Consider the following 44,830-nt stretch of genomic DNA (forward strand, 5'->3'; position numbering starts at 1 on the left):
AAGTGTTCATAGCCTATATTGATCATATATTTAATCGCCAAAATTGTTTAAAATTGCACAGTTGTATAGGTTATATTCATTACTTTAAATAACAAATAGCTGTTATGTAGTAAATCTATTTCCTGATAATGCTTAATTTAAATCGCATAGGTTAACAACAAAAATATATACTATATTACTAAGTTAAATCATAAATTTTCACAGCTTTGGCTGAATCTTATTTGTTATTAAATTAAAATCGTAAATTGCAATAATAAGTTGAACACTTTATACAGCTTGATAGATATCGTCTAACTCTCTTTTAAATATTTCTAAGCAACTAATTCCCAAGGTGAAGCATATTTAAATGCTATAAAGATTTTGGGAGAAAAATCAAAGAAAAGAAAAATCAGCCTGCATAATATGCAAACTGATTAACAATTAATTTATATATTTTAGTTGTCTACTTAACACGGTACGTATCCTAATTGCTTAGGCCTATTTTTCATCCTTTATTTAGTAAGATTTCCTATAGAAAATAAGTTATTATTTTTAGATTGCTAGTATCCTACCAAGTTATTCCAAATTTAAAGCATTTTTTGCTTGAGAATAAATATTATTAACATTTTGAATAGCTTGATTATATTCATCCGCTGTTAATACATGATCGTTCTTATTATCCAAAGTTACAGCTTCAATAGGAATTACTATTGTTGTGCCTGAATCGGTCTTAGCAAAATAAGCTGGAATGGTTTTACCATCTGATGTCTTAATTGAAGACGCATCACTATATATAATATTTAAACTAGTACCAGCTTTTAATTCATCAGTTGCTTTAGTACCTTTTCCATTACTATCTACAGTGAAATATTGACTATCCTTTGTTACTTTAGCAGCAACAGTTTGTGGTTTAGCATCTTGAAGCTTTTGATTCCAATTATCTGCTTCTTGTTTTCTTTGTTCATTAAGTGCCTCTTGTTTTGCTACTTGTTTTGCAATAATACCAGATAATGATGGCACGCTCTTACCTTTTTGAACTTTAGCATCTTTAGCGCGAATAGCATATACACCACCGATATAATAATATTTTGTACGTTTATATGTAGTAGACCATACAGCTTGACTTTTACCGCCTTTGATTCTTAAAGCTACTCCTTTACGCTTTTGTGCAGATACTTTAACAACCTTATTCTTTTGTTTATTAAATGTAAGCTTGTATAAACGAGCGCCTCGCTTAATTGTAATTGGTGTATATTTTACCTTATTTTGGGTAGTTGCAGCCTGCGCTACGGTAGGATTTGACATGAATCCACCTATAGAAGCAGTCCCTGCAGAGAATATTGTTACACCTACCAAAATATTCATTAATTGCTTTTTAAACATATTTTTCTCCTTACATGATAATTACTTATTAAACCGTAAATGCAATAATAAGTTAGACTCGTTATACAACTTGATAGATATTGCATAACCTTCTTTCTTTGTGGCTTTATCAAGCCAATAATCTTTTGGCTGACCTCTTTTCATCACTTAATATAACATTTTTTCAAAAAAAATAATACACTTAGCTCTATTCTTAGGAATGAAAATGATATTATTGTGATTAAATGCACAAAGCTCATATACCGACCTTTCTAAAAATTATACTACTACATTTACTAGTAACTAAGATTATGTTTTGATTTTGTATATATCATATAGTTATAATCTTATGTCAGTTTTACCGCAGACGATGTAGACTTGGCCTAGAATCGGATAGATTGATCATAAAAAAAACTGCTTAAAATCTTATTTATGAGATCGGAATCTAGAGGACTATATATATTTAATTCAAGATCATCCTTTTTAGCGTAAATCAGGCTGTTGCGTGAGGGACGAATTTTCTTTAGTTTTTTTGAGCGTGATTCAGAGCTACGATAGGTTATTGTTTTTCAAAGAATATTACCAAAAGAAGTATGATGAAGTTGTCTACTCACCGCATAAACGTGCTTGCACGCTAACTGCAAAAAAATTAGTACGAGTTCATCTTTAAATTGCTCAAAGATAATAAACTATACCAGACACCGAGGGCTTAATTTCAAAAATTGGTCTAGATTTAAAAGTAAACAAAAGTTTAACAGTTAAAAAATCATCGCCTTTCATTTGACTTATTACCACATGACTAAAATTTACGAACTAAGGATAGCTGAAAAACAAGAGTTGAGAAAGATATTTTATTTTTTGACGCTTACATTACACAAAAAAAGAACGATAAAGCTCTTATTGAACTTCATCGTTCTTTATTAACTTAGGGAATAAATATTTATCAGTTTTCTTTTATTCTATCTCTCTTTTCTATTTGTTTAGCCAAATGTCGTAGTGATTGTTAACACGATCAATACCGCTTATCTTGTAGCCTTTTGGCAACTTGCTCTTTGCAAGCTTATTTACATCACCAGTTATTCTGGTCTGTTTTACTACCGTACCATCTTTAGCCACATATAAGACGTCTTTAGTTCTTGGCGCTTTATTAAATCTTGGTTGAACTAACTTATTTACCCAAACATCCAAGTGCTTAGCTACTCTCTTTACCTTACCGTTTGCCTTATAGCCTTTTGGCAACTTGCCGTTAGCCAATGCAGTTAATTCTGTCAGACTATCAGAATCTTTTCTTACCGTAATGTAAGCTTTCTTAACAATTCTGCCGTGTCTGCCAATGTAAAGGACAAGCTTCTTATAAGTTACTGGAGCTACCTGAACTACGATATCACTACCATTAGCAATAAAGTTCTTAGCATTCAAGTCTTCAGCCAGCTTGTAGTTATTTGGCATGTGCTTTTGGACAAAGCTTCTTAACTCGGTCTTATCAATTGCTTCATTGTAACTTGCACTTGGCTTATAAGGTACTCTAGCAATTATCTTATCCTGACCTTCTTGGTAAATAATTTCAATTTGAGTATCAGGAGTATTGTTTTCAGGAACCTCAACCGGATTGGTGCTTGGCTCTGCTGGAACATTAATAGCTGGAGTATTGATATCTGGTTCATTAAAGTCACCGTTGTGTGGAATTAAGCCATGATTATTGTTATTCTGCTTATTCTTATCAGGTACATGCACAACCGTTGGTACGATTACGTGCGTGCCATCTGGATAATCAACTTCAACTTGAGTCGGGTGATCGCCAGGCGTCATATTCTGTGGATCTACTCCATCTGGGAATCTGACTAAAGTACCACTTGGCAAGGTATTTGGATCAATAGCCGGATTTGGATTGTCTGGATCATTCAAATTGTTTGGCAAACCTGGACTGTCCGGATCAATAGTTATTGGCAATGGATCTGGAGTATATCTGTCAGCCATTTCAGTTACATGAACAGTTACCAAGACAATATCATCTGAGCCATCTGGGTAGCTAACCTTGACTTGACTGTACTTATAGCCAGCTGTTCTCAAAGCTGTTTGGGCAAAGTTAGGATCAAGCCATTCATAGCTTGTGCCACGTGGAACATGCTCATCAGCTGGGAAGCCAATTGCGACTCTAGCATCATCATTATCAAGAACATTGTAGTAGCTCTTTTGTCTGGTAATTGTCTTATTAAATGGATTTAAGTCACTATCAAGCTGTGGTTGTTGTGGGTTAGTTGGATTATTAGTTGGATTGTCCTTAACAATTACTGAAATTGGAATCAATCTGCTTGATCCATCATTGTAGTTTACTTTGACTACAACTGATTGAGCACCAACAGTATTTACATCAGGTGCAGCATTAGACATCCAAACAAAGCTTGAAGCATCGTAGTTTTCACGTAAATCAGCTGCATTAGCAATACCATTTTCGGCAGTTACCTTATGCTGTGGATCACCAATAGTTGTTTCAATATTTTGACCAATTGGAAGAGCATCGTCATTTTGTTGAGCATCGCTGACAATGTGGATGACGGTAGCTACGCTTCTATCATAGCTGCTACCAACAATATGAATTATCGTTGGGATATTTCCTGTCTTATTAATCTTGTGTGTAGTAGCATCAGTTGGCAAATCGCCTAAGAAACTGTAAACTGCATCGCTTGGCATTGCAGAAGTGTTTAAGATACCACGTTTGGCATTAGCATTATTGTTATCAAAGATATCACCATAGTGAACGTTGATAATCTTGGCAACTGGGTTAGTTTCAGTGGTTGTTGGTTGACCAACAATGACATCAACAGCAACAGTGTTAGATGAACCATCAATATATGTTGCCTTGATAATACCTGGAACAACAGTATTGCCTTGAGTAGTATCAACGCTGCCAACCCACTCATAAGATCTTACAACATGAGCAAGTTCAGCCTTGTTTCTGATACCTTCATCAGTATGTTGAGTACCAGTTAATGGATCATCAGTTGGTTGAGCTAAATGAATATCTTGACCAATAGGAGTGTATTCATCAGCCAAGGACTTGACATTAACGTGAACAGTTACGTCCTTATAACTACCATCGCCAAAGCTTACAGTAACAACGCCACTCTTTAAACCAGCAGTACTTGTATCGGCCTTAGTCTTCCAAACATAATGAACATCGTTTGGCATTGCATTGTGGTTAGCAATTGCATTCAAAGCATCATTATTAGTATCGGTAACACCATTAGTATTACTGTCAGTTAACTTATCACCAGCATATTTCGTAATCAAACCACCAGCTGGGTTGTAGAATTCACTTTCTGGTAAGTTATCACCACTAACAACCAAACTTGTAGACAAAGTCTTTTCAGAACCATCAGAGAACTTAATATGAATAGTTTCATTATAAGTACCTGAAGCTCCAACCTTGTAAGTACCATCATTATTCTTAGTCAAATCAGGTGCTGGGCTGACAAATTCGGCTTGGGCATCACTTGGAATTTGTTGAACCACACCATTTTGAACAGTGATGTTTTGACCACTGTTAGCCCGAATGGTTTGAGCAGTCCAGTTAGTACTTGAAGCTTGACTAGTTACCTTTACAAAGACAGTTACTACATCAGTTGAACGATCACCATAAGTAATCAAAACTTGGCCAGACTTAAGTCCTTCAGTCTTCAAAGCATTATCAGCAAAGCTTTGACTTACCCACTTGTAACTAATTGGAGCTGCATTACTTACATCAGTTGCTTCATCAGCTGGGAAGCCAGTACCTGCAATAGCATCTGCATTAGTTAAAGCCGCAGTCTGACTCATTGCCCTATTAATGGTTTTACCAAATGGATTCAACTTATCAGTATCACGGGTATGAGTTGGCTCTGGAGTACTGTTAATTACGTGAACCAAAATTGGTACTAAATCAACTGAATTATCAGCATAAGTTACTTTGACCGTTGCACTTTCATCACCAACATGTGTTGCTGATGGGGCTTGACCATCCCAACTATAGCTACTTACGTTATGTAAGTTTGTAGCATTAGCAATACCATTTTGCGGAGTTAACAAGTGATCAGGATCACCTACTGTAGTAGTAATGTCTTGACCAATTGGATCGTTTTGTGAAGCCTGACTTGGTCTAGCAGTTACATGGATAATAATTGGAACTTCATCAATTGAATGATCACTGTAGGTAACCTTAACAATAGCAGCCTTATTACCAGCAGTTTGAGTAATGTTAGAAACATCTGAATCCCAACTAATTGTTGCACTAGATGGAAGCTTTTGATTATTAGCAACATTATCACTTGCTTTGTTAATAATTGCATTTTCTGCATCAGTTGCAGTTACTACGTCACCAACTTGCTTGTTCAAATCTCTACCCTGTGGAGTGTATCTTGAAGCATCGCTTGGAACTGCAGGATGAGTTGGATCTGGTGAAAGTGGGGTACCTTTGATGTGAACTACTACACCAGCTTGATTGCTTGAACCATCGGCGAAGGTTACTTGAACCACGCCAGCTGTATCAGTACCTGGCTTTGAAGTATCAACACTGCTTACCCAACTATATCTAGCATTAGCTGGCATTTGAGTATTATTAGAAATACCTTGCTTAGCCTGATCTGCACCATGAGTAGAATCTAATTGAGTATTAGGTGCTACCCAAATTTGACCACCGTTTGGAATGTATCTATCTGCATCAGTATCAACATGATCAGTGACATGAAGAACAGTAGGAATATAGTCAACAGAATGATCACTGTAACTAATCTTTACTGTAGTTGCTACATCACCAACATTAGAAATATCTACCGGTCTTGACCAGCTAAATACTGTACCACTTGGGAAGTTAGCTGGAACATTAACGACGGTTCTTTCTACGCCATCATGATCAAGCAACTTATCATTAACAATTGTACCGCTAAGTGGAGTATCACTTCTCTTAACCGTAATATCGTTTGCACTCAATAAATTGTGGAATTGGTGAGCCATATCGTTAGTTAAGTTCAAGCTAGTTTGTACCCATTGAACATCGGTAGTACCATCTGCATTTCTATAAGAAATCTTGACCCAAGCTGGAGTTGAAGTACCACTACCAGTATCAGAAGTAGTTAATGGACTGTTCTCATTGTTGCTTGCGTACCAAGCATAACTTGCATTGTAAGTATTCAAGTCAGCATTATTTGCAATAGCATTCTTAGCTTGTTCATCAGTTGGCAAGTCACCTTGTTGAACTGATTGTTTTCTAGTAGCTGCATAACCACCATGAACCTTGATTGTAGCTTCTCTGTAAAGAGTTGATCCATCGTTAAAGGTTACCTTGATGAAGCCCTTGACATCTTGTTCACCGGTTGGTGTATTCACACTAGTGTCTGGCTTAGTCAAAATTACAGTGTTACTGTCAGTCAAACGATCAGCTGTTGTAGCAGCAGGATCGGTTGATCTTACCCAACTAATTGTTCTTACTGGAGCTGTGCCTGCATTGATTTGTTCAGCAGATTTACCAGTCAAGTCTTGACCATAGTGAACGTCTTTAGTCTTAGCAGTTACGCTAGCAGTATAGATATCACGATCACTCTTGATAGTTAATGGAATCCATACAATCTGTGATCCATCTTCATTATCGCCATTCTTGTAGCTGACCTTGATGTAGGCATCCTTGGCACCATTAATTTGAGCATGAGTTGTTGGGTTAGTTGCGTGGTCACTATCTGTATTATTTGTCCAGAAATCTGAACTAATTGCAGAACCATCAGCATTTACCCAGCTTGCACTTGATCCAGCAAATGAATTAATCAAATCGCTCCAGTTAGAGATATTACCTTTGACATCAGTAATTGCCTCACCATGATTGGTAGTTGCTGAAGGTTTAGCTACTGCGCTCTTAACAGTAGTTGGAATATGCAAAGTCTTAGATACTGAGCCATCTGTAAAGTTGATAGTAACTACAGAATCAGTAGCTCCATGCGTTGTATCTGGCTTAGTGGTCCAAACAATTGACTTGATTGGATGACCGGTACCCATATGACTTAAGTCAACGCTAGTACCATCAGAGTATTTAAGTGTTACGTAATCCTTAGCAGTACCACTTGCGGAATCAGTACTATCTGCCCAGTTACTGTCAAGTGCACCAATATGAGTTGTTATGTTCTTATTAGTAGTAATTGAAATACCATCATGTGAACTTCTTAGCTTCAAAGTTACTGGTACAACTTGGACTGAACCATCACTGTAAGTTACCTTGACATAGGCTGGAGCAGTCTGATGGGTACTTGACCAAGTAGTGACAAATGTTGGATCAGTTTCGTTACTAATAGTGTACTTGCCACTTCTATCTACACTTGCATTTACCCACTTATCAGATGAAGCAGTGAAGCCAGTTGGTAAGCTTACGGCATCCTTTGCTTTGTCTGCAGCAGGTTGACGGAAGGAATCAACAGTTTGTTCATCTGCTGCCCTAGCACCAACTACAGTTACTGGAATTGCAACTGTCTTAGTTGAACCGTCGTTAAATGTGATTACTGCATTGTAATCAGTTGCAGTAGTAGTTGCAGTTGTCAAGTCTACATTAGTAGCAGTTGGCCAAGCAATTGATGAAATGTTGGCAGCGGTCTTAAGAGCGCTGTATGCAACTGTTGTTTGGTGACTTGCATCCGGACCATAAGTAAATTCAGTATCGTTATTAAGCAAACTATTAATATAACTAGTTGCGGAACCTTCATTTACTACATGGGCTGTTGTGCCATTACCCTTAATGTTCTGGTAGTTGTCATCAAATTGATCTTTATCACTCTTAATGGTCAATGGGATCCAGACTATTTGTGATCCATCTTCACTCTCACCATTCTTGTAGCTGACCTTGATGTAGGCATCCTTTGCTCCATTAATTCGAGCATGTGTTGTTGGGTTAGTTGCGTAATCACTATCTGTATTATTTGTCCAGAAGTCTGAACTAATTGCGGAACCATCGGCGTTTACCCAGCTTGCACTTGATCCAGCAAATGAATTAATCAAATCGCTCCAGTTGGAGATATTACCTTTGACATCAGTAATTGCTTCGCCATGATTGGTAGTTGCTGAAGGTTTAGCTACTGCGCTCTTAACAGTAGTTGGAATATGCAAAGTCTTAGATGCTGAGCCATCTGTAAAGTTGATAGTAACTACTGCATCAGTACTATTAGCACCGTGTGTTGTATCTGGCTTGGTTGTCCAAACTATTGACTTAATTGGGCTATCGCTTTGCCCGATCTTGCTTAAATCAATTGTCTCTGCGCTCTCGCCTGTACCGTAGGTAAGCTTTACATAATTCTTTGCCGTGCCGCTTGCTGCACTTGTGCCTGAATTATCTGTCCAGTCACTGTCTAGTGCTCCAACGTGCGTTGTTATGCTCTCGTGGTCTGCATCATTAGCTACCGTTATGCCATCGTGTGAACTTCTGATGTTCAATGTTACTGGTACAACTTGATAAGTAACATTATTATCAGCATCAGTATATTTAACTTCTACATATGCAGATACACTGTTATGAGTACTTGTCCATTTTGTATCTATAGTCGGTGTATCAGTTGATACGCTATAAGTATAACTATCATTAGTATTAGGTGTGGCATCTACAAAACCAACTACTTCTTGTTTTGTACCACTTGGTAATGTGTTCTTATCTGCTAAACTTACAGCAGCTTTAGCATCAGCAATAGTTGGAGTACTCATTGATCTTATTGAATGAGACTTGGACGTTGCACCAACAATAGTAACTTTGCCAGGGATTTCAACATTAACATTGTTATTATTATTTGAAGTAAAAGTTAAATCAATAGGACGTGTAGCTGGCTCAGTTAGAGTAGGGGCAGTAGTTCCTTGCGTTATTGTGAAACTAGGACCAGCAACCAACCAATCTGAAAATGTATTGCTATAATACTCACCTATAGTAGTTGTAACTTTATTACCATTATCATCAATGTAATAAAGTGGGGTATCATCATCAATACTTTGTTCAGATGTTGCACCTACATTTTTAACAGTTGTTAAAACATCGTCAATTTTTAAATAATCAACGTTAATTGTTTCGTCCTCAGTACTACCCGTTACTATTTTAGCAGGAATAGCAGTAGAGATAGCATAACTTTTGATAACAGTATTATCTATACCACCAGCACCAACTTTATTAGTAATTATCGTTGTATAACCTTTAATAGCTGGTATCGTAACTTCCGACCAATTAGAGCTATCTGAACTCCAATTACTAAAGGTTACGCCAGTACCATCTGTTTTAGCACTAGCTGTTCTAGTAAGATTTGCAGTTTGTGTTGTAGTAGTAGCAGCAGCACCCGACTTAGGGACTTTAATAGTTCTTGTAACTGTTTTTTCTAATTGTTTACTATCTTTTACATAGTAAATCGTATGTTCTTGAGTAGTATCATCTAGATTAAATGAATTGCTGCCATAAGTAGAATATCCATCTTTGGTTGGTTTTTCTACCGAAATAGTATTACCAGAAACGGTCCACTGCTGTCCACCGTTGACTACAACGTACCCATTATTATTGTTGCTGACATTTTTGTCCAATGTCCAGTTTCCATATGTAACTGTATTATTTGCAACATTTCTAGTACCTGTTTTGGTATATGAAACCTTGATTTGATCATCTGGAGCAGCAATTCCATTCTCACCTGAAATTGGATTTCCATCATTATCTACATATCTATAGTGTTCAGTAATAGTTTTTGTATCGTCACTTTGAATTGGAATGTAGTAAACCGTGTGTACAGGTGTAGCCTCATATAAATTTGGTACAGTATTTCCATTTTCATCTGTATAAGTATCTTCATATGCCCATGAAGGTTTAAAAGCAGCAGATGGATTACCGTTATAGGTAGGATTTACAAAAATATTAGCTGGAATACGGCTTCCTTTATCGTGAGTATCGACTTCAAAACCAGCAATAGTTGGATATTTAGCAGCTACAACACCAAAATTCGTTGGAAGACTACTACCTTCTTTATAAATCCAATCGCTATTATCAGTTCCCCAAGTTCCTTTTTCAACTTTATAGCCATTTGTATAGCCATTTGTATTATAAGCATGATCCCAGATCCAGCCTGTCCCGTCTATATATTTACTTTCGTTTGTAGGATCTGAGACATCTCTGACTCGATATTTCTTATAATGAACTTTTAAGACTGCTGGATCCGAAATTGAATCTCCATTTTTATAAGTATGTCCATTAACTGTCACTCCAGTATTTGCCAAGTCATTTGCTGTATAAACATGTCCATCAATTGTAAGACTTTGATTAGTTGGAAAAACAACTTTAAAGTTAACAGTGACTGTTCTATCTGTTTCAAGTGAAGTAGGAGCAGTTTGATCAGAGGCGAGTGAATAATTTTGATAAATGCCAGTAGCAACACCATTCATAGTATATTCATCGCTACCATCCCAAATTTGATAATTATTAGTATTTATCTCGGAGTTTAAACTGGTATCAACCTGCTTTTGAGCATCATTAAGCGTGGCATATACGTTCTCTCCAAGATCCATATAAGCACCAGCATTACTAAACAAAAATGTATATTCGACTGGTAATTTATTGTTATTAGATTTATTCCAAATATCTTTAACTTTGTCGTAATTATTAGTACCACTAATAATTAAACCATGTCTATTAGTACCAGTCCTTTGAAGCATATTATCAGTTTTTAGTCTAGCCAAATTAGTCTCAGGATCTGTTGAAGTATTAAATATCCAACCTGAAAAATCCGCAGTTAAAATTGGGTTACTTGCAAACATATTACTCATATTAAGGACGTTAGCAGTTTTCCACTTCGACAATGGGCTTAAGTCACTAATTCCATCACTTTGAAACATCCCGCTCATATCAGTTACGTTACTAGTATCCCATGATGCCAATGGGGCTAAATTTGTTAACTTGGCATCGTTACTGAACATACCATTAGTTGAAGTTGCGGAAGTTAACTTCCAATTTTGAAGGGGTGCAAGATCTTCAAGATTAGCGTCATTACTAAACATGTTACCAAAGTCGTGTATATGGCTTACATCCCATGATGCTAATGGTGTCAAATTAGTTAACTTGGCATCATAACTAAACATACCATTAGTTGAGGTTGCAGCAGTTAACTTCCAATTTTGAAGGGGTGCAAGATCTTCAAGATTAGCGTCATTACTAAACATGTTACCAAAGTCGTGTATATGGCTTACATCCCATGATGCTAATGGTGTCAAATTAGTTAACTTGGCATCATAACTAAACATACCATTAGTTGAGGTTGCAGCAGTTAACTTCCAATTTTGAAGGGGTGCAAGATCTTCAAGATTAGCGTCATTACTAAACATGTTACCAAAGTCGTGTATATGGCTTACATCCCATGATGCTAGTGGAGTAAGATCGGATAATTGATCATCACTACTAAACATACCATCCATAGAGGTTACATTACTAATATTCCAATGTTGTAATGGAGTAAGATCGGTAAGGCCAGAATCATAGCCAAACATATATTGCATGTTCGTAGCACTACCAGTATCCCAGCTTTCAAGTGGCGTAAGATCGGTAATGTTTTTATTTCCGTAAAACATATAGCTAAAGCTATTTACTTTACTTACATCCCATTTGTCTAATTGACCAAGATCAGTAATATCATTTCCAGAAAACATACCCCACATGTTGGTTACATTTTTCAGATTCCACTTGCCATCCCCAGATGCATCATATCCCCACCTATGAAGTGGAGTAAGATCAGAAATGTTATTAGCACTAAACATATTACTTACACTTGTTACTTTTTGGGTATTCCAATTTTCAATTGGTGTAAGATCACTAATAACCTTATTGCCACTAAACATATAATCCATATTGGTTACATTGCTAGTATCCCAATCTTTAATGCCATTCAGATTTTTCAAACTACCTTCATTGGCACTGCCATCTCTATTGAGTGGATTATAAAAAATATAACTCATATCAGTTACACCACTAGTATCAAGATTATTTAAATCATAACTAGTCAATGTGGAACTAATACCTTTACCATCAATATAGCCTAATCTATTTTCGCCTTGATTATTAGGATCAATTTTATCATTACTAAAAGTCCTAGACCAATCAGAACCGACAGCCTTAACCTTTTTTCCATCTGTATTAGATACGGTAATTGACGTAACACCATTTTTTTGAGCCAATGAGCGCATTACATCACGTGTAATATCTACCCCAGTAACATCACTTTTACCATCAGCAATAAAATCGGCACTGTTTGGAATATAGATATCATTGTCTGTACCTTTATAGTTAGTTAAATTAACAACACCCGAATTATCAGTATAATCCCAATTGGCATCTACATCATAACTGCCACCTCTAGCTAATAACATAAATGGACTAACATTTTGGCCTTCTAATGCTTTTTTATCATTTTTATTTGCATTAGAATTACTCGTTGTCTTTTTAGTTATAGAATTTTTACTTTGTTCATTCTGTGACTGAGTGGGGCTAGTCAATTTTTCTGAACTTTGACTAGCTACTGGTTGTTGAACTTGAATATCAGTAACAGACTCGTTGCCAGTTGCAACTTGTTTATTTACTTCAGCAGCTACTTTTTCCTGCTTTTGATCAGCATTTGAACTTTGTTGATCTACAGTCTGCTTATCATTTTTTTGATCTTGACTTGCAGCTTGAGTAGTTTTTGGAGCAGTCTGAGCTTCTTGCTTTGAGTCTGCCTTTGACTGTTCGTTACTTGTGGTTTGACTAGCAGCTGATTGATCAGCATTTGAATCTGTGCTCTTATTATTAGCATCAGTAGCAGCATTAGACGTTTCTACTACTGATGACTGACCGTTAGAGTTAGAAGCCGATGCATTTTCATCAGCCAAGACAGTATGAGTACCCACACCACTCATAAATGCAAAACCAATCAGAACACTTGCTGCACCAATACTTAATTTACGAATAGAGAATCTATCATGTTTGTCTTGATTCTCCATTTTACGTAAGCGTTCTTTAAAATTGTTTTTTCCTAACATCATATTCCTCCCGGAACACTTTTATTACTAACTTTTCAACCTTAAATAACATAGATTTTTCCTAAACCAATCATTATAATTTATCCTAATAGGAGACTAATAATTGGTAACACCAATTAAAAGCACAAAAAAAGCAAAGTATTAACCAAAATTTTTATATTTTTGATTAATAAGCTTTGCTCACCTCTAATCAATATTCAGCCATGTTATCTATACTTACCTATTTTAGTTCTTAATCCTCATAATGTAAATATTTAACTTAAACTTATTATTCCAATAATATAACTAAATTAGTTATATTATTGGAATAAACTCCGTATAATTAATATAAAAACCAAAGGAGTTTATTACATTGCTAGCCGTCTTTTATTGGCTTTTGGCCATTTTCTTAATCAATCTCGGAATTTTTATCTTTGTTTTAACCCATGAGCGTCGATCAATGTGGGCTGGGCTTACATTAACTTCGACCATCATGTTCTTGGGTTTTCTAGCTATTGATTTTCTTATCATCTTCGATACTAGACACCCTGAACAGCATCGCTTAATTTCTAACTTTTTGCTTTTAGTAGCCGTTGGTATTGCATTAGCTATCTTTGCATTCGTTATAGTATTAATAGTCATCTTTATCTATAACGGAATCAAAATTTTGATCAAAGAAGGCACCAAGTGGACCAACTTTTTGTCTCTAGGAATGGGAATTGCCATCATCTTGCTCATCTTTGCCTACCCAGTTTTAGGACGCTCTACTTCTGCTGTATGGTTTAGATTTATCTATTTCTTCTTAACACTGAGCATCTTCTACTTGATTTTCATCATGGTGATGTACACCTTAACTTCTTGGTTAAACCTAATTAATATTCATACTAAGCATTTAGATTATGTTGTAGTTCTAGGTGCCGGATTAATTGGTAAAAAGGTCACTCCACTGCTTGCTAGCAGAATTGATCGCGGTATTGAAATTTATCATAAAAATCCCGGCTCCAAATTAATTATGTCTGGCGGACAAGGTCCTAATGAAGAAGTCCCTGAAAGCCATGCAATGGCTGAATATGCCGAAGAACATGGCGTACCTAAGTCTGACATCATCATCGAGGACAAGTCTAAGACAACTAATCAAAACCTCAAGTTTTCACATCAACTGATGAAGCCTAACAGTACCTTTTGTATCGTTACAAATTCATATCACGTCTATAGAGCGCTGGTTTTGGCAAAACGCCAAGGCTTACAATGTATCGGCTATGGTGCCAAGACCAAATGGTACTTTACTTTAAATGCCTTTATTCGCGAATTCATCGCCTATTTAGTAATTACTAAAAAGATGCAATGCAATATAATTGGCTTCTTTGCCGTGATTAATATTATCTTGGCAATTTTATATTATGCATTTAATTAAAAAAAGTCTTACTATACTTTGGCATTAATAGCTTAAGTACAGTAAGACTTTTTAGTTTTCAATAATTGTAATTTCTCGGCGGTTAACTTTTAGCTTGCCTTCTTTTTCTAACAGTTTAAGCTGTCTGCTCAAAGTCTCAGGGCTTGTACCTAAATAGCTGGCCAAGTCTTTCTTTTTCAAAGGCAACGTAAACTTCGCCGCACCAATTTTCTGACTTTGTTCAATCAAATAATCCATTAGTCGGTCCTTGGCATTCATTGAATTGCGGCGCACAGAATTAGCCTCAATCGCAACCAATTTTTCACCAAAGTTATTAAGCAGATTTATGGTTAAATCAGGCGTATTCTTAAGCAATTTTTGAAAGTCTGTGCGATTAATCGAACAAATATAAGTATCTTGAAGCGCCTGAATAAAGTTCTCATGACTATCTTGTTGAAACAAATTTTGCTGGCCATCATAATCGCCTTTATTTAAAACGCCTAAAACTGTTTCTTTTCCATCACGATTTAAATTATAAATTTTGGCACTGCCATCATCTACAAACATCATTCCATCCTTGCCATCACCAGGCTGACGAATGAAACTGCCTTTTGGAAAATATTCTTGATGTGTAGAGATCAGTGCTATTTTTTCAAGCATTGAATGTGGCAGCTGTGAAAACAAGCCTGCCCTACTAATACAACCAATTGCGGAATGCTTCTTCATTTTTTACCCTTATCTATAAGAAAAGCAGATTGCACTTGCAACCTGCTTTTTAGTTTACTTATCTTTTTTCTTTTTATCTTTTGAATCCTTGTTAAGCAATTCTTCTGGATCCTTGTGCTTAGGCGTCTTCTTTGGATCTGGAACAGTAGCAAAACGGTCAAGCATCTTTTGTAAATTGTTAGGGTTGTCAAATGTTAATCCCATAGAACATCTTCCTTTCGTTTTTCTAATTATATAAAAATTCTTTATTCTCTGACAACTTATTTAATTGCGACTATCAAGGAATTTTTGCATTCTGATCATTTCTGAGCCGGCTAAATCAATACTAATCAAGTCTTCATACTCATGATCACTGATATCGCCTGTCGCATATTCAGTCGCAATCTTTAAGTCAAAGCCATTGTCATTATAAGACGAAATAAGGCCTAATCGATCAGGATAATGATAGATTGAATCGCTAATCTTTATCACTTTACCTTCAGGCCATTCTTCAATCACTTCAGCTATAGACTTAATCTCACCTTGCAAATTAACAGAGTGTTCCAAATGGTCAGGATCAAAGCTGCCATTTTTCTTTTGCCAATCGACTAAATAATTAAAGTAATTCAATCGTTCAGAATTTTCAATTACGTGTGCAATATGGCTACGTGCAATTAATCCAATAGATTCAACCTGTCCCAAGTCATTTAAACTTTCAAGGATCAGATTCTCATCATCATATTTGAGAACTTTACCAATTGCAAAACTGCCAAATTGATCATCAAAAGTATAATCAAAATAAATTTCTGATAACCCAAGATCATTATCGTAATTTTTATGTTGCTTCAGATAATGAGTAAACAAGCGATTATCAATACTATTTATATCAATGCAAACAATATCTGCTAGTGGGATGACAGTAGCATATTGTTCAAGTGTCTGATCATTTTTCTCAAGGATGCGTACTTCGTCTTTATCCAGCTGCATAATCAGTCCAGTATAATTAACGCCTGTCTTTGTCTCAAGCGTGATAAATGGCTGCGAATCGGCCGCATTAAGTAAAAGATCGCGAATATTAGTGAAGTCCCAGTTAAGCACTTGAGCATTCAATTGTTTCATGTGGAACGGATCGTGTGGAGCAGCTAAAGAGTAATAATGCAAGGTTGGTGTACTATCTTCGATCTTAGCTACCTGATCTTCTTTAATAAAAACAACACCGCCATGATTACCATCTTGATCGACTGATTCTAAAGTAATCCAGCCATGATGACGAGCGGCAATTCGCCCCACATAATAAGAAGTCGCATCAATAAAAGTAATGCTGGCATCGCCATCTATATTATATTTTTCCTGATCCGCATTTAATGTGATCTGTACTAGATTATTCAATCTCATCCCTCTTTTCTACATGAGTTTAAGTATCTATCATTACATATTTTTGTGCAAGAAAAAAGCGGCATCTTATATGCCTGCTTTTCACTATTTTTAACCGTCGAGTTCAACGCCCTGCAGCTTCTTCATGCTACTGTAAACATGCCCTCTTTGACTTGAATCAAATTCTAGAATAAGCATATCGCCGCCACGGATTATCGTTTGACCGTTTGGAATAATTTCATCCCCATCACGACGAATAGTTCTAATTCTTGTGTCTTCAGGCCATTTAATGTCTGCAACCTTTTTATCAACCAATTTACTGCTCTCATAGACCGGTAGAACCATTTGATCAGCCTCACCAGTATAGTTAGCCTTGCGGTCGCTACTTGTGTCCATAGCGGCTGCTAGAAGGCCGTAGATAGGTTTTCCACCAAGCAGTTCATCAACTAAAAGCGCAATAAAAGCGACAACTGCTAAAGGCATCAGATGCAGCAATGAACCAACCATTTCAGTAATCAAAATAATTGCCGTAAATGGTGCACGAATAATTGCCGCAAAATATCCAGCCATTGAGAAGATGACTAAGTTAACCACTAATCGTTGTGGCAATAGTCCAAGTTGAACCATAAATAATCCATAGGTAGCACCAATCAATGCACCCATTGTTAAAATTGGTAAGAAGATGCCACTTGGAAGGCCAGAATCATAAGCAACAATTGAAAAGACAATTCTCATTACGTAGTAAAATGCTAAAAGTCCAACTAAACCCCAGCCTGTTTTAGTAATCATGTTAGGAAGTGCTAAAATCAAACGATTACCTGGGCCAGTAATTAATGGCCAGAAGTAAGCAATTGGAATTAATATTGCCAGGGGAATAAGTCCATGTAGCCATCTTGGCAAAAAAGTAATTTTTGCATAGACCTTTTTTAAGCTAAACAAACCAACCTTGTAAAGGTGACCTAATAGCCCTAACAGAATCCCTAAAATAATTAAGTGCCAGTAAAGGCCAATTGGGAAGGAATAGTTATACGGAATTGCCAATGCATGGTGAAGCCCAAACAAGTTAGAAACAACGAAGTTAGAAGCAATCGCACCAGCCAAAGCGTTCATCCACACAAGAGGGGAAAAGTTGTGAAAAACTTCTTCTAAGACAAACAAAGCTCCACTAAGAGGTGCACCAAAAGCAGCAGATAAACCACTAGAAGCACCTGTAGCTAACAATATTCTTGAATTAAGCTTGTTTTGCTTAAAGCCTTGACCTACACCTTGACCGATTGTAGAACCAAGTTGCAATGATGGCCCTTCTGGTCCTAAGAATAATCCAGTTCCGATAACCAAAATACCACCGATTAATTTACGCCATAAGATTGGAAACCATTGCAGCTTTAATTTCCCTTGCAATTGCAATTTTACTTCTGGAATACCTGATCCGCCTACATGTGGATATTGCTTAACAAAGTAACCAGCAATTACTGCTACTGCAATAAAGCCAATAATAATTGCGATAAACCAAAGTGGATTTTTATGTGCCAATTGAAATAGATACAGCCAAAAAGCCGAAGTTTTTTCAATGCCAAATCTAAATAATCCAACTACTATTCCTGTGCAAACACCGACGATTAAGGCTTGTACTAGCAGTTTTATATTAGTTTTATTTGCCTCGTCTTTCATATAACTCCCCTCTTCAAATCGAAAAAATATGCCGCTACTTATTGTACACTAAAAAGCCAGCTAGAATATGATCTAACTGGCTTTTTTAGTTTCACATGAAACCTAATTATTTTTCTTCATACCATTCAGTGTGGAATGTACCCTTACGGTCATTTCTAAGGTAAGTGTGAGCACCGAAGTAGTCACGTTGGCCTTGAATCATGTTAGCTGGTAATTTTGGATTGAAGATTGATTCCAAGTAGTTGAGAGCTGCACTTAAAGTTGGAGTTGGAACGCCAGCCTTTGTAGCAAATTCAACTGACTTTCTTAATGATGGAAGATTCTTTTCCATTAAGTCTCTGAAGTAGCCATCTTCAAACAAGTTAACGATTTCCTTGTCCTTTGAGTAAGCATCTTCAATGTCCTTAAGCATTGCTGAACGGATAATACATCCTGCTTCCCAGCCTTGGGCAATTGACTTGTATCTAAGATCCCAGTTGTAGGCCTTAGCAGCCATAGTTAATTCTTGGAAGCCTTGAGCATATGCGACAGCTTGTGCTAATTGCAAAGTCTTACCGAATTCATCAACTAAGTCATCTGGGATTTCACCATCATACTTGAATTCAGTTGGCTTAATGCCGCTTTCAAGTGCCAAGTGAGCTTGTTTACTCATAAAACGTGCCATAACAGCTTCGGCAATAACAGTTACAGGAGCACCGAGAGCTACACCGTCTTCAAGAGTCCAGTTACCAGTACCCTTGTATGAAGCAACGTTTAAAATGTGATCAATGATATTGTCTGAAGTAAGATCATCTTTTTGTGCTAAAACTTTTGAAGTGATTTCACTTAAGTAAGCTTGAACTACGCCATGATTCCATTCGTCAAAGATCTTTGACATTTCTTCGTCACTCTTATGAGCAACGTCACGAAGCAAGCTGTAAACTTCTGAGAATTCTTGCATAATAGCATATTCAATACCGTTGTGAACCATCTTTACGTAGTGACCGGCGCCTTCAGGGCCCATGTAACTTACACATGGCTTGCCTTCTTTGTTCTTAGCGGCAATAGCTTCAAGAATTGGAGCGACTTCTTTATATGCTTCTTCATCACCACCCGGCATAAGAGCTGGACCATTTAAGGCACCTTCTTCACCACCGGAAACACCCATACCGATGAAGTGAATACCGTGCTTTTCCATTTCGTGGTACCGACGGTTAGTATCGTGGTAGTTTGAGTTACCACCATCGATTACAATATCGCCTTTATCCAAAAGTGGGAGTAAATTGTGTAAAACTTGATCAACTGGAGCACCAGCCATAATTTGAACTAAAATTTTACGTGGCTTTTCAAGTGAGTTAACAAATTCTTCCAATGTATAACATGGCTTTAACTTGTCGTCCTCATATTTTGCTAAAGCATCAATTTCTGGTTTATCAATTGAATAACCAGAAACTGAAAAGCCATGATTTCTAACGTTCAAAGCAAGGTTCTTGCCCATAACAGACAAACCGATAACGCCGAATTGTTGCATATCTTTTGTATCCTCCATTTAATTAAAAATCATCAATTATTATTATACGTTTTAGCAGATAAAAAGCGAATAGTTTTGTCTTCACTCATTTGATAACTAATTTATTATTAGGTAAAAATGTTTCACACGTTCTTTGTGCAATTTCCCAGGAAATATTTCTCGGGCAATAAAAAAAGGCGAGATTTTTATCTCGTCTTTTTATTATTTACTCAACGAATTAGTGTTGTGAAGCACCGGAAACTGTATCAGGAGCAGTGTCTTCTTCTGGTTCTGATTCTTCGTGTTGAGATGCACCTGTTGCAGCATCAGCTTCCAAGCCGTACTTTTCAGCAAAGTAACTAAATGGCTTCAAATCTTCTGCTTCATACTTCTTGACGAATGCTGGATCGTCAAGTGAATTCAATTCAGTTGAGTAAGGCATGTTGTGGGTGTACTTAACGTCGATTAACATTGGTCCATCCATCTTCTTGAATTCGTCAACTGCTTCTTCAAATTCTTTCTTAGTGCGAACTACTACGCCCTTAACATTCATACCTTCAGCAACTTTAGCCCAGTCGTTATCTGGAAGCTTTACACCTGACAATGGTTGGTGTGATTCATCAACTTGTTCAGCTTCAATGTAACCTAAAGTTTCATTAGTAAATACAACGTTCAAGATATGCATGTTGTAGCGTGACATGGTCAAAAGTTCTTGGTTCATCATGGCAAAGCCACCATCACCAGCTAAGTTCCAAACTTCACGGTCTGGGTAAACTGTAGCAGCCATCAATGCGGCAGGAGCACCATAACCCATAGTTGCGTGAAGGCCAGAAGTTGTCCACTTTTGATCATCATGCAAGTTCAAAAGACGGCATGAGTCAACGTTTACGTTACCTACATCGATTGCAAAGACAGCATTGTCATCAGCCTTCTTGTTGATAACATCCCAGATTGGTTCTTGACGAATAGGCATTTCATCTGAGTTCTTGAAGCTGTCTTCCCATGCATCCCAGTTTTCACGGTCTGCAATAGCAGCCTTGTAAAGTGGTGATTCAGGTCTTTCTTCACCTGCATCAATGATTGCACGAAGTGCCTTTTTAGCATCTGCAAGCATTGAAACATCAGTTGAGTGACGCTTACCAAACTTAGCAGGGTCAACATCAATTTGGATAACTTTAGCATTCTTAGGGAACCATAATACTGAGAATGGTGAGTTATTGCCGACCCAAACTACTAAGTCAGTTGCAGTTTGAACTTCTTGAGCTGCCTTAGGTCCAATACGACCAATTGTACCCATGTATGCTGGGAACTTGTCTTCAACAACACCCTTGCCTAAGTATGATGACATAATAGATGTCTTGAATTTTTCAGCAAATTCCTTAACTTCTTCACCAGCATCTCTAGCACCTAAACCAATGTACATTGTTGGGTTCTTTGCTTCCTTCAAAAGCTTAACAGCTTCATCAACTGAAGTCTTAGTTGGTGCTGGGTAATTTGGTTCTGGATGAGCATCCTTGTTTACACGGAAGTTATCCTCAATCTTTTGCCAACCATAGTCCTTAGGAATAATTAAAACTGCCGGACCTTTTCTTGCGTAAGCTTGACGAATAGCTTCATCAGTTAATACTGGAATAAGTTCTGGAGTCTTAGCTGATGCGCACCAAACGCTAGCATCTAAGAACCATTTATCTTCATCAAAGGCTTGGAAGAAGTCAATGTCTTGCTTGCTAGTTGGAACGTTGGCTACAATTGCGAGCATTGGTGTCTTGTCGTATTTAGCATCGTACAAGCCGTTAAATAAGTGGGCAGCACCAGGACCAGCTGAGCCAAAACATACACCCAATTTACCAGTAACTTTGTATTCAGATGAAGCAGCAAGTGCGCCAGCCTCTTCGTGACGAACTTCGATAAACTTCATTTTATCTCTAAAGTCATAAATAGCATTCATGCTGGAGTCAAAAGATCCACCTGGGAAACCATAAATATGATCAATTCCCCAGTCATAAATAACTTTAAGCATTGCATCAGAACCATTAATTTTAGTCATATATGTGCATCTCCTTAATTTTGTTTCTTTCATAATGTATTAAAGCACACTTTTTCACATTTGCAAAACGGCAAAAATCCCGTTATTATGCAAATGAAAACGCTTTTGTAATAATAATCACTTCACAAAGTTGGATAATTTATTACTTATGCTTCGCCGATTGGTAGCGTTTTACATTGTGATTTCATGAACATTATTATACTAAAACTTTTTAATTTTATATATATTTTTGTTTACTTATAGCTAAAATATTTTCAAAATTTTTCTATTATTTTTTAGTTTTAGCCCAAAGTATTTCCCAGGTTATTTTTTTGGAGCACAAAAAAAGAAACATGATCGTTTTTAGACCATGTTTCTTTTAGCATTATTTATTAAAGATTACTTTTTAACTTTTGAATAGCGTCCATTTTGAATATAAACACTTAAAATAGCTAAGTCAGCTGGGTTTACCCCGGAAATACGTTCTGCTTGAGCTAAAGTTTCAGGACGAATCTTTTCAAACTTTTGACGAGCTTCAGTTGCTAAGCCTTCAATTGCCTCATAATCAATATCTGCTGGGATCTTCTTAGCTTCTTGGCGCTTCAAGCGAGCAATACGAGTTTCCTCTTTCTTGATATAACCAGCATATTTAATACTGATTTCTACTTGTTCTTTTACGTAACGATCGCCAGGAACTTTTTCACCAGTTAATCTCTCAATGTCTGAGATCTTCACGTTTGGACGACGTAAGAAGACATCTGCCTTAACGCCGGCCTTCATTGGTTCTTGACCGATACTCTTCAAAAAGTCTTGTACATCATCAGTCAAGTGAACTGTGATTTCATGCAATCTTTCCTTAGCATCCCTGATAGCTTGCTTTTTAGCTTCAAACTTCTTATAACGATCATCAGAAATAAGACCTAATTCATGACCATATTCTGTTAAACGCAAGTCAGCGTTATCAGTACGCAAAATCAAACGGTATTCTGCACGGCTAGTAAGCAAACGATATGGTTCGTTAGTACCCTTGGTTACTAAGTCGTCAATTAAAACACCGATGTATGCATCGTTTCTACCTAAAGTAAAGCCAGGCTTGTTTTGTGCAGAAAGTGCAGCATTAATACCAGCAATTAAGCCTTGTCCTGCAGCTTCTTCGTAGCCAGAAGTACCGTTCATTTGACCAGCAGTAAACAAGTGCTTTACGTTTTTGGTTTCCAAAGTATGCTTCAATTGCCATGGTTCAACTACATCGTATTCAATCGCGTAACCTGGACGCATCATTTCAGCATGTTCAAGTCCAGCAACAGAGTGAACCATCTTCAATTGAACTTCTTCTGGCATTGAAGTTGAGAAGTCACCTACATAAACTTCCTTAGTAGTTTTACCTTCTGGTTCAAGGAAAATTTGGTGACGATCCTTATCAGCAAAGCGTACAACCTTGTCTTCGATTGATGGACAATAACGAGGACCCACACCCTTGATCACACCAGTAAACATAGGCGCACGGTCAAGGTTATCACGGATAATTTCATGTGTAGTTGGGTTAGTATAAGTCATCCAGCAAGAAATTTGGTGCTTTAAATAATCGGCATCACTAGTTTCAAATGAAAAGTGACGTGGGGTCTTATCTCCTGGCTCTTCTTCAGTCTTAGAGTAGTCAATAGTGTTGCCATTAACACGTGGAGGAGTACCAGTCTTGAAACGACGAAGCTTAAAGCCAAGCTTTTCCAAATTTTCAGACAACTTAATTGAAGGGGTAGTGTTGTTAGGGCCTGATGAATAAGTAAGCTCACCAATAATAATCTTGCCGCGAGCTGCAGTACCAGTAGTCAATACAACGCTTTTAGCATGATACTTAGCACCAGTATTGGTAATTACACCCTTGCAGACACCGTCTTCAACAACTAATTCATCCACAATTGCCTGACGCAAGGTCAAGTTAGGCGTGTTTTCAATGGTATCCTTCATATGTTCGTGATATTGCCACTTGTCAGCTTGGGCACGAAGAGCACGTACTGCAGGACCCTTACCTGTGTTTAACATTCTCATTTGAATGTAGGTAGCATCGATGTTCTTTCCCATTTGGCCGCCTAGAGCATCAATTTCTCGTACCACTGTACCTTTAGCTGGTCCACCAACAGATGGATTACATGGCATAAATGCGACCATATCTAGGCCAATAGTTACTAACAAGGTCTTTTGACCCATATGAGCACTTGCAAGAGCTGCCTCACAACCAGCATGCCCAGCTCCTACAACAATTACATCATATTCGTTTGAATCATACGTCTTAATCATTATTTCCCCTACTTTCCTAAACAGAATTGACTAAACAGTTGAGTGATCAATTCATCTGGTGCACTTTCACCAGTAATTTCACCAAGTGTATCCCAAGCACCAGTGAAATCAATCTGTGCAATATCCACAGGCACTCCGTTGTTAACAGCTTGAACAACATCCTGCAATTCACTTTTAACCTTAGTTAAAAGTGAAGTTTGGCGTTGGTTAGTAACCATAACTTGGTCATTAGAATTTTCAATTCCTGAGAAGAACAACTTGTTAATCAATTCTTCGAGTTGGTCCAAATTCTTTTCTTTCAAAATTGATGTCGAAATAACTTCGCTGCCTGTTAATTTCTTAATTTGGTCAACTGTGAGTTTTTGTCCCAAATCTGACTTGTTTAAAATGATAATCCGTTTTTTAGATTTAGTCTCGTCAATAAGTGCTTTATCTTCGTCTGTTAAATCTTGACTTGCATCTATCAACAAGAGGACAAGATCTGCTCGCTCAAGTGCCTTTTTAGATCTTTCCACACCAATCTTTTCCACTTTGTCATCAGTATGGTGGATACCTGCAGTATCAATTAATTCTAGAGGTACTCCTTTTACAGATACATATTCTTCAAGAGTGTCACGAGTAGTACCTGCAACATCAGTTACGATGGCCTTATCGCTTTGCGTTAAGTAGTTTAACAATGATGACTTACCAACATTTGGTCGTCCCACAATTGCTGTTGCAAGGCCATTACGCAAGATTTTACCCTCTTGAGCAGTATTTAAAAGACGGTCAATTTTCTTAATTACTGAATTTGCTGTGTCAGCCATTTGCTTAGCTGTTACCGTATCGGCATCATATTCCGGGTAGTCGATATTAACTTCCACGTTAGCTAATGTATCCAAGATCTCTTGACGCATTGCGCGTATCTTGTGCAAAAGTCCACCTTCAAGCTGCTTTTCTGCAACTTGACGTGCTTTATCAGTTTTAGCACGAACGATATCCATGACACTTTCAGCTTGCGTTAAATCGATTCTGCCGTTAACAAAGGCTCTCTTGGTAAATTCACCTGGATCGGCCATTCTTGCCCCATGTTGCAAGAGCAATTGCAAAATATGATTGGTAACTACAATACCACCGTGACAATTGATTTCCACAATATCTTCACGGGTAAAAGTCTTAGGCGCGCGGAGCACTGTTACCATTGCTTCATCAATGGTCTCACCAGTATCAGGATCAATAATATGTCCGTAGTGGATTGTGTGAGTCGGAACTTTAGCTAAATTTGTGCCCTTAAAAACTTCGTTAGCAATTTTAACTGCATCTTCACCGGACATACGCACCATAGAGATTCCGCCTTCACCAATAGGTGTGGAAATCGCTGCAATTGTATCAAATTCAGTTAGAACTTGAGCCATAATCTTTCCCCTTTTCTCAATAAAAAAAGTGCATTATCCCACCACGAATAAACATGATGGATAAAGCACTTTGACTACTTTATCTAAAATCATTTTTAGATTAAATATTCTTTTATTTTTGTTTGCGTCCTAAACGCTTGTAGGTTCTTCTTAGCTTACGTTTACGTTCGCGTTCTGCCTCAGCCTTTGCTTCTTGCTCTTTTCTGTATTTAAGAGGGTTTTGCAAAATAAAGGTTTGAACTGCTTGGAACAAGTTAGAAATTACCCAGTAAAGTGTAATGGCTGATTGGAATTGCAATGCCATTACACCAACCATGATGGACATCCCGTATGTCATTATCTTGGTCATACCATTTTGAGATGACGCAGGTGTTGATAATTGACTAATGTATGTTGACAAGAAAGTAAACGCCATTGCCAAGATAGGCATGATAAAGTATGGATCCGGTTTACTCAAATCCATCCATAAAAAGCGTCCATGTTGCAATTGTGGTGTACGTAAAATAGCACCATACAAAGCATACATAACAGGCAACTGAATTACCAGAGGTAAGCACCCAGTATATGGATTTACTCCGGCTTCTTTATAAAGCTTGTTAGTTTCTCGTTGTAATAACGTTCTTGATTCAGTGTCACGTCCTGGATATTTCTTACGCAGCTCGTTAATTTGTGGCTGAATGCTTTGCATCTTAGTTGTACTTCGAATTGACATAGCATTCAAAGGTAATAAGATGACACGGACAATAATAGTAAAGATAATAATTGCCCAGCCGTAGCTATTACCCATTAATTTAGCTAGCCACAAAATGAAAGCTGACATGTAGTAAATAACCCAACGGTCCCACCAGTTACCACTTGTATGTGATACTGGTGCTACATGACCATTTGCACCCTGAGTTGCACACCCTGTTAAAACAACAGCCAAGGTGATAACAGCTAAGACTGCAAGAAGACGTTTGACATTTCTTTTAGTCAGAATGTCCTTCAATCTAATTTTCCTCAACTTCATCTGGCATTTCTTCAATGACATGTGCCAAAGCTAACGCATGTAGCAAGTTTTTGCGTACTTCAGACATATCAAAATCGCGAGCATAAGGTCGCGTAATGATTAAAAAATCAACATTTGGATTAATCTGCAATTTTTCTTCATCAATTACGGCCCGAATATAACGCTTGAGTCGATTACGTGCGACAGCGGTATGACCAACCTTCTTGCCTACAGAAATACCCACTCGAAAATGTTTATTCTCAGGTTTTTCTACTACATATATGACAAAAGCACGGTTAGCGACGGAGTCGCCAGATTCGAAAACTTGCTGGAAATCTTTTTCAGATTTTACTCGATAAGACTTTCTCAAAACGTTTCATTCCACTCTAGTAGACTAAAAAAACCACTGGGATTCAGTGGTTTAAGCAGATAAGACTTTTCTACCTTTTGCACGGCGTCTTGCTAAAACCTTACGGCCATTTGATGTGCTCATGCGCTTCATAAAACCGTGAACACGTGAACGGTGACGCTTCTTAGGTTGGTAAGTTCTTTTAGTTGTCATTATAAACTGCACCTCCATAAATTCTTTGTGCCAACTGCACAATTTCTTATTAAGGATAGCACGAATAGCAATAAAAACCAAGTATTTATTGAAAATAATACTGTGATTGTTGCTCCATATTTTTCAATTTTTTAACTCATTTTGTGTGGATAAAAAATATTTTTATTTTTCCACAACTCAAAATTCACAAATTAATCCCTATGTTTTTCCACAACTCACATCGTGTTAAAAACTTAATTCACACCATGTGGATAACGCATATGTATTTTAGATCAAAGTCTTGTTACAATAGCTTTTGCTATCCACACTATAACTGTGCATAAATTAATTGTTTCGCTTCTATCATGTCAAATTGTGCATATTCAAAACTAAAATATCCACAACTTGTTTAAACTGTTAATATTTATTTTGCTTGTGGAAAACTTTTTATTAACATGCTAAAATAAATATGCTTTTTATCAACATGGAGGAATGCAAATTGTTCGACATTGAAAAATTTTGGCAATATTTTAACGACGAAATGCGCGCTCGTTTTAATGAAATTGCCTATAATGCATGGTTTAAAAATACTAAGCCCATTTCTTATGATAAAAAAACTCATGAATTAAAAATTTTAGTTCAAAATCCTGTTGCCAAGGGCTATTGGGAGAAAAATCTTTCATCACAATTAATTCAGTCAGCATACGGTTATGCTGGAATCGAAATTCTACCTGTATTTAAGATAACTGAAGACAATGACACGCCTGAAAGAATTGTTACTCCTGAACCACAACACGATATTCGAGTTCAACAAAGAAATAGGGCGCAACAAGAATTCACTAAGGATTTAAAGTTAAACGAAAAATACACGTTTGACAATTTCGTTCAAGGTGAAGGAAATAAATTAGCTGCCGGTGCCGCATTGGCTGTCGCAGATAGTCCCGGTAGCTTTTACAATCCTTTATTTATATTTGGGGGAGTCGGTCTTGGTAAAACTCACTTGATGCAAGCAATTGGACATCAAATGCTACTTGAAAGACCCAACGCTAAAGTAGTTTATATACAGAGTGAGACTTTCGTCAATGACTTTATTAATTCAATAAAAAATAAAACACAGGACCAATTTCGCGAAAAATACAGAACCTGTGATTTATTACTAGTTGATGATATTCAATTCTTTGCTAAAAAAGAGGGAATTCAAGAAGAATTCTTCCATACTTTTGAGACTTTATATAATGATCAAAAGCAAATCGTAATGACCAGTGATCGTTTGCCAACAGAAATTCCTGATTTATCAGAACGTTTAGTTTCTCGATTTACATGGGGCTTACAAGTTGAAATTACTCCACCAGATCTTGAAACTCGTATTGCTATTTTACGAAGAAAAGCTGAATCCGAAGGCTTAACGATTGATGACAACACACTAGATTACATTGCTTCTCAAGTAGATACTAACATTAGAGAACTTGAAGGTGCTTTAGTTAAAGTGCAAGCATACGCTACTATCGAAAAAGCTGACATTGATATTAACTTAGCTAGGGAAGCTTTGGTTGATCTCAAGCTTGTACAGAAAAATCGTGGCTTACAAATTTCAAAAATTCAGGAAGTTGTCGCAAATTACTTCCAAACTTCAACTGCTGAATTAAAAGGTAAGAAGCGTGTACGACAGATTGTAGTGCCACGCCAAATTGCAATGTATCTTTCCCGTGAATTAACTGATGCAAGTCTACCTAAAATAGGACAAGAATTTGGTGGCAAAGATCACACGACAGTAATGCACGCTTATGATAAAATCGATAAGCAAATGAAAACTGATGCTGATATCAAGACGGCTGTTTTCGATCTGAAACAAATGCTTGAGCATTAATTAGAGTTTTCCACTGTGGACAACTACTCAAGTTTTACACATCTTTTTTAACCGTTACGTTTCCGTTATTTTAAGGCTTCTTATGAGTTTTCAACAGAATTCACAGGCCCTACTACTAATTAATTATATAATTAATATAAATAAAGAAAGAAAGTCACTCACCTATGGGAGGAAGAAAATGAAATTTACGATCAATCGCAACCTGTTTATTGAGAACTTGAACAATGTTATGCGTGCCATCTCATCAAGAGCTACTATTCCAATTCTTAGTGGGATCAAATTAGATTTAACAGAAGATGAATTAACTTTAACCGGTAGCGATACTGATATTTCTATCGAAATCAAGATTCCTGTAAACGAAGACTTGAATGTGGAATCTACTGGATCAATTGTTTTACCTGCTAGATTCTTCAGTGAAATTGTTAAGAAATTACCAGGTAAGGATTTCTCTTTTGAAGTAAAAGAAAGTTTCCAAACACAAATCGTATCTGAGAATAGTGAATTTACAATTAATGGATTAGATGCAAACAACTATCCACGTTTACCAGAAATTTCTGATGCTGCTTCATTTACTATTTCAGGAAAAACTTTCAGAGAAATTATCAATGAAACACAATTTGCTACTTCAAACGACCAAACAAGAGCAATTTTAACTGGTGTACGTTTCTTCTTTAATCCAGATAACATTAAAGCAGTTGCCACTGACTCACACCGTCTTTCACAAAGAACCATTGCTTTAGAAAACGGACCTCAATCAGAAACTGATTTGATCATTCCAGGTAAAAGTTTGCAAGAATTAGCTAGAATTATTGCAGAAGCAGATCCAGAAGTTAAAGTTTGCCCAGGGGATAACCAAGCACTCTTTGTAATTGGCAATCTTTCATTCTACTCACGTCTTCTTGATGGAAATTATCCAGATACTGATCGTTTAATTCCAACTGAAAAGACTACCAGCATTGAATTTGATATTCCTGAATTATCCAGTGCGCTTGAACGTGCAAGTTTGTTAACTCACGCAGGCCGCAACAACGTTGTAACTTTAACTTTGGATGTGGAAAACCAAACTGCTAAATTATCAGGTAAATCTGCTGAAATTGGTAACGTTGAAGAAGATGTTAGCTTCAGAAACCTAGAAGGCAATAATTTGGAAATTTCATTTAACCCAGATTATATGCGTGACGCTCTTAGAGCATCAGTTACTGATTCAGTAATTATGGACTTCACTAAACCACTTCGCCCATTTGTCATTAATCCTGATAAAGACGATGTCGAATTTGTTCAATTGATTACTCCAGTAAGAACTTATTAATCAAGTACACAATTTTAAGCTACTAAAAAGCCACCCTTTGCGGCAATGTCATTAAGTTAAGGCATTGACAAAACTGGTTGCTTTTATGGAACTCAAATCGTTATTGATTTGAGTTCTTTTTTTATCCTTTTTGACATTCCCTTCGTAAAATAAAAGAGGAAGGGTGAAGCCCTTCCTCTCATCGCTATATTATTCGGGTCTTTCATAGAAAGTTCAGGTATTAATATGAAAAACCTTCATACCAATATTTTAAAGCGCTTAGATCAAATTATCAACGAAACTGCAGACCATATTCATGATTTTATTGATTCGCCTTCGGCCTTTACCAGAAAGCGTAAGCTTGATGCTTTTACTTTGATTAAAACTACACTTAACATGCAGGGAAATAGTTTGGAAAAAGAACTTGATGATGCCTTTGAAGATGAAGATAAACTAATGACTGCTTCTGCTTATGTCCAACAAAAATCTAAGCTTTCTCCGACATGTTTTAAACATATTCTGCAGACATTTAATCAAGACTTATCTAATATCGAACTCTTAGATAATCATTACCGTCTTTTCGCTATTGATGGCTCTGATTTTAACCAGCTTTTCAATTCTAATTCCCAAAATATCATATTAGCCAATCAATATTCTAAAGCAATTTGTCAGGTACATGTTAATGCTTGTTATGACTTGCTTAATAATATTTATCAAGACTGTGTTTTTCAACCAAAAGCAAAAATGGATGAACGCGGCGCAGCTATCAGAATGTTAAAAAACTTGGATTGCGGACCGTATATTGTGATGATGGATCGAGGCTATACTAGTTTTAATCTGCTTGAGAATTGCAATCGTTTGCCTAACTGCTATTACGTTATTCGTACTAAAGCAGGTAAAACTGGAATTAAAGAAGTTTCCTCTTTGCCCAATCAAGAATGCGATGTCAATATCAATTGCAGAGTTACTATTTCTCATCAATATTATCTCGCTCATCATAAATATGAGAATATCCACCTGATATTGCATAAAAAGAGACATTATAAACAATATCGTTCCAAGAATACTGTGGATTCGCGCTGGGATTTTGAAGATTTTTGTACGGTTAAATTTAGAGCCTGCAAATTTAGGATTAATGATCCAGATTCTGGTAAAGAAGAATGGGAGGTTGTTTTAACCAATTTGAATCGAAAAGACTTCCCGCTGTCACGCATAAAAGATTTGTATCATCTCCGCTGGGGGATTGAAAACTCATTCAGAAAGCTAAAGTATGATCTGGGCTCAGTACAATTTCATTCTAAACAAGATGACTTTATTGAGATGGAAATTTTAGCTCATATGATCATGTTCAACGTAAATAGTCAGATAGATTGCCAGGCAGATGTACCGCAAGAGCATTGCAAATATAGCTATATCATCAATTTTAAGATGGCTTGTTCTGTAATTCATAAGCACTATTTGAAATCTTCATCTGATCAAATCTTTTTCAAAATTTTAAGACGAATAAGCAGATATACTGTCCCGATCAGACCAGGACGCAAGAGTAAGCGTACTATGAAAGTTCAATCTCCTGTTTATTTTATATATAGAGTAGCCTAGCAGAAAAAATCAGCTATTTTAAAAATAGCTTTTTTGGCATGTAAAAAAGAACTCAAATCAATAATGATTTGAGTTCCATAAAAGCAACCAGTTTTGTCAATGTCTTAACTTAATGACATTGCCCTTTGCGGTGGCTTTTATTTTTCTGATTTTTTGTTTAACGCGTCAAAAAACGGCTTATATAATTTTTTATTCACCCTAGTGTGATTAGTTTGATTTTCAAAAAAACGCTTATAACGCTTTAAATAGCGTTTTAAGTTTGTTATTTTTGTTGAAAACTAATATAATTATATAGGTATAAAGGGCATTGAAGGTGAGTATTATCAAGTATTTTACAATTACAGGCGAGTACATTACTTTGGGACAATTTCTGAAGGAGGAAAGCTTTATTTCATCCGGTGGACAAGCAAAGTTTTATTTGCAAGATAATCCTGTAACTTTAAATGGAGAACTCGAAAACCGACGTGGTAAAAAATTGTACGTTGGTGATCGTTTACTCGTTAATGGACAAGAATACGAATTTCGGTAGGAAAATTAATGTATCTTGATCATTTCACTGTGCAAAACTTTCGCAACTTAAAAAAGTTGGATGTGGACTTTGACCCAAACGTCAATATTTTTATTGGCAAGAATGCACAAGGGAAAACAAATTTGCTAGAAGCAATTTATTTTTTGGCATTAACACGTTCTCATAGAACCAATAGTGACAAAGAGTTAATTGGTTTTGGCGGAGAATACACAAATTTGTTGGGACATGTGCAAAAGAGTCAAGTTGATTTAACTTTGCGAGTGTTAATCACAAAAAAGGGTAAAAAAGTGTGGATAAATCGAGTTGAGCAAAGTAAATTATCCAAATACGTTGGTCAGCTAAATGCAATTTTATTTTCTCCTGAGGATTTGGAGTTGATAAAGGGTGCACCAGCACTGCGGCGTAGATTTATGGATCAAGAATTTGGTCAAATCAACTCGGAATATTTATATTTTGCCAGCAAGTATCGCCAAGTACTGATTCAAAAGAATAATTATTTAAAGCAGCTATCTAAGGGCAAAGCAAAAGACAAAATTTTTCTGGATGTTTTGTCAGATCAGCTGGCAGGTATTGCGGCAGAGGTTATTTCTCGCCGCTTTAAATTTTTACGATATTTGAGTCATTATGCAAGCGATGCTTATGCACATATTAGCTTGGGCGGTGAAAAACTTGCGATCGCGTACCATCCGTCTGTTTCAGATATTAATGCAGATGACAGTACTGAAACGATCTATCAGAAAATTTTGGCAAGTTATGAGCGCAACAAGGCAGTCGAAATCCGCAAAGGAACTACCACATCTGGTCCACACCGTGATGATATTGAGTTTAGACTTGATGGCAAAAATGCTCATTTATATGCTTCGCAAGGGCAGCAGCGATCTATTGCTCTTAGCGTAAAACTCGCGGAAATTCAATTGGTTCACCAGTTGACTGATGAATATCCGCTGCTCTTATTAGATGATGTCATGAGTGAATTGGATCATGGTCGTCAGAGTGCACTTCTTAATTATATTCACGGTAAAACCCAAACGTTTATTACCACAACGGATCTTGAGGGGATTTCTTGGGAAATAATTAAAAAGCCACGTGTGTACCACATTCAATCAGGCAAAATTAGTTTGGAGAAGGAGAATTAAATGGCTGATAAATCAAAAGAAAATCTTGATAAGGTCAAAAAATATGAAAAAGAGGCCGACAAGTATAATGCCAGTCAAATTCAAGTCTTAGGTGGTCTTGAGGCTGTTCGTAAGCGTCCTGGTATGTATATCGGTTCGACTAGTTCTCAAGGTTTGCACCACTTGGTGTGGGAAATTATTGATAACAGTATTGATGAACGACTTGCTGGTTTTGCTACCAAGATAGATGTAACTATCAACGAGGACGGTAGCGTTACTGTTCAAGATGATGGTCGTGGTATTCCTGTGGATATCCAAAAGAAAACTGGCCGTCCAGCACTTGAAACTGTCTTCACTGTTCTTCACGCCGGCGGTAAGTTTGGCGGTGGCGGATACAAGGTTTCAGGTGGTTTGCACGGTGTAGGTGCATCAGTTGTTAACGCCTTATCCACAAAGCTTGATGTTACTGTTATGCGTGATGGCAAGAAGTACTTTATTGACTTTGATCACGGCCGTGTAAAGGATGAAATGAAGCAAATTGGCACAGTTCCACTTAGTGAACACGGTACTATTGTTCATTTTTATCCAGATCCTGACATTTTCACTGAAACTACAGTTTTTGATGACAAGATCTTAAAGAACAGAATTCGTGAATTAGCCTTTTTGAACAAGGGATTAACACTTACATTTACGGATAAACGTAAAGACACTGCAGAAACTGATGTGTATAAGTATGAGGGTGGTATCAAGGAATACGTTGCCTTTTTGAACAAGGGACAAGAAGTATTATTTGATGAACCTATCTATGTAGAAAGTACCTACAATGGAATCGATGTCGAAGTAGCTTTGCAATATACAAATGGCTACAAGACAACCTTGATGACTTTTGCCAACAATATCCACACCTATGAAGGTGGGATGCACGAAGCTGGATTCAAGACTGCTTTAACACGTGTGGTTAATGATTATGCACATAAGGCTAAGATCTTAAAGGACAAGGATGATAACCTTTCCGGTGAAGATATTCGTGAAGGTATGACTGCCGTTGTCTCAGTTAAGCACCCTAATCCACAATTTGAAGGTCAGACTAAGACCAAGCTTGGTAACTCAGATGCTAGAACCGCTGTTGATAAGTCATTCTCTGAAACCTTTAGCCGTTTCTTGATGGAAAATCCTTCAGTTGGACGCAAGATTGTTGAAAAAGGTCAATTGGCTGAGCGTGCTAGAACTGCAGCTAAGCGTGCACGTGAAGTAACGCGTAAAAAGTCTGGTTTGGAAATTGCTAACTTACCAGGTAAGCTTGCCGACAACACCAGTAACGATCCAAGCATTTCAGAATTGTTCATCGTTGAGGGTAACTCAGCCGGTGGTTCTGCTAAGCAAGGTAGATCTCGTTTAACACAAGCTATTTTGCCTATCAGAGGTAAGATTTTGAATGTGGAAAAAGCTTCAATGGATCGAATTTTGGCTAACCAAGAAATTAGATCTTTATTCACAGCTTTAGGCACAGGCTTTGGAGCAGACTTTGATGTTTCAAAAGCACGTTACCACAAGTTGATTATCATGACAGATGCCGATGTCGATGGGGCTCACATTAGAACACTTCTTTTGACACTGTTCTACAACTACATGTGTCCAATGATCGACAAGGGATATGTTTACATCGCTCGTCCACCTCTGTACCAAGTTCGTCAAGGCAAAGTAGTTAAGTATCTTGATACAGACGAAGAATTACATGACTATTTAGGCAGCTTGCAACCAAGTCCAAAGCCTGTAGTTCAACGTTATAAGGGACTTGGTGAAATGGACCCAGAACAGCTTTGGGAAACTACCATGAACCCTGAAAATAGACGATTAGATCGTGTAAGTCCTGAATATGCTAGAGATGCTGATGCGGTCTTTGAACTTTTGATGGGTAATGAAGTTGCACCTAGACGTGACTTTATCCAAAAGAACGCTAAGTACGTAGAAAACTTGGATGCATAGGAGGTTTTAAATGGACGAGAATCAAACTCAAGATCATAGAATTAGAAATGTTGATCTAACTAGCATGATGCGTAGTTCCTTCTTGGACTATGCCATGTCAGTTATTGTGGCACGTGCTTTGCCTGATGTTCGTGATGGTTTAAAACCAGTACAGCGTCGTATTCTTTACGGAATGAGTGAACTAGGTGTAACGCCTGATAAGCCATACAAGAAGAGTGCCAGAATTGTTGGTGAAGTTATGGGTAAATTCCACCCACACGGTGACTCATCAATTTATTTGGCTATGGCTCACATGGCACAAGATTTCTCATACCGCTACATGTTAGTCGACGGACACGGAAACTTTGGTTCTGTCGATGGGGATGAACCAGCCGCAATGCGTTATACCGAAGCTAGAATGAGCAAGATTGCTGTGGAAATGCTTCGGGATATTAACAAGAATACGATCGACTGGCAAAGAAACTATGATGATACCGAAAATGAACCAGTAGTTTTGCCAGCTAGAATCCCTAACTTGCTTGTTAACGGTGCTAACGGTATCGCCGTTGGTATGACTACTAACATTCCACCTCACAACTTGAGTGAAGTTATTAGTGGTTTGCACATGTTGATGAAAAATCCTGATGCAACTACCAAGGACTTGATGAAAGTTATCCCAGGACCTGACTTTCCAACAGGCGGAATTATCATGGGTCGTGGCGGAATTTACCGCGCTTATGAAAGTGGTAAAGGTAACATTGTTGTTCGTGCTAAGACCAATATTGAAACCGAAAAGAGCGGTCGTGAACGCATAATCGTAAGTGAAATTCCATTTATGGTTAATAAGGCTGAATTGGTTAAGAAGATTGCTGATTTGGCTCGTGAAAAGATCATCGATGGTATTACCGGTGTTCGTGATGAATCTGACCAGACTGGTATGAGAATTACGATTGATATCCGTAGGGATGCAAGTGCGAGCGTTGTTTTGAACAATTTGTTCAAGCAAACTCAAATGCAAGCTAACTTCGGTATGAATATGGTTGCTATCGTTGATGGTGCTCCGCACTACTTAACTTTAAAGCAAATGCTGCAATACTACTTGGATCACCAAGAAGACGTTGTAACGCGTAGAACCAAGTTCGAATTAGCTAAAGCCGAAGCAAGGGCACATATTCTTGAAGGTTTAAGAATTGCGCTGGACAACATTGATGAAATTGTCCACATCATTCGTAGCAGTCATTCAAGTGATATTGCAAAGGCAACTTTGATCAGTCGCTTTGGCCTTGATGATAAGCAATCTCAAGCTATTTTGGACATGAGATTAGTTCGTTTGACAGGCTTGGAACGTGACAAAGTTGAAGCTGAATACAAAGATTTGCAAGCTAAGATTGCTGATTACAAAGATATTCTTGCTAAACCAGAACGAATTGATAAGATCATCTACGATGAATTGCTTGATATTCAAAAGCGTTTTGGCGATAAGCGTAGAACTGAAATCGGTGCTAGCGAAGTCGTTTCAATCGAAGATGAAGATTTGATTGAAAAGCAAAATATTCTTTTGACTGTAACGCATAACGGCTACATCAAGAGAATGCCTATCCAAGAATTTAAGACCCAAAACCGTGGTGGTAAAGGTATCAAGGGTATGGGTGTTCAAGACGGCGACTTTATTGAACACTTGATTTACTCAAGTACGCACGACATGCTCTTATTCTTCACTAACGCAGGTAAGGTTTACTCAAAGAAAGCCTACGAAATTCCTGAATACGGCAGAATGGCTAAAGGTTTGCCAGTAGTTAACTTGCTCCAATTAGAAAAGGGCGAAAAAGTTCAAACTGTAATCAACATTCCTGAAAATGCGGATGACAATTACTTGTTCTTTATCACCAAGATGGGGACAGTTAAGAGAACACACGTCAGTGAATTTTCTAATATTCGAAACAGTGGATTGATTGCACTTACTCTTCGCGATGGGGATGAATTGAGTAATGTATTAACCACTGATGGCAATCAAAATATTTTGATTGGTACCCACTTAGGTTACGCTGTTACCTTCAATGAAAGTGATGTTCGTGCTATGGGTAGAACTGCTGCCGGTGTCCGCGGAATTAACTTGCGTGACCACGATTACGTTGTCGGCTCAGGCGTTTTAGGCAAAGACGATCAAGTCTTAGTAATTTCTGAAAAAGGTTACGGAAAACGTACAGCTGCAGCTGAATATCCAGTTAAAGGACGTGGCGGTAAAGGTATCAAGACCGCTAATATCACTGAAAAGAACGGTCCTCTTGCCGGTGTAATTGTTGTTAACAAGGGCACAGACATCATGGTGATTACTACAAACGGTATTATGATTCGCTTTAAGACTAAGGACGTTTCTGAAACTGGACGTAGCACTATGGGTGTTCGTTTGATTAAGGTTAATGATGATAGCAAGGTTGCAAGTTTAACAATCGTGCCAAATGAAGCTGATCAAGATCAAACTGATGACGAAGAATAATTAAAAATAAAAAATTTCAATTTCTAAAAAAATTATCAAACTTTTTTGCGTAATAAATAGTGAGCAGTAAAAAACTGCCAGGATCACGTGAAAAACTGTTTGGTAATTTTTTATTTATATGCTAGAATTAGAAATTGCGAGTAATATTTCAATTACTCCTTGTTCTTGATTTTAGCAAGAACCATATAGTCCAAAAGGAGGTGCAATAGTCATGGCAACTACAAAGTACGAAGTAACTTACATCATCAAGCCAGATGTTGACGAAGATAACAAGAAGGCTCTCGTAGAAAACTACGACAAGGTTATCGCTGATAACGGTGGTGCTATGGTAGAATCCAAAGACTGGGGCAAGCGTCGTTTCGCATATGAAATTGATAAGTATCGTGAAGGTACTTACCACATTATGACTTTCACTGCTGACAACGCTGACGCAGTTAACGAATTTGGCCGTTTGTCAAAGATCGACAACATGATCTTACGTTCAATGACTGTTAAGTTAGACAAATAATTTTAATTTATTATCGATGTGATTTAGGAAAGGGAGGACATAAGTATGATTAATAGAGTTGTACTTGTTGGCCGATTAACACGTGATCCTGAATTGCGTACTACTGGGAGCGGAATCTCGGTTGCTACGTTTACTCTTGCTGTTGACCGTCAATTTACAAATAGTCAAGGTGAGAGAGGCGCAGACTTCATTAGCTGTGTAATTTGGAGAAAATCTGCAGAAAACTTCTGCAACTTTACTTCCAAAGGTTCGTTGGTTGGTGTAGATGGCCGAATTCAAACCAGAAGTTATGATAATAAAGATGGGCAAAGAGTATATGTAACAGAAGTTGTTGTTGATAACTTCGCATTGCTTGAATCACGTAAAGATCGTGAGGCCCGCGGTCAAAATGGTGGTTATACACCAAATGCTGGAAATAATAGTGCACCAAGCACTAACAATTTCCAAAATAATGGTGGATCTCAAAATAATAATCCACAGAATAATAACAATCAAAATGCTTCACAAGATCCATTCGCTGGATCAGGCGATACGATTGATATTTCTGATGATGATCTTCCATTCTAAAAAATAAATTTAAGAAAGGATTCTAGGACATGGCTCAACAAAGAAGAGGTGGCCGTCGTCGTCGTAAGGTTGACTACATTGCAGCTAACCACATCGATTACGTTGACTACAAAGATGTAGATCTGTTGAAACGTTTTATCTCAGAAAGAGGTAAGATTTTACCACGTCGTGTTACTGGCACTAGTGCTAAGAACCAACGTAAAGTAGCTAATGCAATTAAGAGAGCTCGTATCATGGGCTTATTGCCATTCGTTGCTGAAGACTAATTTAGATCGAATAAAAACCAAGATACTCAGGGATTATTTCCTGGGTATTTTTTTAGTCTCATCTTTTTAATCCACATGCGTAATAAGGTATAATTGACACTGATATAGTTTACTCTTATAGGAAGGATCTTCATGAAAGATTTTTTACATAAGCTTGAATTGCCTGAGTTTATTAAGGATTCAAGATTAACAGCTTCCGTGATAATCATTTTGGCGCTTTCCTTATTAGGGAGCATAATTGCAATGATTATGAATCCGTTATTCGGATTAGCAATGGTATTGGTTTTTATTTTAACCGTTGCTTTTGCATTTTATGGAACCTATATTTTGGCAGGTAATGCAAATAGCTTTGCAGTTAATTTGTCTTATCGCATAAAGCGCAGTGAACAAGAAGCAATGATCAAAATGCCTCAGGGTATTTTGTTATATGATTCTGATCACCAAATTCAATGGGTTAACCCATATTTGCAATTGTATTTAAAAGATACAGATTTGGTAGGTCACACTATTGAAGCAGTTGATCCGGATTTGAATAAATTGCTCAATGAAGTAATTGAGGCTAAAACATCAGAGAACCATATCGTCGATTGGGATGGACATCGCTTTGAGATGGTGGTTCAAGATAACCTGGGCGTAATTTATTTATTGGATATTACGCGCTACGCAAAAATTGAAGATAAGTATAAGGCTGAACGTCTGGCTATTGGACAAATATTCATCGATAACTATGATGAATTAAGCGAAACCATGCATGATCAAGAATTAACCAGCATGAGTTCTTACGTACAAAACACGTTGAGTAATTATGCTAAGAAGTTCCAGGCCTATTTAAAACGAATTGATGAAGACCATTTTCTTTTGCTGGTTCACATGCAGGATTTAGCAGAAATGGAAAAAGACAAATTCTCCGTTTTAGATAAGGTGCGTCAAGAAACTAGCCGTAACAATACGCCATTGACTTTATCTATGGGGATTGCGTTTGGTAGTGACTCATTATCTGAAATTGCTAACCAAGCTCAATCTAACTTAGATTTAGCCCTTGGTCGAGGCGGGGACCAGGTTGTTTTGCGTCAGCCAGGCAAAGATGCTCGCTTTTATGGTGGTAAATCTAATCCAATGGAGAAACGAACTCGGGTTAGAGCAAGAATGGTTTCTCAAGCAATTAGTGAGTTGTTTAAGGACGCAGATCGTGTCTTCGTAGTAGGACACCAACGCCCAGACATGGACTCTGTCGGTAGTGGTATTGGTGTAGTAAAATTAGCTCGTCTTCATGGCGTTAAAGCTAACTTTGTTCTTGATACCAATAAAACTAACTATGACGTTGGACGTCTAGTCACACGTATGCAACAAAAGAATCAGGATAAAGATATTTTCATCAGTCCTGAAGAGGCTCTAGCTGAAGTGACCGATAAATCGATGTTGGTTATGGTAGACCACTCTAAGTATTCAATTACTTATTCACAGCCTTTATATGATCGGTTGAAAAACAGAATTATCGTAATTGATCACCACAGACGAGGCGAAGAATTCCCAGAAAATCCAATGCTTACATACGTTGAACCATATGCTTCATCAGCCTGTGAACTGGTTACTGAAATGATTGAATACCAGCAGCCAGCTAATGGCAAACGTGTCTTAACCGACCTTGAAGCAACGGCAATGCTTGCTGGTATCGTGGTTGATTCAAAGGAATTCTCACTTAGAACTGGTACTAGAACGTTCGATGCCGCAAGTTACTTGCGTTCAATCGGTGCCGATTCAGCTGTAGTAAGCATGTTGTTAAAAGAAGACATTGATAGTTTCCTTGAACGCACACACCTAGTATCAACTCTTAAGATGGTTAAGCCACATATGGCTGTACTTTGCGGTCCTGATGATAAAATTATCGATCCAATTATTACCGCACAAGCAGCTGATACTGCCCTTGATTTGGAAAATGTAGGTGCAAGCTTTGCCATCACAAGACGTAGTCAAGATACGATTGGTATTTCTGCTCGTTCAATGGGTAAAATCAATGTTCAAATTATAATGGAAAAGCTCGGCGGTGGTGGACACCTTTCAAATGCGGCAACGCAGATTAAGGGTGTTACTATTGAAGAGGCAAAACAAAAATTGCTTAAGGCAATTGATGAATATGAAGAAGAAAACGATTAATTAAAAGGGGGACCTGAGAATGAAGGTTATTTTTACACAAGACGTTAGAGGTCGAGGCAAGCGTGGACAAGTTAAGGAAGTTCCAGACGGTTATGCACAAAACTATTTAATCAAGCGTGGTCTTGCTAAGGCAGCTACTAAGGGTAACATGAACACCTTAAAGCGTGTTGAAGCTAATGAAAAAGCTGCTTATGAAGCAGAAAAGGCTGAAGCAGAAAAAGTTAAGGCAGAACTTGAAAAAGACAGCACTATTGTTAACTTCAAGTCAAAGGCTGGTAACGATTCTCGTTTGTTTGGTTCAATTTCAAGCAAGAAGATTGTTGAAGGTCTTGAAAAGCAATACGGCATCAAGATTGATAAGCGTAAGTTGAATTTGCCAGAACCAATCAAGACTTTGGGTTACACTAACGTTCACGTTAAGTTATTCAAGGGCGTTGAAGGAACTATTCGCGTTCACGTTACTGAACAAGACTAATTATTTTTATAAAAGTGGTTGTGATTGATGGATAATATTGTTTCTCAACAGATTCCACACGACTCTGACGCTGAAAAAGCCGTTTTGGGTGCGATTTTCATAGATCCAGAAGCGATTGCTGATGCCAGTGCGATTGTGCAACCTGAAGATTTTTATGAGCGGGCAAATCAGATTATTTACCAGGCAATGCTGGATTTGTCTGACCGCGGGGATGCAATTGATCCACTGACTCTTCAGGATGAGTTGAACAAGCGAAATCAGTTGGATGATATAGGCGGAATTGGCTATGTTTCTGAATTAGCTATGGCTACGCCAACTGCAGCGCATGTGAACTTTTATGCACAAATTGTGCACAAGAAGGCACTGCTTAGAAGATTGATTTCAGCCAGTCAAAATATTATTACTAATGCCATTAATGGCTCAGATGATGTAACAGATATTCTTGATGACGCGGAAAGCGAGATCATGAATGTCTCATCTGAAAACAATACTGGTGGCTTTAGATCAATTAAGGAAGTTGTTAATTCAACGATTAATGATATTAACAATCTTCCTGAAGATAATAATATGGTGACTGGTCTGCCAACTGGATTCTATGAGCTAGATAAAATGACTACTGGTTTCCACGATGATGAATTGATCATTATCGCGGCTCGTCCTGGTGTTGGTAAAACTTCCTTTGCATTAAACGTAGCCCAATATGTAGGGTTGCACACAGATAAGTCTGTAGCAATGTTCTCACTAGAAATGAGTGGTGAACAACTTGTGCAAAGAATGTTAGCTTCTGAAGGTTTAATTGATTCTCAGCACCTCAGAACTGGTCAATTAAACCAAGAAGAATGGCACAATTTGGTAATGGCAGCAGGTTCGCTTGCCAGTACCGATATTTTCATTGATGATACTCCGGGTATCAAAATGAGTGAAATTCGTGCCAAATCACGGCGCCTTGCTAAAGAAAAAGGCAATTTAGGGCTAGTTGTTGTCGACTACTTGCAGTTGATTGAAGGTCCACGTAGTGAATCACGGCAACAAGAAGTTTCCGCAATTTCTAGACAACTTAAAAAGCTCGCTAAGGAGCTTCACGTGCCCGTCATTGCCCTTTCACAGTTGTCACGGTCAGTTGAGCAGCGTCAAGATAAACGGCCTGTATTGTCCGATATTCGTGAATCTGGGTCAATTGAACAGGATGCCGATATCGTTTCGTTTCTATATCGTGATGACTACTATCGTGATGAGCCAGAAGACGGCGAAAATAGTGGTAGTAGTAGCGAAGTTGGAGCAGAAGACGATAACGGTGAAGTTGAAGTAATTATTGAAAAGAACCGTTCAGGTAGTCGTGGGACAGTTAAATTGATGTTCTCGAAGCCATATAACCGCTTCTCGAACCTTGATTATGCACATGATGATCCTGATGGAAATTAAGCACATGTTAAAAGCATGTGCTTTTTTTATGCAAAAAAAACACGAATATTGTTTGAAATAAGTTGATATAAAATCATAGATTTATATAATATAGAAACAATAAACGCAAATATAAATAATATAATTCGTGTTTTGTATTGAAATCTGAAAATTATTCTGGTATACCTATTTATGAGATCAAAAACATCAATGAATTTTTGGAGGATTTTTAAATCTATGAAGTTTAAAAAGGTATTAGTCGGTGCATTAGCAGTTTTAGCTACTGTCTCACTTGCCGCATGTTCAAATAATAAAAAGAGTTCATCTGCATCATTAAATGATCCTAAGGAATTGAACGTTGAATTTGTGCCAAGTACACAAGCAAACAAGATGGAAGCTAAGGCAAAGCCACTTGGAACACTTTTGCAAAAGCAATTGCATATTCCAGTTCACGTAACAGTTTCTACCGATTACAGCGGCTTAGTTGAAGCAATGTCATCTAAGAAAGTTGATGTTGGTTTCATGCCACCTTACTCATACATTCTTGCTCATAAGCGTGGAATTGCAGATGTTCTTTTGCAAGCTGAACGTTACGGCTATGATGAGCCATCTGGTAAGATGAACCACACCTTAATGCACAAATACCGCGGCATGATCGTAGTTAAGAAGGGTTCTAAGATTAAATCTTGGAAAGACCTTAAAGGTAAGAAAATTGCGATCGGTGACCCAAGTTCTTCATCCGGTTACGTTTACCCAGTTGCTGAACTTTACAAGAAAGGTTTAAACGTAACTAAAGACTGTAAGTTGGTTAACATCAAGGGTGACGACCAAGAAGTATTGTCAGTCTTAAACGGTGACGTTGATGCCGCATTCGTCTTCTCAGATGCACGTAACATCGCAGCTCAAGATGATAAGAAGGCTATGACCGACGTTGTACCAATCTACTTCACTAAATGGATTCCTAACGACACAATCGCAGTTAGAAAAGATATGCCTAAGAAGTTTAGAGCTAAGCTTTCTAAAGCATTCAAGAATATTGCTAAGTCTAAGAAAGGTAAGAAAATCATCGAAAGTATCTACAACCACTACGGCTATGTAGATGCTAAGGATTCAGACTTTGATGGTTTGCGTCAATACCAAAAGATCGTTAACAAGGCTACTGGTAGCAACAATAACTAAAACTAAACAAAGCAATAAACAATAATTAAGGACCTGCTTAAAAAGTAGGTTCTTTTTTGATATAAATGCTATGTAGTTTCGGTTAAAATATAAGTAATAGTAAAGTCATGTGGTAATAAGTCAAATGAAAGGCATGATATTTGTTCTCTTTGATCAGAATTTTGAGTATATGAAACTAAGCCTTACTC

General features: G+C 37.4%; 28 protein-coding genes. 15 read left to right on the top strand and 13 right to left on the bottom strand.

What is annotated here, in order from left to right; genetic code table 11:
* Positions 1 to 555: 555 nt before the first annotated feature.
* Together RDN22_RS03515 and RDN22_RS03525 are read right to left on the bottom strand one after the other, a co-directional pair.
* Positions 556 to 1,362, bottom strand: a complete 807-nt coding sequence (locus RDN22_RS03515) for a hypothetical protein (protein ID WP_308555959.1) — start codon at positions 1,360 to 1,362, stop codon at positions 556 to 558.
* Positions 1,363 to 2,313: 951 nt separating this feature from the next.
* Positions 2,314 to 13,377 carry a Rib/alpha-like domain-containing protein gene (locus RDN22_RS03525; RefSeq protein WP_308555960.1) on the bottom strand — a complete coding sequence of 3,688 codons (11,064 nt, stop codon included), beginning with the start codon at positions 13,375 to 13,377 and terminating at the stop codon, positions 2,314 to 2,316.
* A gap of 349 nt (positions 13,378 to 13,726) precedes the next feature.
* On the opposite strand from RDN22_RS03525, the gene RDN22_RS03530 reads away from it, so the two are divergent.
* The gene (locus tag RDN22_RS03530) at positions 13,727 to 14,767 is read left to right on the top strand and encodes a YdcF family protein (protein WP_308555962.1); all 1,041 of its coding nucleotides are present in this window, start codon (positions 13,727 to 13,729) and stop codon (positions 14,765 to 14,767) included.
* Positions 14,768 to 14,818: 51 nt separating this feature from the next.
* Here the strand turns inward: RDN22_RS03530 and RDN22_RS03535 are convergent, their stop codons facing one another.
* From RDN22_RS03535 to rpmH, 11 genes are all read right to left on the bottom strand, one after another.
* Complete coding sequence (locus RDN22_RS03535) at positions 14,819 to 15,472, bottom strand: Crp/Fnr family transcriptional regulator (protein ID WP_308555964.1); 654 nt, start codon at positions 15,470 to 15,472, stop codon at positions 14,819 to 14,821.
* A 54-nt stretch (positions 15,473 to 15,526) separates the two neighbouring features.
* A complete protein-coding gene (locus RDN22_RS03540; protein WP_003549428.1) occupies positions 15,527 to 15,676 on the bottom strand; it encodes an SPJ_0845 family protein in 150 nt (49 codons plus the stop codon).
* A gap of 60 nt (positions 15,677 to 15,736) precedes the next feature.
* Positions 15,737 to 16,840, bottom strand: coding sequence for a hypothetical protein (locus RDN22_RS03545; RefSeq protein WP_308555968.1), 1,104 nt, complete (start codon positions 16,838 to 16,840; stop codon positions 15,737 to 15,739).
* Positions 16,841 to 16,936: 96 nt separating this feature from the next.
* On the bottom strand, positions 16,937 to 18,496 hold the full coding sequence (locus RDN22_RS03550; protein ID WP_308555970.1) for a chloride channel protein: 1,560 nt from the start codon (positions 18,494 to 18,496) through the stop codon (positions 16,937 to 16,939).
* A 106-nt stretch (positions 18,497 to 18,602) separates the two neighbouring features.
* Positions 18,603 to 20,006, bottom strand: a complete 1,404-nt coding sequence (gene gndA / locus RDN22_RS03555) for an NADP-dependent phosphogluconate dehydrogenase (RefSeq protein WP_308555973.1) — start codon at positions 20,004 to 20,006, stop codon at positions 18,603 to 18,605.
* A gap of 217 nt (positions 20,007 to 20,223) precedes the next feature.
* The gene (spxB, locus tag RDN22_RS03560) at positions 20,224 to 22,032 is read right to left on the bottom strand and encodes a pyruvate oxidase (protein WP_308555975.1); all 1,809 of its coding nucleotides are present in this window, start codon (positions 22,030 to 22,032) and stop codon (positions 20,224 to 20,226) included.
* Between the two features lie 378 nt (positions 22,033 to 22,410).
* The gene (gene mnmG, locus RDN22_RS03565; RefSeq protein WP_308555977.1) at positions 22,411 to 24,309 is read right to left on the bottom strand and encodes a tRNA uridine-5-carboxymethylaminomethyl(34) synthesis enzyme MnmG; all 1,899 of its coding nucleotides are present in this window, start codon (positions 24,307 to 24,309) and stop codon (positions 22,411 to 22,413) included.
* 8 nt (positions 24,310 to 24,317) lie between these two features.
* Positions 24,318 to 25,703, bottom strand: coding sequence for a tRNA uridine-5-carboxymethylaminomethyl(34) synthesis GTPase MnmE (mnmE, locus tag RDN22_RS03570; protein WP_308555979.1), 1,386 nt, complete (start codon positions 25,701 to 25,703; stop codon positions 24,318 to 24,320).
* Positions 25,704 to 25,815: 112 nt separating this feature from the next.
* The gene (locus RDN22_RS03575) at positions 25,816 to 26,712 is read right to left on the bottom strand and encodes a membrane protein insertase YidC (protein WP_308555981.1); all 897 of its coding nucleotides are present in this window, start codon (positions 26,710 to 26,712) and stop codon (positions 25,816 to 25,818) included.
* On the bottom strand, positions 26,693 to 27,061 hold the full coding sequence (rnpA, locus tag RDN22_RS03580; RefSeq protein WP_308555983.1) for a ribonuclease P protein component: 369 nt from the start codon (positions 27,059 to 27,061) through the stop codon (positions 26,693 to 26,695). The genes RDN22_RS03575 and rnpA overlap by 20 nt, the downstream gene beginning before the upstream one ends.
* A gap of 51 nt (positions 27,062 to 27,112) precedes the next feature.
* Positions 27,113 to 27,253 (bottom strand): 50S ribosomal protein L34, encoded by a 141-nt coding sequence (rpmH, locus tag RDN22_RS03585; protein WP_003549412.1) that lies wholly within the window; start codon positions 27,251 to 27,253, stop codon positions 27,113 to 27,115.
* Between the two features lie 478 nt (positions 27,254 to 27,731).
* On the opposite strand from rpmH, the gene dnaA reads away from it, so the two are divergent.
* The 14 genes from dnaA (at position 27,732) to RDN22_RS03655 (ending at position 44,642) form a co-directional block, all read left to right on the top strand.
* On the top strand, positions 27,732 to 29,099 hold the full coding sequence (gene dnaA, locus RDN22_RS03590; protein WP_308555991.1) for a chromosomal replication initiator protein DnaA: 1,368 nt from the start codon (positions 27,732 to 27,734) through the stop codon (positions 29,097 to 29,099).
* Positions 29,100 to 29,277: 178 nt separating this feature from the next.
* Positions 29,278 to 30,408 (top strand): DNA polymerase III subunit beta, encoded by a 1,131-nt coding sequence (gene dnaN, locus RDN22_RS03595; protein WP_308555993.1) that lies wholly within the window; start codon positions 29,278 to 29,280, stop codon positions 30,406 to 30,408.
* A 225-nt stretch (positions 30,409 to 30,633) separates the two neighbouring features.
* The gene (locus tag RDN22_RS03600) at positions 30,634 to 31,986 is read left to right on the top strand and encodes an IS4 family transposase (protein WP_308555995.1); all 1,353 of its coding nucleotides are present in this window, start codon (positions 30,634 to 30,636) and stop codon (positions 31,984 to 31,986) included.
* Positions 31,987 to 32,299: 313 nt separating this feature from the next.
* Positions 32,300 to 32,515, top strand: a complete 216-nt coding sequence (gene yaaA, locus RDN22_RS03605; RefSeq protein ID WP_308555997.1) for a S4 domain-containing protein YaaA — start codon at positions 32,300 to 32,302, stop codon at positions 32,513 to 32,515.
* 8 nt (positions 32,516 to 32,523) lie between these two features.
* Positions 32,524 to 33,651 (top strand): DNA replication/repair protein RecF, encoded by a 1,128-nt coding sequence (gene recF, locus RDN22_RS03610; RefSeq protein WP_308555999.1) that lies wholly within the window; start codon positions 32,524 to 32,526, stop codon positions 33,649 to 33,651.
* Positions 33,652 to 35,616 carry a DNA topoisomerase (ATP-hydrolyzing) subunit B gene (gyrB, locus tag RDN22_RS03615; protein ID WP_308556001.1) on the top strand — a complete coding sequence of 655 codons (1,965 nt, stop codon included), beginning with the start codon at positions 33,652 to 33,654 and terminating at the stop codon, positions 35,614 to 35,616.
* A gap of 10 nt (positions 35,617 to 35,626) precedes the next feature.
* The gene (gyrA, locus tag RDN22_RS03620) at positions 35,627 to 38,092 is read left to right on the top strand and encodes a DNA gyrase subunit A (protein WP_308556003.1); all 2,466 of its coding nucleotides are present in this window, start codon (positions 35,627 to 35,629) and stop codon (positions 38,090 to 38,092) included.
* Between the two features lie 211 nt (positions 38,093 to 38,303).
* A complete protein-coding gene (gene rpsF / locus RDN22_RS03625) occupies positions 38,304 to 38,600 on the top strand; it encodes a 30S ribosomal protein S6 (RefSeq protein ID WP_308556005.1) in 297 nt (98 codons plus the stop codon).
* 45 nt (positions 38,601 to 38,645) lie between these two features.
* Positions 38,646 to 39,167 carry a single-stranded DNA-binding protein gene (ssb, locus tag RDN22_RS03630; RefSeq protein ID WP_308556007.1) on the top strand — a complete coding sequence of 174 codons (522 nt, stop codon included), beginning with the start codon at positions 38,646 to 38,648 and terminating at the stop codon, positions 39,165 to 39,167.
* 29 nt (positions 39,168 to 39,196) lie between these two features.
* Entirely contained in the window at positions 39,197 to 39,433 is a 237-nt protein-coding gene (gene rpsR, locus RDN22_RS03635; protein WP_003549366.1) for a 30S ribosomal protein S18, read from the top strand.
* A 132-nt stretch (positions 39,434 to 39,565) separates the two neighbouring features.
* Positions 39,566 to 41,587, top strand: a complete 2,022-nt coding sequence (locus tag RDN22_RS03640) for a DHH family phosphoesterase (protein ID WP_308556011.1) — start codon at positions 39,566 to 39,568, stop codon at positions 41,585 to 41,587.
* A 19-nt stretch (positions 41,588 to 41,606) separates the two neighbouring features.
* Positions 41,607 to 42,062: a 50S ribosomal protein L9 gene (gene rplI, locus RDN22_RS03645; RefSeq protein ID WP_308556013.1), complete on the top strand. Its 456-nt coding sequence runs from the start codon at positions 41,607 to 41,609 to the stop codon at positions 42,060 to 42,062.
* 27 nt (positions 42,063 to 42,089) lie between these two features.
* A complete protein-coding gene (gene dnaB, locus RDN22_RS03650) occupies positions 42,090 to 43,484 on the top strand; it encodes a replicative DNA helicase (protein ID WP_308556015.1) in 1,395 nt (464 codons plus the stop codon).
* Positions 43,485 to 43,700: 216 nt separating this feature from the next.
* Complete coding sequence (locus tag RDN22_RS03655) at positions 43,701 to 44,642, top strand: phosphate/phosphite/phosphonate ABC transporter substrate-binding protein (protein WP_308556016.1); 942 nt, start codon at positions 43,701 to 43,703, stop codon at positions 44,640 to 44,642.
* Positions 44,643 to 44,830 lie beyond the last annotated feature (188 nt).

It is taken from the genome of uncultured Lactobacillus sp. (assembly GCF_902491705.1).
Lineage (GTDB): Bacteria > Bacillota > Bacilli > Lactobacillales > Lactobacillaceae > Lactobacillus.

What these genes read in the sequence shown, in the direction of transcription:
- RDN22_RS03515 (WP_308555959.1), bottom strand. Translation starts at nt 1,362, where the DNA reads ATGTTTAAAAAGCAATTAATGAATATTTTGGTAGGTGTAACAATATTC.
- RDN22_RS03525 (WP_308555960.1), bottom strand. Translation starts at nt 13,377, where the DNA reads ATGATGTTAGGAAAAAACAATTTTAAAGAACGCTTACGTAAAATGGAG.
- RDN22_RS03535 (WP_308555964.1), bottom strand. Translation starts at nt 15,472, where the DNA reads ATGAAGAAGCATTCCGCAATTGGTTGTATTAGTAGGGCAGGCTTGTTT.
- RDN22_RS03540 (WP_003549428.1), bottom strand. Translation starts at nt 15,676, where the DNA reads ATGGGATTAACATTTGACAACCCTAACAATTTACAAAAGATGCTTGAC.
- RDN22_RS03550 (WP_308555970.1), bottom strand. Translation starts at nt 18,496, where the DNA reads ATGAAAGACGAGGCAAATAAAACTAATATAAAACTGCTAGTACAAGCC.
- gndA (WP_308555973.1), bottom strand. Translation starts at nt 20,006, where the DNA reads ATGCAACAATTCGGCGTTATCGGTTTGTCTGTTATGGGCAAGAACCTT.
- spxB (WP_308555975.1), bottom strand. Translation starts at nt 22,032, where the DNA reads ATGACTAAAATTAATGGTTCTGATGCAATGCTTAAAGTTATTTATGAC.
- mnmG (WP_308555977.1), bottom strand. Translation starts at nt 24,309, where the DNA reads ATGATTAAGACGTATGATTCAAACGAATATGATGTAATTGTTGTAGGA.
- mnmE (WP_308555979.1), bottom strand. Translation starts at nt 25,703, where the DNA reads ATGGCTCAAGTTCTAACTGAATTTGATACAATTGCAGCGATTTCCACA.
- RDN22_RS03575 (WP_308555981.1), bottom strand. Translation starts at nt 26,712, where the DNA reads ATGAAGTTGAGGAAAATTAGATTGAAGGACATTCTGACTAAAAGAAAT.
- rpmH (WP_003549412.1), bottom strand. Translation starts at nt 27,253, where the DNA reads ATGACAACTAAAAGAACTTACCAACCTAAGAAGCGTCACCGTTCACGT.
- dnaN (WP_308555993.1), top strand. Translation starts at nt 29,278, where the DNA reads ATGAAATTTACGATCAATCGCAACCTGTTTATTGAGAACTTGAACAAT.
- RDN22_RS03600 (WP_308555995.1), top strand. Translation starts at nt 30,634, where the DNA reads ATGAAAAACCTTCATACCAATATTTTAAAGCGCTTAGATCAAATTATC.
- recF (WP_308555999.1), top strand. Translation starts at nt 32,524, where the DNA reads ATGTATCTTGATCATTTCACTGTGCAAAACTTTCGCAACTTAAAAAAG.
- gyrB (WP_308556001.1), top strand. Translation starts at nt 33,652, where the DNA reads ATGGCTGATAAATCAAAAGAAAATCTTGATAAGGTCAAAAAATATGAA.
- gyrA (WP_308556003.1), top strand. Translation starts at nt 35,627, where the DNA reads ATGGACGAGAATCAAACTCAAGATCATAGAATTAGAAATGTTGATCTA.
- rpsF (WP_308556005.1), top strand. Translation starts at nt 38,304, where the DNA reads ATGGCAACTACAAAGTACGAAGTAACTTACATCATCAAGCCAGATGTT.
- ssb (WP_308556007.1), top strand. Translation starts at nt 38,646, where the DNA reads ATGATTAATAGAGTTGTACTTGTTGGCCGATTAACACGTGATCCTGAA.
- rpsR (WP_003549366.1), top strand. Translation starts at nt 39,197, where the DNA reads ATGGCTCAACAAAGAAGAGGTGGCCGTCGTCGTCGTAAGGTTGACTAC.
- RDN22_RS03640 (WP_308556011.1), top strand. Translation starts at nt 39,566, where the DNA reads ATGAAAGATTTTTTACATAAGCTTGAATTGCCTGAGTTTATTAAGGAT.
- rplI (WP_308556013.1), top strand. Translation starts at nt 41,607, where the DNA reads ATGAAGGTTATTTTTACACAAGACGTTAGAGGTCGAGGCAAGCGTGGA.
- dnaB (WP_308556015.1), top strand. Translation starts at nt 42,090, where the DNA reads ATGGATAATATTGTTTCTCAACAGATTCCACACGACTCTGACGCTGAA.
- RDN22_RS03655 (WP_308556016.1), top strand. Translation starts at nt 43,701, where the DNA reads ATGAAGTTTAAAAAGGTATTAGTCGGTGCATTAGCAGTTTTAGCTACT.